Below are 56051 nucleotides of genomic sequence, written 5' to 3' on the forward strand. Positions count from 1 at the left end.
TCCGAATGGTCTTCGCTGTCGATGCCGAAGGCGTCGAACAGGGTTTCCATGTAGATCGGCAGGGCGAACTGATCGTCCTGTTCGAGAATGTCTTCGACCAGCGCATCACCTTCGCCAGCGCCGCCGGAATTGAGCTCCAGCAAGCGGTCACGGCCGGTGTGCAGCTCGGCTTCCAGGCGCTCGCGCTCGGCGCGGGCTTCGTCGATCAGCGCTTGCCACTCGCCGTCATCGGCGTTTTCCAGCAACGGCAGCAGGCGCGGGCCGAACTGATGCTGCAGGGCGTTGCCGGTCGGGCAGGTGTTGAGGAACGCGTTCAGCGCTTCGTGGTACCACTGGAACAGCCGTTCTTGCGGGCTGGTTTCCAGGTACGGCACGTGCAGCTCGATGATGTGCTTCTGGCCGATCCTGTCGAGACGACCGATCCGCTGCTCCAGCAAATCCGGGTGCGACGGCAGATCGAACAGCACCAAGTGGTGCGAGAACTGGAAGTTGCGACCTTCACTGCCGATTTCCGAGCAGATCAGCACTTGCGCACCAAATTCTTCGTCGGCGAAGTAGGCGGCGGCGCGGTCACGCTCAAGGATGTTCATGCCTTCGTGGAAGACCGTGGCCGGAATCCCGGAACGCACGCGCAAGGCGTCTTCCAGGTCCATGGCGGTTTCAGCGTGGGCGCAGATCACCAGCACTTTGGTGCGCTTGAGCATTTTCAGCTGATCGATCAGCCACTCGACGCGCGGGTCGAATTTCCACCAGCGTTCTTCTTCGTTGGCGTCCGGCTGGGCCTGGAAGCTGACTTCCGGGTACAGCTCGGCGTGATCGCCCAATGGCAGTTCGAGGTATTCGTCCGGGCACGGCAGCGGGTACGGGTGCAGTTTGCGCTCCGGGAAACCCTGCACGGCGGCGCGGGTGTTGCGGAACAGCACGCGGCCAGTGCCGTGGCGGTCCAACAGTTCGCGGACCAGGCGGGCGCTGGCTTCGATATCGCCATCGTTGACCGCCGCCAGCAAGGCTTCGCCTTCGTTGCCGAGGAAACCGTGAATGGTCTTGTGCGCTTCAGGCGACAGGCGCCCCTTGTCCAGCAGCTCCTGAACGGCTTCGGCCACCGGGCGATAGTTCTCGCTCTCGGCACGGAAGGCGTGCAGGTCATGGAAACGGTTCGGATCAAGCAGGCGCAGGCGCGCGAAGTGGCTGTCCTGGCCCAGTTGTTCCGGGGTCGCGGTCAGCAGCAGCACGCCGGGAATGACCTCGGCCAGTTGCTCGACCAGCGAATATTCAGGGCTGGCCTTGTCTTCGTGCCACACCAGGTGGTGCGCTTCGTCGACGACCATCAGGTCCCAACCGGCGGCGAACAGTGCGTCCTGGGCCTTCTCGTCTTCCACCAGCCACTCGAGTGCAACCAGCGCGAGCTGGGTGTCTTCGAACGGGTTGGCGGCATCGCTTTCGATAAAGCGTTCTTCGTCGAACAGCGCGACTTGCAGGTTGAAGCGGCGGCGCATCTCCACGAGCCACTGGTGCTGCAGGTTTTCGGGAACCAGGATCAGCACGCGGTTGGCGCGGCCCGAGAGCAGTTGGCGATGGATCACCAGACCGGCTTCGATGGTTTTGCCCAGGCCCACTTCGTCTGCCAGCAAAACCCGCGGCGCAATGCGGTCGGCGACTTCACGGGCGATGTGCAGCTGGTGCGCGATCGGTTGCGCACGCACGCCACCGAGGCCCCAAAGCGCGGATTGCAACTGGCGGCTGGTGTGTTCCAGCGTGTTGTAGCGTAGCGAGAACCAGGCCAGCGGGTCGATCTGCCCGGCGAACAAACGGTCACTGGCCAGCCGGAACTGAATGAAGTTCGACAGCTGGGTTTCCGGCAGGGTGACCACTTCGTTCTGCGCGTTGAGGCCGTGGTAGACCAGCAGGCCGTCGACGTCGTCGACTTCCTGGACGGTCAGTTTCCAGCCTTCGAAGTGAGTGATGGAGTCTCCCGGCGAGAACCGCACGCGGGTGAGGGGCGCATTCCGTAGCGCGTACTGGCGAGTCTCGCCAGTGGCCGGATAGAGCACGGTCAACAAGCGGCCGTCCTGTGCCAGAACGGTGCCTAAACCCAGCTCGGCTTCGCTGTCACTGATCCAGCGTTGCCCCGGTTGATACTGCTGCGCCATGCTGCCTGACTCCCACCTTGAAAAAGCGGGCTATCTTAACGGAATGAGGGCTTCAGGGCCAAAGGACTCTCATAAAAACTCGCAGTCTTACGTTAGCCCAACGATGCGGCGCTTGCAGGTTGGGGCACCAATCGGTGCCAAACCGGTCACAGTTTGCGACCGATGGCTCAAGTCGCCATCCCCGCAGCCGACAGCCTGCTGACAGGAGACTGATAATTATGCTGCCACCGATGCTCCCCTTGAGTGCCGTGCCGATCACGTCACAGCAGGACCCGATCCGCCAGCGCCCGGATATTCCGCCTGTGGTGCCGGTGCAGGAAAGCTCCAACGAAAGCACTATCGACCTGCAACAGCGCGATCCCGAAGAAGCGGCTTTTCAGCTGCGCGAGGAACAGCGGCGCAAGCAGGAGCGGGAACGGCGTCGCCGTGAAGCTGATGAAGATCCGGAGGAGCATCTGGCGGTTCCGGGTGTAGAGCTCAATGCCGACAATACCGTGCCGGTGGCGCCGTTGATGGAAGATCAGCCGCGCCAGGGGTTGTGGGTCGATATCCAGATTTGAGGGGGTGGCTGGTCAGGGCTGCCGTCAGACCTCATTATTACGACAAACCTGCCATCGATGTACTGAGCACCATGAGCCAAGACGACAAGCTGATTGATCTCAACGCTGAACGCGCCAAGCGGGTTCATGACCTTAATGAAAAACGTCTGAATGAAGTGCGCCAGGCGTTTGAGCAGGCGATGCCGTTGGGTAAAGCCAAGAAGAAGCCGAAGAACAAGCCGAAAAAGCGCTGAAACACCCTGCATCGGTTGATGCAGGTCAGTTATTTCCCCTCCTTTACGCCCTGTCTCGGGCGACATTGATCCCGGTCAATTTTCTCTTCTGCCTGATTGGTTAACTTAGCCCCATCGCAACAGGGCAAGTGCAGGAGAACCGTCATGTTTTTCGACAACGTGGTGATCGCCGGAGTGCTGACAGTTGGCCTCATGGTGCTGTTTTTCGCAGGGTTCGGATTTTTTATCTGGAAGGATTCGCATAAGCGCAAACCGTAGTTCTTTCTGGATGTAATGAGCACGCAAGGCATTTTGGGCAACTTCGGTTGCCCTTTTTTTTGCCTGCGCCTTTTACTGATGTACGCAGTTCAACCTGTAGGAGCGAGGCTTGCCCGCGAAGGCGGCCTAGTAGCCGACCTATTTCTCTGAGCTATACATATCCATTCCTGCGGTAACGGCCACTTATGGTTTCGCTCTTACAGCGAGTCCCTTTTTCAGACGCCGGAGTGCCGGCCCAGCAAAAAGGAACCAAAAGGCTTCGCCCCAACGTCCGGCCCCTCGCTAAGGCTCGGCGTACCTTCGCTCCGGCATTCATCTGGGGGCATCGCCTCCGGTCGGCTTCGCTTCGACCTCCTCTCGATGTGTGCGGCTTCGCCGCACGGCGCTACGCGCCCACCCCCCAGATGAACGCCTCCACTCAGCCTCCCGACGGGGCGGGCAGTTCAAGATCAAAAGCTGCAGGCGAGCTAACGCTGGGCCTGTTGAGTGGTGAGGAGCGAAGCGTGCACACCGAATCCTTGTAGGAGTGAGCCTGCTCGCGATGGCGGCCTGACAGCCGACCAATTTCTTGCAGATGTTTCCCTCTGTAGGAGCGAACCTGCTCGCGAGGCATTCTCATGGCCAACCGATCTCTTTCAACAGACCCGTAACGCCAAAATGCAGGCCATAAAAAAGGCGCGAACCTCACGGAGCGCGCCTCTTTCTCGCAGCAATGTATCAGCTGCCCAGTGCCTTCGACGCCAGCCAGAACAGGCCGGCCGACAGGGCCACTGTCGCGGGCAGGGTCAGGACCCAGGCCAGCAGGATGGTCCGCACGGTGCCGCCTTGCAAGCCGCTTTTGTTGGCGACCATGGTGCCGGCAACGCCTGAGGACAGGACGTGGGTGGTGGAGACTGGCAGGCTGAAGATGTTGGCCATGCCGATCAGGCTCGCGGTGGTGATCTGTGCCGACATGCCTTGGGAGTAGGTCATGCCCTGCTTGCCGATCTTCTCGCCGATGGTCAGTACCACGCGCTTCCAGCCGACCATGGTACCCAGGCCGAGGGCCAGGGCGACCGCCAGAATCACCCAGAACGGGGCGTATTCGGTGGTGGTGGTCAGGTCTTTGCGCAGTTTGTCCAGGTCAGCCTTTTCACGGGCAGCGAGGCCAGGCAGCTTGCCGACTTTCTTCGCCGTGTCGTCCAGGCAGAGCAGGTAGCGACGCACTTCGATGCGGCTTTCCGGCGACAGCGAGTGGTAATCCGCTACACCTTTAAGGGTGCCGAGGAGGGCGGTGATGGTCGGTTCGGTCTGTTGCGGGTTGCAACGGAATTTCTCCGGCAGATCGCCTTCCACGCTTTTGCCCAAGGCCAGGTATTCGCCCAGGGTGTCGGCGTTGCGCTTGTAGAACTGGCTCAGGTGCAGGGTCGCATCGCGGGTCCGTTCGATCTGGTAGGTCGTGCTGCCCAGGTCGAGTACGAACTGCGCCGGCACGATACCGATCAGCACCAGCATGATCAGGCCGATACCTTTCTGGCCATCGTTGGAACCGTGCACGAAGCTCACGGCCATGGCCGAAATGACCAGCACCAGGCGGTTCCAGAACGGCGGGTGTTTCTTGTCATCGATCTTGCGGCGCTGTTCCGGTGTCTTGTGCATCTTCGACAGTGGACGCCACCATTTAAGGCCGATCAATATCAGCGCGGCGACCAGGAAACCCGCCATCGGCGAGAACACCAGGGACGCACCGATATCGATCGCCTTCTGCCAGTTCACACCATCGGCCAACGGAATATCGTTGATCAAGGCATTGGCGAGGCCGACACCGAGGATCGAACCGATCAGCGTGTGGGAGCTGGAGGCCGGGATACCGAAGTACCAGGTGCCCAGGTTCCAGGTGATGGCGGCGGCGAGCAGCGAGAACACCATGGCCAGCCCGTGACCGGTGTTCACATTGATCAGCAGCTCTACCGGCAGCAGGTGGACGATGGCATACGCCACTCCGACACCGCCCAGCAGCACGCCGAGAAAGTTGAACACACCGGAAAAGAACACCGCCAGATGAGGCGGCATGGCTTTGGTGTAGATAACGGTGGCCACCGCGTTAGCGGTGTCATGAAAGCCGTTGATGAACTCGAAGGCGAGGACAAAGGCCAGGGCGAGCAAGAGGCTCACAAGCACCCAAGCATCCAGTCCGCTGAATAAATCGATCATGAAGGTTTTCTGACCCGGTCATAAGGGGGCGCGATTATGCCAGAAAAGACTGCTAATCGATGCACTAGGTGCTCATCGGTAACATTCTTCAACGAATTAGTTTGTGACGAAAGCCTATCCCCGAGGTTTTTACCGGGTTTTGCAAGTCATTGAATTCAGATGAAAAGGCGCAGCCACAAGGGTTTCGCTCGTGAGGCCGAGAGGTTTGAACACTTGTGTGAAATATCTGAGAAGAGGGTCAGGCAAGTGCCATTTGCCTCATCCGTGGGGTGAGGTGGCCGCTGCCCGCTTGTAGCGGGCGCGAAAGTCATCATCAGAACACCCCGCTTTTAACGGGTGCCGATGCAGACCCTTGAAAGGATTCAGGCCGAAGTGATCATGGCTCTTCGGCTTTGAGTTCCTTTTCCATCTTCTGCAATTCCTGGGTGAATGCCTGATCCTGAACGGTGGCGCGTTTACGCCAGGGTTTGCGTTCGGGTTCGGGCTGAGCGGCGTAGGTGGTGACTTCCCCGCCGTAAACTTCCTTGTAACGTTGTTCCTGGCGCTCAAGTTCCGCGCGCAGTTCGTCTTTCGTCACAGTGCTACCTGTATGAGTTGAGATAAATTCTGGTGAAACGCGCTGCAGGAATCTATTGACCACACTCGTCGAATGGACAATGCCGGACAAAGGCATCGTTTTTTACGGCGTGAGAACAATACTTCCATGTTGCAGGCGGCCACGGCACCAGAGAAAAACAGCTGACGTAGCATCAGTTACCTGTTTCAGCGAGCGCGTTGGCGGAGCATATGAAATGAGCGTCAAGCGCTTGCTGCAGACAGCGACGATAGGATACCGGGCTGCCGAGTGACGGAATCGGCACGTAAAAACCGCTTCGCCACTGAGGTGCATTATAGCGGTCGATCCGAAGAACACTATCTCTTGAGAGTTAAAAGTAGTTCTAGCTGTGTGATTGTTTTGTTACTCGCAACTTTCAGCGGTAACTAGGGTGTGGATGATGTCACATTGCGACGATGTCTTTCTGGCGTCATAAAGTCGAACAAGTTAACCCGATTACAATCAGCCCTTTTAATCAGCGAAGAATTAAAGCATGTAGCGGGCACTGCGCAAATCAGCGCGTGCAGGTTGGTCATCGCCTGTGAGGCCGATTGCGATTATCGGTCGATGGTTCGATAATCGCCCAATCTTGCGGCCTGTGGCTTGTGTGCAGGGCCCGAAGCCGCATGTAATAGCCGCTGATCCGTGTAGGAAAAGGACCTGATATGAACGATCAAATGCGCAACTCCTTCGCTTCAGTGGCGCCGCCGATCGTGGCCTCGCCCGCCAAGCGAATCCAGGCTCTGACCGGCGACCCGGATTTCATGACGTCCCTGGCCCGGGGTTTGGCGGTGGTTCAAGCATTCCAGGAGCGCAAGCGACACCTGACCATCGCCCAGATCAGTCACCGCACGGAAATTCCCCGCGCCGCTGTGCGACGTTGCCTGCACACCCTGATCAAACTCGGCTACGCCACCACCGACGGTCGCACCTATTCGCTGCTGCCCAAAGTGCTGACGCTCGGCCATGCCTATCTTTCTTCGACGCCGCTGGCGGTTTCCGCCCAGCCGTATCTGGACCGCATGAGCGAGCAGCTTCACGAGGCCTGCAACATGGCCACGCTGGAGGGCGACGACATTTTGTACATCGCTCGCTCGGCGACTACCCAGCGCCTGATTTCTGTCGACCTGTCGGTGGGCGGGCGGTTGCCGGCCTATTGCACGTCCATGGGCCGGATCCTGCTCGCGGCACTGGACGACACGTCGCTTCGTGAATACCTCGACCATGCGGAGTTCCAGGCCAAGACCAGCCGAACCTTGCACACTCCCGAGGCGTTGCTCGAATGTCTGCAGCAAGTGCGGCAACAAGGCTGGTGCATCGTCGATCAGGAACTGGAGCAAGGCCTGCGCTCGATCGCCGTTCCGGTGTACGACGCTTCCGGTCAAGTAGTGGCAGCGCTCAACGTCAGTACTCACGCCGGGCGAGTCAGCCGCAACGAGCTGGAACAACGTTTCCTGCCAGGCTTGTTGAGTGCCAGTCGTGACCTCAGCGCCCAGTTGTTTGCCTAAGCTGTTCGATAAACGCACAGAGTCGCGTTTATCGAATTGACGCTGTTTCCCCAGGATCATTACTGTCTCGGCAGCGCCAGCCCAGGCTGGCACCTGTCCGACTGCGTTCTTGCGTGGAATAAAAATAATGAACCAGCCTCAGTCTGCTGTAGGAAACTGCCTCGACGTGCAGTCCTTCATCAATGCTCAACCCATTTCGCGCTACCAGTGGCGAGTGGTGATCCTGTGTTTCCTGATTGTCTTCCTTGATGGCCTCGATACCGCGGCCATGGGCTTCATCGCGCCTGCCTTGTCGCAGGATTGGGGCATCGAACGCGCCAGTCTCGGCCCGGTGATGAGTGCGGCGCTGATCGGCATGGTCTTCGGCGCACTGGGCTCCGGCCCCTTGGCTGACCGCTTTGGGCGAAAAGTCGTACTGGTTGGCGCGGTGTTGTTGTTCGGCGCCTTTAGCCTGGCCTCGGCGTACAGCACCAACGTTGATCAACTGCTGGTGCTGCGCTTCCTCACCGGCCTGGGCCTTGGCGCCGGCATGCCGAACGCCACCACGCTGTTGTCGGAATACACCCCGGAGCGCAAAAAATCCCTGCTTGTGACCAGCATGTTCTGCGGTTTCAACCTCGGCATGGCCGGGGGCGGGTTTATCTCGGCCAAGCTGATTCCGGCTTTCGGCTGGCACAGTCTGCTGCTGATCGGCGGGATTCTGCCGTTGATCCTCGCCGTCGTCTTGCTGTTCTGGCTGCCGGAGTCGGCGCGTTACCTGGTTGTGCGCAACCGTGGCACCGACAAAGTGCGCAAGGCCCTCGCACCGATTGATCCGACCGTCGTCGCTCAGGCGTCGAGCTTCAGCGTGCCGGAACAGAAAACCGTGAAGGCGCGCAACGTGTTCGCGGTGATCTTCTCCGGCACCTATAGCACCGGCACCTTGCTGCTGTGGCTGACCTACTTCATGGGCCTGGTGATTGTTTATCTGCTGACCAGTTGGCTGCCGACGCTGATGCGTGACAGTGGCGCGAGCATGGAGCAAGCGGCGTTCATTGGCGCGCTGTTCCAGTTTGGCGGGGTGCTGAGTGCAGTAGGCGTGGGCTGGGCGATGGACCGGTTCAATCCGCACAAGGTCATCGGCATTTTCTACCTGCTGGCCGGGGTGTTTGCCTACGCGGTAGGGCAGAGCCTGGGCAACATCGCGATTTTGGCGACGTTGGTGCTGGTGGCGGGGATGTGTGTCAACGGTGCGCAATCGGCGATGCCTTCGCTGGCGGCGCGATTTTATCCGACCCAAGGGCGCGCGACGGGGGTGTCGTGGATGCTGGGGATTGGCCGTTTCGGCGCGATTCTCGGGGCGTGGATGGGCGCGACGCTGCTGGGGTTGGGCTGGAATTTTGAACAGGTGCTGACGGCGCTGGTGATTCCGGCGGCGGTGGCGACCACTGCGGTGGTGATCAAGGGCATGGTCAGTCATGCGGATGCGACCTGAGCCCCGGGTCCTGATTCTTTTATTTGATCGTTCCCACGCTCCGCGTGGGAATGCAGCCCGGGACGCTCCGCGTCCCAAAAGCGCACGCAGAGCGTGGGAATGATTGGGTAAAGAAAACGGATCGGTAGCGAGACAACAATCCGTTCGATAAACGAACACTCAGTCGATTATCGGATTGTTTGGCGTTTTGCACAGGCTTAACCTTCAGTCATTCCGGCGCTGCGCATCGCGCCTTTTTCTATCACTGTCGGTTCATAACAAACGGGAGCCTGTCCCATGGCTGAAATCCTTTCGCTGCACGACGCGGTGAAGCAATTCGTCAACGACGGCGATACCGTCGCGCTCGAAGGCTTCACTCACCTGATCCCTACGGCGGCGGGTCACGAAATCATTCGCCAGGGCAAGAAAGATCTGACGCTGGTACGGATGACGCCTGACCTGATCTACGACCAGTTGATCGGCGCCGGTTGTGCTCGCAAGCTGATTTTTTCCTGGGGCGGCAACCCGGGTGTCGGTTCGCTGCACCGTCTGCGTGACGCGGTCGAGAAGCAGTGGCCGCACGCGCTGGAAATCGAAGAGCACAGCCACGCCGACCTGGCCAATGCCTACGTCGCTGGCGCCTCCGGCCTACCGTTCGCGGTGCTGCGTGCCTACGCCGGCTCCGACTTGCCGAAGGTCAACCCGCTGATCAAAACCGTCACCTGCCCGTTCACCGGCGAAGTGTTGGCCGCCGTGCCTTCGGTACGCCCGGACATCACCGTAATTCACGCGCAGAAAGCCGACCGCAAAGGCAACGTGCTGCTCTGGGGCATTCTCGGTGTACAGAAAGAAGCGGCACTGGCGGCCAAGCGCTGCATCGTCACCGTCGAGGAAATCGTTGATGACCTCAACGCACCGATGAATTCCTGCGTGCTGCCGACCTGGGCCCTGAGCGCGGTTTGCCACGTCCCTGGCGGCGCGCATCCGTCTTACGCCCACGGTTACAACGAGCGCGACAACCGCTTCTACCAGGCCTGGGACCCGATTGCCCGCGACCGTGAAACCTTCACTGCGTGGATCAACGAATACATCCACGGCTGCGCTGACTTCAGCGAGTTCCAGGCCAAGCTGGCCGCTGCTTCGGAGGCCAAGTAATGACTTACACCACCAACGAAATGATGACCGTCGCCGCCGCCCGCCGCTTGAAGAACGGGTCGGTGTGCTTCGTCGGCATCGGCCTGCCGTCGAAAGCTGCCAATCTGGCGCGCCTGACTTCTTCGCCGGATGTGGTCCTGATCTACGAATCGGGTCCGATCGGTGCCAAGCCAAGCGTACTGCCGCTGTCGATCGGTGATGGCGAACTGGCGGAAACCGCCGACACCGTCGTCCCGACCGGTGAGATTTTTCGCTATTGGTTGCAGGGCGGACGCATCGACGTCGGTTTTCTTGGCGCCGCCCAGGTTGACCGCTTCGGCAATATCAACACCACGGTGGTTGGCGACTATCACCAGCCGAAAGTCCGCCTGCCGGGTGCCGGTGGCGCGCCGGAGATTGCCGGCTCGGCCAAAAGCGTTTTGATCATCCTTAAACAGTCTGCGCGTTCCTTCGTCGACAAACTCGACTTCATCACCTCGGTCGGCCATGGCGAGGGCGGTGATTCGCGCAAGCGTCTCGGCCTGCCGGGCGCAGGGCCAGTCGGCATCATTACCGACCTGTGCATCATGGAGCCGGAAGCGGACACCCATGAATTCGTGGTCACCGCGCTGCACCCTGGCGTGACCCGCGAGCAAGTGACCGCCGCCACCGGTTGGGCGATTCGTTTCGCAGACGCGGTTGAACACACCGCCGAGCCCTCCGACGTTGAACTGAAAGCGCTCAGGGATCTGGAAGCCCGCACCGCCGCCGCCCACGGCCAGGCACCGGGAGAAGCGTGATGCGCGACGTTTATATCTGCGACGCAATTCGCACCCCCATCGGCCGTTTCGGCGGTGGCCTGTCGGCGGTTCGTGCCGACGACCTGGCCGCTGTGCCGATCAAGGCCTTGATGGAGCGCAACCCGTCGGTGGACTGGAACGCAGTGGATGAGGTGTTCCTCGGTTGCGCCAACCAGGCCGGCGAAGACAACCGCAACGTCGCCCGCATGGCGCTGCTGCTGGCGGGCCTGCCGGAAAGCATTCCCGGCGTCACCCTCAATCGCCTCTGCGCGTCGGGCATGGACGCCATCGGCACCGCATTCCGCGCCATCGCCAGCGGTGAAATGGAGCTGGCGATTGCCGGCGGCGTCGAGTCGATGTCCCGCGCACCGTTCGTGATGGGCAAGGCCGATGCGGCGTTCTCGCGCAACATGAAACTGGAAGACACGACCATCGGCTGGCGCTTCATCAACCCGTTGATGAAAGCGCAATACGGCGTCGATGCGATGCCGCAGACCGCCGACAACGTGGCCGACGATTACGCAGTGTCCCGCGAGGATCAGGACGCTTTCGCCCTGCGCAGCCAGCAGCGGACAGCCGCCGCGCAGGCTGCAGGATTTTTTGCTGAAGAAATCGTTGAAGTGCGGATTGCCCACAAGAAAGGGGAAACCGTCGTCAGCCAGGATGAGCACCCTCGTGCCGACACTACGCTGGAAACCCTGGCCAGACTGAAACCGGTCAACGGTCCAGACAAAACCGTCACCGCCGGCAATGCTTCCGGTGTGAACGACGGTGCAGCGGCGTTGATTCTGGCCTGCGCCGAAGCGGTGAAAAAACACGGCCTGACCGCTCGCGCCAAGGTGCTAGGCATGGCGAGCGCCGGTGTCGCACCGCGGGTGATGGGCATTGGCCCGGTGCCTGCGGTGCGTAAACTGACCGAGCGCCTCGGGCTGGCCGTCAGCGATTTCGACGTAATCGAACTCAACGAAGCCTTCGCCAGCCAGGGTCTGGCGGTGCTGCGCGAGCTGGGGCTGACGGACGACGCGGCCCAGGTCAACCCGAACGGTGGCGCCATTGCCTTGGGCCATCCGTTGGGCATGAGCGGTGCGCGTCTGGTTTTGACCGCGTTGCATCAGCTTGAAAAAACGGGTGGCAAGAAAGGTCTGGCGACCATGTGCGTCGGCGTCGGCCAGGGTCTGGCCTTGGCCATCGAACGCGTCTGACGCCCGGCAGACTAATAAGAACAGAGGAAAGCGAAATGACTGACAAGCCTGGTTACCGTCGCCCGCAGGAAGGCACCCAGCCGGACTACCTGCACCCGACTTATCAATCCACCAACCGTCGCGCGCCGTCCAAGCCGTTGGTGTATTTGCCGCATTCGTTGTCGGAAATTACCGGCCCGAGCATCGGCGCCGAGCGTATAAACGAGAAAGACAACAACCTGACCGCTCAGCACGCGGGCGAACCGTTGGGCGAGCGCATCATCATCCACGGCCGCGTGCTGGATGAAGACGGTTTGCCGGTGCCGGGGATTCTGGTGGAGATCTGGCAGGCCAACGCCGCCGGTCGCTACAACCATGCCCGCGACCTGCACGACGCGCCGCTGGACCCGAATTTCACCGGCACTGGCCGCACCGTGACCGACGCCGATGGCTGGTATCAATTCCAGACCATCAAGCCCGGCGCCTATCCGTGGGGCAACCATCACAATGCGTGGCGCCCGGCGCACATCCATTTCTCGCTGTTCGGGCCGAGCATTCTGACGCGGCTGGTCACTCAGATGTATTTCCCGGGCGACCCGCTGCTGGCCTACGACCCGATCTACAACTGCGTACCGGATACCCGCGCCAAAGAGCGTTTGATCGCCACGTTCGATCTGGAAAAAACCATCCCTTCCTATGCCCTCGGTTATCGCTGGGACATCGTTTTGCGCGGCCGCGAAGCCACGCCGATGGAGAAATAAGATGACGCTGAACGCGACCACGTCCCACACCGTCGGGCCGTATTACCACATCGGCCTGACCTGGCTGAACCGCGAAGACCTGACCGTCGAACACACCCTCGGCGAGCGCGTGGCGATCACCGGGCAAGTCGTCGATGGCAACGGCGATTTCGTTAACGATGCGATGCTGGAAGTCTGGCAGGCCAATGCTGCCGGCAAATACGACCATCCCGAAGACGACCAGGCCAAACCCCTGGACCCGAACTTTGAAGGCTTTGGCCGGGTGCCAGTGGATGCCGAAGGGCGCTTTCGTTTCACCACGATCAAACCCGGAACGGTGGAAGGCCTGAAGGGCTCGACCCAGGCGCCGCACCTGGTGGTGCTGGTGTTTGCTCGCGGGTTGGTGAAGCACTTGCTGACGCGGATTTACTTTGAGGGCGAACAGGCGAACGTCGACGACCCGCTGCTGGAGTGTGTGCCGGCTGAACGCCGCAGTACTTTGCTGGCGAAGCAGGATGCGTCCGGTGTGTACCAGTGGAATGTCATCCTGCAGGGCACCGATGCCGAGACGGTGTTCTTCGACTATTAAATGAACACCGCTCCCACAGGGACATGTGTTGCTGATCTATCTGTGGAATGGGACTGTTGCAGAGTGTGTCTAGACTGTCATGGTCCCCAAAGAGTGAAGAACAATGACAACCCCCACCGCTATTCCAGCGCATTACACCGGCGAAGAGCGCAGCAAAAGGATCTTCGCGATTGTCGGCGCCTCGTCCGGTAACCTCGTCGTTTATATGTGCATGCAGCCGCTGTTCGGCATGCTCGCGGACAAGATCGGCCGACGTAACTCGATGCTGTGGTTCGGTGTATTGGGGACGCCTCACGACCTTTGATCCATACGCGTGGGCCTCACGGCCCATGCCTTCAGGGACTGTTTATGAACCAGCGACCGGGCAATCAATTGTTCGATGCCTATTTCACGGCCCGCGACATGCGGGAAGTGTTCTGCGATCAGGGCCGGGTGCAGGCCATGCTCGATTTCGAAGCGGCATTGGCCCGGGCCGAGGCGCGGGTGGGCTTGATTCCGCCATCGGCTGTCGCGTCAATCGAAGCGGCTTGTCAGGCGGGGCATTACGACTTTGCAGCACTCGGCGAGGCGATTGCCACGGCGGGCAATTCGGCGATTCCGCTGGTCAAGGCGCTGGGTAAACAGATCGCCGCCCACGATGCCGAAGCCGAACGCTACGTGCATCTGGGCGCAACCAGTCAGGACGTGATGGACACGGGGTTGGTGCTGCAATTGCGGCGTGCTTTGGAGCTGATCGAAAGCGATCTGGCGCAACTGGGCGAAACGCTCTCCCTCCAGGCTCGGCGTTACGTCGCCACACCGCTAGCCGGACGCACGTGGTTGCAGCACGCAACGCCGGTCACCCTCGGCATGAAAATCGCCGGTTGGCTGGGTGCTATCACCCGCAGCCGACAACGTCTGCAAGAACTCAAGCCGCGGCTGCTGGTGCTGCAATTCGGCGGCGCCTCCGGAACGCTGGCAGCCCTCGGCGACCAGGCGATGCCGATTGCCCAGGCCTTGGCAGGTGAGTTGCAACTGACATTGCCGGATCAACCCTGGCACACCCAGCGTGATCGCCTGGTGGAGTTCGGCGCGGTGCTCGGTTTGATCGCGGGCAGCCTCGGCAAACTCGGCCGCGACATCAGCCTGTTGATGCAGACCGAGGCGGGGGAGGTGTTCGAACCCTCGGCACCGGGCAAGGGCGGTTCTTCGACCATGCCGCACAAACGCAACCCAGTGGGCGCGGCGGTGCTGATCGGTGCGGCGACTCGCGTTCCCGGTCTGCTCTCGACCCTGTTCAGCGCCATGCCTCAAGAACACGAGCGCAGCCTCGGCCTGTGGCATGCCGAATGGGAAACCCTGCCGGAGATTTGCTGCCTGGTGTCCGGCAGCCTCAAGCACGCGCTGCTGGTGGCGGATGGCCTGGAAGTGGACGCCGATCGCATGGCCCGCAACCTCGATCTGACCCAAGGTCTGGTGCTCGCCGAGGCGGTGAGCATCGTCCTCGCGCAGCGGGTTGGCCGCGACACCGCGCACCATCTGCTGGAGCAATGCTGCAAACGTGCGGTGGCCGAGCAACGGCATCTGCGAGCGGTACTCGGCGAAGAGCCGCAAGTGACCGCCGAGCTTTCTGCCCCTGAACTCGATCGTCTGCGGGACCCCGCCCATTACCTCGGTCAGGCCCATACCTGGGTCGAGCGGGCGGTGGCTGAACATTCTGCGTTGACTGCCTGAAGGAGATTGCTGTGGCTTTCGTACAACTCGCCGAGGGCGAACTGAACTATCAAATTGAAGGGCCGCAAATAGACGGGCCGGACGACGCGCCGGTGCTGGTGCTCTCCAATTCGCTGGGCACTGATCTGCACATGTGGGACGCGCAAATCGCAGCGTTCTCCGAGCATTTCCGGGTGCTGCGTTTTGACACCCGGGGTCATGGCCAATCGCTGGTCACGCCGGGGCCGTACAGCATCGAGCAACTGGGCCACGACGTTCTGGCGCTGCTGGATGCGCTGCACATCGAACGTGCGCATTTTTGCGGTCTGTCCATGGGCGGCTTGATCGGCCAGTGGCTGGGGATCAATGCCGGTGATCGGTTGAACAAATTGGTGGTGTGCAACACCGCGGCGAAAATCGGTGATCCATCGGTGTGGAACCCTCGGATCGAAACCGTGCTGCGTGACGGTCCGGCGGCTATGGTCGCCTTGCGCGATGCGTCGATTGCACGCTGGTTTACCCCTGATTTTGCCGAGGCCAACCCGGCTGCCGCGACGCGGATTACCGACATGCTCGCGGCCACTTCGCCTGAAGGTTATGCCGCCAATTGCGCCGCCGTGCGTGATGCCGACTTCCGTGATCAGCTGTCTGCGATCAAGGTGCCGCTGCTGGTCATCGCCGGCACTGAAGACGCGGTCACGCCGCCGTCTGGTGGGCACTTTATTCAGGAGCACGTGCAGGGCGCCGAGTACGCCGAGTTCTACGCCGCGCACCTGTCCAACGTTCAGGCCGGTGCTGCGTTCAGCGAGCGGGTGCTGGCGTTTTTGCTGGCTCATTGAGGAAGTGTCCGTGGACGAAAAACAACGTTACGACGAAGGCCTGGAAGTTCGTCGCGCGGTGCTTGGCGATGCCCATGTCGACCGCAGCCTGAACGCCCTGACCGAGTTCAACTCGGAGTTCCAGGAAATGATCACCCGCCACGCGTGGGGCGACATCTGGACCCGTCCGGGCCTGCCGCGCCATACCCGCAGCCTGATTACCATCGCCATGCTGATCGGCATGAACCGCAACGAAGAACTCAAACTGCATCTGCGCGCCGCCGCCAACAACGGCGTGACCCGCGGCGAGATCAAGGAAGTGATCATGCAGAGCGCAATCTACTGCGGCATCCCGGCCGCCAATGCGACATTTCATTTGGCGGAGTCGGTTTGGGATGAGCTTGGGGTTGAATCGCGGGAGTGATCCTGGCGATTTGCTGTGTCTGAGCTGACGCCATCGCGGGCAAGCCCGCTCCCACAGGAATCTTCAGCGAACACAAAACTTGTGTTCGCCCGGACCACTGTGGGAGCGGGCTTGCCCGCGATAGCGGTGGCTCAGCTTGCAGCACTATTGAAATTTAAACGGTTGCGACAATAAAAATCCGCTTGAACGGAAACAACGTGCGCCCATCGCTCTCATGGGGGTAATGCGCATGCACCCGCATCATGAAGTGATAGATGAACCGCGCCTGTTCCTCATCCTTCAACCCCTGCATCACCGCTCGTAAGGCTGAGACCTTGATCCAGTCATAAATCGGCGATTTGCCGTCGACGACTTGCAGCTGCTTAGTCTCCCAGATATCCAGCGTCCGGGTGATCGGTGAAAGCAACCGGTGGTAATTTTCCAGCGACAGCAACGGCCGCGCCGTCATCGTCTCGCGCAGTTGTGCTGAGCCGAGCGGTTTACCGTCGGAGCCGCCATCGTCGAGGGTGTCGAGCATCAATTGATACCACACCGCATCCCGCCAGTCGGGCATGTGCGCGGCCAGACCACCGCCTGCATTGAGATAACCGAGCAAACGCGGCAGCAGCTGTTCGTGGCCGTCGATGAAGTGCAGCACGGCAGCGGCAAAGAGCAGGTCGGCGGGTTGCTCCGGCTGCCAGTTCTGTAGATCGCAGTGCTTCCACAGCGCCTTGATCGGCAAGCCTCTGGCTTCCTGAAGCATTTGCTCCGAACTGTCGATGCCCATCAGGTGCGCACGGGGCCAGCGTTTGGCCAGGAGTTGGGTGGCGATGCCAGTGCCACAGCCGAGGTCGTAGATGTGTTTGGGGGATTGGAGTTCGACGCGGTCGAGTAGCTCGATCACTGGTCGTTGTCGAAGTCGCGAGAATTGCTGGTAGGCCTTGGCGTCCCAGTCGCGGTTGACGGGATCCGATTTGAGTCGAGCGATCATGAGGTGGTCCTCTGGTGATCAAGTGGTGTCTTCCGATGACAGCCTGGCTCAAGTCTTGCGGACCAACATCAACAGATAACGGAAGCGGGAAGGGTTGAACTTCGCCTGAGTCCTGTCAGGTTTTTTCACTGTAATTGAAGGTCGGCAAAGCGCCAGCCAGCCTGACGGGCGGCCGGCTAGATACCGCGTTATCGTTCTTCGCGGGCAAGCCTCGCTCCTACAGAAATCGAGTTAGCCGCCAATTTTGCAGCCAACCCGTTACCTGTAGGAGCGAGGCTTGCCCGCGAAGCGTCCTTGAGACCTACAACAAACTGATCGGATAGCTGACGATCAACCGGTTCTCATCGAACTCGTTATTGCTGAAGTCCCGGCGAATAGTCGAATTGCGCCATTTGACGTTGAGGTCCTTGAGCGCGCCGCTCTGCACGGTGTAGCCCAGTTCGCTTTCGCGGCCCCATTCCTTGCCGTTGGTGATGGCGCCGGTGTGCACGTTGTCGCCGCTGATGTAGCGGTTCATCAGGGTCAGGCCGGGGATGCCGAGGGCGACGAAGTTGTAGTCGTGGCGCACCTGCCAGGATTTTTCCCGGGCGTTGTCATAACTGGCGTTGTAGCTGTCGTTGGCCAGGGTGCCGCCGCTGGTGCCGTTAACCCGCATCCAGGCGCTGTCGCCGGTGAGTTTTTGCAAGCCGACGTAGAAGGTGTGGCCGCCGTATTTGGCCGAGAACAGGCCTGACCAGGTCTTGTTGTCCAGATCGCCAGCCCGGGCGCTGCCGTCATCCTTGCCGTAGAAAAAACCGAGGTTGGCGCCCAAGGTCCAGTCCCCGATGGGCTGGCTGTGAATCAGGTTCACGTACTGCTGGCTGTAGATGTCCTTGAGTTCGGCGTTCCACAGGCCGATCTGGGTGCGCTTGTCGTTGAAGGCGTATTCGCCGCCCTGGAAGTTGAAACGGTCAGATGTGAAGGTCGGTTTTCCGGTCATCGACAGGTCGCTCATGCTGCTGTCGTCACGCGGGCTGTTGGCGCGGAACTGGCCGCCATAGAGCGTCAGGCCGGCGATCTCTTTCGAGGTGATCTGGCCGCCACGAAAGGTTTGCGGCAGCGAGCGGCCGTCGTCCGAGCGCAGGATCGGCAGCACCGGCATCCATTCACCTACCTTGACCTCGGTTTGCGACAACCTGGCCTTGAATGCCACGTTGGTGCGCCCGAAGTTGTCCGCGGGGCGACCGTCGTGATCCAGCGGCAGCAACTGCGTCCCGCCCGTGCCTTTCCCGCCGTCGAGCTTTACCGAGTACAACCCCAGCACGTCCATGCCGAAGCCGACGGTGCCCTGGGTGAAGCCGGATTTGGCGTCGAGAATGAAACTTTGCGTCCACTCTTCCGCCTTGCCCTGGGCCTTGGTCGGGTTGGTGAAGTTGCGGTTGATGTAGAAATTGCGCAGGTTCAGGTTGACCTTGGCGCCTTCGACAAAACCCGACTCGTCGGCCATGGCGGGCAGGGCCGCGCTGGCCAGGGCGATGGCGATCAGGCTGGGGAAATAATAGTGCGCGGTGGAAGGCGTCATGGGCTCGGGTCTCTCTAATTGTTAGGGATGAAACGGGGCGCTGCCGCAACGTCGGGGTTGCAGACAAGGGATTTGATTTCGTGAAAAACGGGGCGGGATCAGCCGGACAGGGCAGGGCGCGGGGGCATGGTGTCGAACCTGATGTTATTGGTCTTGTGCGATGAATGGTGCGGGGGATGGACTGGAGGGTTCAATCGCGAAAAGCGGGTTTTGGGCGGTTATCGAACGCATGTTGGCTTTGAAGTTTTTGTGTTGTCAGGACTGGCCCCTTCGCGGGCAAGCCTCGCTCCTACGGGTTGTGCGGGGCTCATGGAATATGAGTTCGACGCGGCCCCTGTAGGAGCGAGGCTTGCCCGCGAAGGGGTCAGTATTGCCAGCACAATTTTTCCCGCAGCCAACAAAAAGCCCACCAAAAAGGTGGGCTTCAGTTTTCACAGCACTATCAGAACAACGTCATCTTCGGCGCTTCTTCTTTCAGCGGTTCGACTTTCGCCGTCTGCTCGTTCCAGCCACCACCCAGTGCCTTGTACAGATTGACCGCACTGACCAGCTGCGCCAGACGATCAGTGATCAGCACCTGTTGCGCACTGAACAGCTGACGCTGGGCGTCGAGGAAGGTCAGGTTGCTGTCGACACCGATACGGTAGCGACGCTCGGCCAGACGGTAGTAGTCCTGGTTGGCGGTGACGAAATCACGCTGCGCCTGCAACTGATCGGTGTAGGTCTGGCGGGCGGCCAGGCCGTCGGCGACTTCCTGGAAGGCCGTTTGAATGGACTTCTCGTAGTTCGCCACGCCGATGTCTTTCTGGATTTTCGAGTAATCCAGGCTCGCGCGCAGGCTGCCGGCGTTGAAGATCGGCAGGTTGATCTGCGGCGAGAACAACCAGGTGCCCGAACCGCCCTTGAACAGACCGGACAGGTCCGGGCTCAGGGTGCCGGCGTTGGCCGTCAGGCTGATGCTCGGGAAGAACGCCGCCCGTGCCGCGCCGATGTTGGCGTTGGCCGCTTTCAGGTTGTACTCGGCCTGGAGGATATCCGGACGACGTTGCAGCAGGTCCGATGGCAGACCGGCCGGTACGTCGCTCAGCAGGTCGTCTGCCAGCGGCTTGGCAGCTTGCAGATTGGCCGGGATGCCGGTGCCGAGCAGCAGCACCAGGCTGTTTTCATCCTGCGCGACCTGACGGGTGTACTTGGCCAGTTGCGCCCGGGCGTTTTCCACCGAGGTGCGCGACTGGGCCAGGTCCAGGGCCGAAGCCACACCGACTTCGTTGCTGCGCGCGGTGAGCTTGTAGCTCTCCTCGAACGCGCCGAGGGTGTCCTGGGTCAGTTTCAGCAGTTCCTTGTCGGCCTGCCAGGTCAGGTAGGCGTTGGCCACGCTGGCCACCAGACTGATCTGCGTACTGCGACGACCTTCTTCAGTGGCGAAGTACTTCTGCAGGGCTTCTTCGCTGAGGCTGCGAACCCGACCGAACAGGTCGAGTTCATAAGCGCTGATGCCAACGGTGGCCGAGTAGGAACTGGTGATGCCCGCTTCGCCGGTCTGCGAGGCTCGTGCCGGAAGGCGCTGACGGCTGCCGGTACCATTGGCCGAAACAGCCGGAAACAGATCGGCACGCTGGATGCGGTATTGAGCCGCGAAGGCGTCGATGTTCAGGGCCGCGACACGCAGGTCACGGTTGTTTTCCAGGGCGACCTGGATCATCTGTTGCAGTGCCGGGTCATGGAAAAACTGCTTCCAGCCCTGTTCCGCAGCCGCCTGATTCGGCGCCTGGGCCGACGAGTACGCCGGACCTTGCGGGTATTGGCCCGTCACCGGTGCCTCAGGTTGCTGATAGTCGGGGATCAGCGAGCAGCCGCTCAGCACGAAGGCGGCAACTGCGATGGAGAGTAGCGACTTGCTCATTGGCCAGCCTCTTTAGAAGGTTCAATTGCGTCGTCCTGGTCGGCTTTTTTGCGCTGGCCAATGGACGACACGGTAACGAAGAACAGTGGGACCCAGAAGATCGCCAGGACCGTGGCGGTGATCATACCGCCAATAACGCCCGTACCGATTGCATGCTGACTACCTGAACCGGCGCCCGTGGAAATCGCCAGCGGTACCACACCGAGCACGAAGGCCAGCGAGGTCATGATGATCGGTCGCAAACGCATCCGGCACGCTTCGATTGCCGCATCGCGCAGGCTACGCCCTTGCTCATGCAGTTCCTTGGCGAACTCGACGATCAGAATGGCGTTTTTCGCTGCCAGACCGATGGTTGTCAACAGGCCCACCTGGAAGTAAACGTCGTTGGAGAGTCCCCGCAGACTGGTGGCCAACAGTGCCCCGATGATCCCCAAAGGCACCACCAGCATCACCGCGATCGGAATCGACCAGCTTTCGTACAGCGCCGCCAGGCACAGGAACACCATCAGCAGTGACAACGCATACAGCGCCGGCGCCTGTGAGCCCGATAGGCGTTCTTCGTAAGACAGACCGGTCCAGGAAATACCGACACCGGCCGGCAGTTTCTTGGCCAGGGCTTCGACTTCCGCCATGGCTTCACCGGTGGAGTAGCCCGGAGCCGGGGCACCGAGGATTTCCATCGCTTCTACGCCGTTGTAACGCGAAAGCTTCGGCGCACCGTAAATCCACTCGCCCTTGGCGAAGGCGGAGAAGGGCACCATGGTTCCTGCGGCGTTACGCACATACCATTTCTTGATGTCTTCCGGGCTCATCCGCGAACCGGGCTGACCTTGCACGTATACCTTCTTCACCCGACCACGGTCGATGAAGTCGTTGACGTAGCTACTGCCCAAGGCAATCGACAGGGTGCTGTTGATGTCCGCGAGCGTAATGCCCAGAGCACTGGCCTTCTCGTCGTCGATTTCCAATTGGTATTGCGGCTCATCGTTCAGGCCGTTCGGACGCACCTGATAGAGCACCTTGCTCTGCGCCGCCATGCCGAGGAACTGGTTGCGAGCCTCCATCAACTTGTCGTGACCGATACCGGCGCGGTCTTGCAGGAACACGTCGAAACCGGTGGCGTTACCCAACTCCAATACAGCGGGTGGCGCGAAGGCAAACACCATCGCATCGCGGAAGGTGAAGAAGTGCTGCTGGGCGCGGGCGGCGAGTTTGAACACGCTGTTTTCCGCATCCCGCTGATCCCACGGCTTGAGCATGATGAACGCCAGGCCCGAGCTTTGGCCGCGACCGGCGAAGTTGAAGCCGTTGACGGTAAAGACCGAGGCGACGGCACTCGATTCCTTATCCAGCAGGTAAGAGCGCATCTCATCGATCACCACCTGCGTGCGCTCGGCGCTGGAGCCCGCCGGGGTCTGCACCTGGGCAAACAGCACGCCCTGGTCTTCTTCCGGCAGGAACGCCGTTGGAATGCGGGTGAACAGCCAGATCATGCCGACGACAATGATCAGGTAGGCCAGCAGGTACGGCGCCTTGTGCGTCAGCATGTTGCCCACGCCACGCTCATAGCTTTTGACGCCGCGGTCAAAGCTGCGGTTGAACCAGCCGAAGAAGCCGCGTTTGGGTGTGCCGTGCTCGCCTTTCGGAATCGCCTTGAGCATGGTGGCGCAAAGGGCCGGCGTGAAGATCAGAGCAACCAGCACAGACAGGGCCATGGCCGAGACGATGGTGATCGAGAACTGCTTGTAGATCACGCCCGTGGAACCGCTGAAGAACGCCATCGGCAGCAGTACCGCCGACAGCACCAGGGCGATACCGACCAGTGCACCCTGGATCTGCCCCATGGATTTCTTGGTGGCCTCCTTGGGTGACAGGCCTTCTTCGCTCATGACCCGTTCGACGTTTTCCACCACGACAATGGCATCGTCCACCAGCAAGCCGATGGCCAGCACCATGCCGAACATGGTCAGGGTGTTGATGCTGAAACCGAACGCCGCGAGGATCCCGAATGTACCCAGCAATACCACCGGCACAGTCATCGTTGTGATGACGGTGGCGCGGAAGTTTTGCAGGAACAGGAACATCACCAGGAACACCAGCACGATCGCTTCGACCAAGGTTTCAACCACACCCTTGATCGACTCGGTCACCACCGGGGTGGTGTCGTATGGGAAGACCACTTCCATGCCTTGCGGGAAGAACGGCTTGAGCGTGTTGATGGTGTTTCGCAGCGCTTTCGCGGTGTCGAGGGCGTTGGCACCGTTGGCCAGTTTCACCGCCAGACCGGAAGCCGGTGCGCCGTTGAACTGAGCGTTGATGCTGTAGTTTTCACCGCCCAGGCCCACGTCGGCGACATCTGACAGGCGTACTTGCGAGCCGTCCTTGTTGACCTTGAGCAGAATCTTGTTGAACTGCTCGGCAGTTTGCAGACGGGTCTTGCCGATGATGGTGGCGTTCAACTGCTGGCCGGGCGCAGCAGGCAGGCCGCCCAGTTGACCGGAGGACACCTGGATGTTCTGCGCCGCGATGGCCGCTTTTACGTCCACCGGCGTCAGGTTGAAGTTGTTCAGCTTGGCCGGATCGAGCCAGACACGCATCGCGTACTGGGAACCGAAGACCTGGAAGTCACCGACACCGGCGGTCCGCGAGATCGGGTCCTGCATGTTCGACACAATGTAGTTGGACAGGTCGTCCTTGGTCATGCTGCCGTCGCGCGACACCACGCCGATCACCAACAGGAAGTTCTTCACTGCCTTGGTCACGCGAATACCCTGTTGCTGCACTTCTTGTGGCAGCAGCGGGGTGGCCAGGTTCAGTTTGTTCTGGACCTGAACCTGCGCGGTATCGGAGTTGGTGCCCTGCTCGAAGGTCGCGGTAATGGTCATGCTGCCGTCGGAGTTACTTTCCGAGGAGACATAACGCAGGTTATCGATACCGTTGAGCTGTTGCTCGATCACTTGCACCACGGTGTCCTGCACGGTTTGTGCAGACGCGCCTGGGTAGGTCACGGAGATGGCAATGGCCGGTGGCGCAATACTTGGGTACTGGTTAATCGGTAGCTTGAGGATCGATAGAGCCCCGACCAGCATGATCACCAGGGCAATTACCCAGGCGAAAATCGGACGGTCGATAAAAAATTTCGACATGGTTTACTCCCCTTTGCCGCTGGAAGCCTTGTCAGCTGCCTGTGCGGGGGCCGGGTTCTTTGCGCCAACGTTAGTCGCTTCACTGGCTTTGACTTCGATGCCAGGTTTGACGTATTGCAGCCCTTCGGTGATCAGTCGATCGCCGGCCTTCAGACCGTCTTCGATGAGCCATTGGCTGCCGACGGTGCGGCTGGCCTTGAGCTGACGCAGTTCGACCTTGTTGTCCGGACCGACGACCAGTGCGGTCGGCGTGCCTTTGAGGTCGCGGGTCACGCCTTGCTGTGGCGCCAGAATCGCCGCGCTGTTCACACCGGCCTGCAACTGGGCGTGAACGAACATGCCCGGCAGAAGTGTGTGATCAGGGTTCGGGAAGACGGCACGCAGGGTCACGGAACCGGTGGTCTGGTCAACCGAGACTTCGGAGAACTCGAGTTTGCCTTCCTGCTTGTACTGGCTGCCGTCTTCCAGGGTCAGCTTGACTGCAGCCGCGGTGTCACCGGCCTTTTGCAGACGACCGCTTTCCAGTTCGCGGCGCAGCTCAAGCAGCTCTACGGAGGACTGGGTGACGTCGACATAGATCGGGTCCAATTGTTGGATGACGGCCATGGCGTCGACCTGGCCGCTGGTCACCAGCGCACCCTCGGTCACGTTCGAACGGCCGATGCGGCCGGAAATCGGCGCGTAGACCTTGGTGTAGCGCACATTGATCTGGGCGGTTTGCAGCGCAGCTTCCGATTGCATGCGGTTGGCCACGGCCGTGTCGTATTCCTGACGGCTCACAGCCTGCTCGTTGACCAGCTGCTTGTAGCGATCAGAGATCGACTTCGTCTGTTGCAGGTTGGCTTCGGCGCTTTTCAGCGTAGCGTCATAGACCGACGGATCGATCTGATACAGCTGCTGGCCGGCCTTGACGTCGCCGCCTTCCTTGAACAGACGTTTGAGAATGATGCCGTTGACCTGTGGGCGCACTTCGGCAATGCGGAACGCGCTGGTACGACCCGGAAGTTCGGAAGTCAGGGTGAAGGCTTGAGGTTGCAGGGTTACAACGCCGACCTGAGGAGGTGGCGCGGCGGGTGCCGCTTCTTCCTTTTTGCATCCGCTGAGCAGTGATGCCAAGGCGACGGCAGTGACCAGAGCGGTAACAGCTGGCTTGAATTGCATGAAAATCCTCGGGTCAGGCGCGTAAGAAACGCACAAGAAATGTGGAAGGGTAAAAAATGAGTGCCGGGTGGATAAGTAGCTTGCTAAGGAATATACTTACGTTCATGGTTGTTTGTAAACACCTTGACTGCGTATCCACCCTGTTACCAACGTCCGTCAAAGGTTCGAATTGTAAGCCGGGGACGAGACCCAAGAGCGCTCGCCCCACTTTTGTTCAGCGGCTGTTCAGGCATCGCTGAAGCATCCTGATTGAGGTTTTACTGCCATGGTCCGTCGTACCAAAGAGGAAGCTCAGGAAACCCGCAGCCAGATACTGGAAGCGGCAGAGAAAGCCTTTTATGAAAGGGGCGTGGCGCGCACTACGCTGGCGGACATCGCGACCCTGGCCGGCGTGACTCGCGGAGCCATCTACTGGCATTTCAGCAACAAGGCGGATCTGGTGCAGGCCATGCTCGATAGCTTGAAAGAGCCGCTGGATGAAATGGCCAGGGCCAGCGAAAGCGAAGATGAACTCGATCCGCTGGGCTGCATGCGCAAACTGCTGATTCATTTGTTTCACCAAGTTGCCCTGGACCCGAAAACCCGACGCATCAATGAGATTTTGTTTCATAAGTGCGAATTCACCGATGAAATGTGCGACCTGCGTCAGCAGCGCCGTGAGGTCAGCCTCGATTGCAATGTGCGAATCGCCCTGGCCCTGAGTAATGCGGTGAATCGGGGGCAAATGCCCGAGGATCTCGACACGGCCCGCGCGGCCATCAGCCTGCACGCCTACATCGATGGCATGCTGTACCAGTGGCTATTGGCCCCCGACAGTTTTCAACTGCATACCGAAGCCGAGCGTTGGGTCAATACAGGGTTGGACATGCTGCGCTTGAGCCCCAGCCTGCGCAAATAGAACAAAATGCGTAATTGGATCCGTTTATGTCAACCATTAAGGCGAGCGCTGATCCCTTCAATGTTCGCCTTATTGCAATGGGATGCTTTTATATACGCACGCTTGTCAGGTTGAAAGGTAGCGAACTACGTATTTTGTAGGAATTTTGTGTCGCGCGTGTGAATCCGTGTGAAGCCCTGTGAATAACCATGGCGCAATAAAAAGCCCCGGCTCTTTCGAGTCGGGGCTTTTGCATCTCAAGGGAGATGCTTACATCACAGGATAGTCAATGTAACCCACCGGGCCCTTGGCGTAGAACAGCTCGGGACGCGCTTCGTTAAGGGGCGCATCCACCTTCAAGCGTGCCGGCAGGTCGGGGTTTGCAATGAACGGTACGCCGAAGGCGACCGCATCAGCCTTGCCGCTGGCCAGCCAGGCGTTTGCGCTGTCCTTGGTGAAACGTTCGTTGACGATGTACGGGCCGCCGAAAGCTTCTTTGAGTTGTGGGCCGAGGCTGTCGCCGCCTTCTTTCTCGCGGGAGCAAATGAACGCGATGCCACGCTTGCCCAGTTCGCGAGCGACGTAGGTGAACGTATCGGACAGGTTGTCGTCACCCATGTCATGGAGATCGGCACGGGGTGACAGGTGCACACCCACTCGGCCCGCGCCCCAGACTTCGATCGCGGCATCGGTGACTTCCAGCAACAGGCGCGCACGATTTTCCACGGAACCGCCGTAGTTGTCGGTGCGCTGGTTGGTGCTGGTTTGCAGGAACTGGTCGAGCAGGTAACCGTTGGCGCCGTGGATTTCCACACCGTCGAAACCGGCCGCCTTGGCGTTCTCGGCACCGACGCGGTAGGCGTCGACGATGTCGGCGATTTCAGCAGTTTCCAGGGCGCGTGGGGTTGGGAAGTCGGCCAATGGGCGAACCAGGCTGACATGGCCTTTTGGCTGAATGGCGCTTGGTGCGACCGGCGCTTCACCGCCCAGGTACGACCCGTGGGAAATACGGCCGACGTGCCACAGTTGCAGGAAAATCTTGCCGCCGGCGCCGTGGATCGCTTTGGTCACGTTGGCCCAGCCACGCACCTGGTCGTTGGACCAGATACCCGGGGTGTCCGGGTAGCCGACGCCCATCGGCGTGACCGACGTGGCCTCGCTGAGGATCAGGCCGGCCGAGGCACGTTGTACGTAGTACTCGGCCATCAGCGCGTTCGGCACACGGCCTTCGTCGGCGCGGCAACGGGTCAGCGGCGCCATGATGATGCGGTTGGCCAGCTCGATGTCGCCCAGTTTGATCGGATCGAAAATAGTCGTCATGTAAGTACAACCCTCGTGAAGTATCAGTTGGTAGCAGGGGCCAGTTCGGGATTACCGCTCTGACGGAAAGTAATCAGGGTCACCAGCAGGGCGAGTACCGCCAGTGCGGCTGCTGCGAGTGGCACGCTGGTCAGGCCGAAACCGTGGGCGATGACGCTGCCGCCGACCCAGGCGCCCAAGGCGTTGCCGATGTTGAAAGCGCCGATGTTCAGGGTCGACACCAGGTTCGGCGCGGCCTTGCCGTAGGTCACCACGTTCACTTGCAGGGCGGGCACGGCGGCAAAGCACGCGGTGGCCCAGAGGAACAGGGTGATTTCGGCAGGGATCAGCGCGACGCTGGTCCAGGTCAGTACGGTCGAGATCACGGCCATCGAGATAAAGACGCCGATCAGCGTCGCGGCCATGCCTTTGTCAGCCAGCTTGCCGCCGATAATGTTGCCGACCGTCAGGCCCAGACCGATGAGCATCAGGGTCCAGGTCACGCCTTTGGGCGAGACGCCGGTGACATCACCGAGCAGCGGGGCGACATAGGTGAACAGGGTGAATACCGACGCCGCGAACAGCGCAGTCATGCTCAACGACAACCAAATCCCGGCGCCTTTGAGAGCGCGCAGTTCGGCGCGCATGTCGAGTTTTTCTTCATCGCGCTTGGCCGGCAGGAAGCGGATCAGGCCGATCAAGGCGATCACACCAATCACGGTCACTGCCCAGAAGGTCGAACGCCAGCCAGCTTCCTGACCGAGCGCGGTACCCAGCGGCACGCCGAGCACGTTGGCCAGGGTCAGGCCGGTGAACATCAAAGCCACGGCGGACGCGCGTTTGTTTGCCGGAACCAGACCTGCCGCCACCACCGAACCGATGCCGAAGAACGCACCGTGGCAGAGGGCGGTGACCACCCGTGCAAACATCAACACGTTGTAATCGGTCGCCATGGCACAGAGCAGGTTGCCGATGATGAAGATGCCCATCAACGCTACCAGTGCAGCCTTGCGCGGTAATCTGGAGGTGGCCAGTGCCATGAACGGCGCACCGATGGCCACGCCCAGGGCGTAACCGGTCACCAGCCAGCCGGCGCCTGGGATCGACACACCGAGGTCCGCCGCCACATCGGGCAGCAGGCCCATGATGACGAATTCGGTGGTGCCGATGGCGAAGGCGCTCAAGGCCAGAATGAGAAGCGAGAGGGGCATCGGTTAATTCCTTGTCGGAGCGCTGAGCTCCTTGACGATGGCCGCGAGGAACGCCTGGATCACGTCCTCGTTGCGCTTGAAGAAGTGCCATTGACCGGCTTTCTGGCTGCTGATCAGTCCCGCACGTTGCAAGGTCGCCAGATGGGCGGACACGGTCGACTGCGACAGGCCGCAGCGTTGATCGATCTGTCCGGCGCAAATGCCGTACTCGTGGTTGTGGATCTGTTCCGGGAACTGGGTCTTGGGGTCTTTCAGCCAGATGAGGATGTCTCGGCGGACTGGGTGTGCCAGGGCTTTTATTATTTCGTCGAGGTCGATGGTCATGGGTTTGGGCTCGTGATGAGTAAAACGCTATATCGCGATGTGGCGAACTTTAAATCGCTATTTCGCGATATACCAATATGATTTTGGTCTGACGACCGCATAAATCGGTATATCGGGTTATAACGATACATTGGCTGTAAACATTCAAAGGGGCGGTGCTAAGCTGCGCCCATGAACTATCTCGCCCATCTTCACCTCGGTGGCCAGCGCCCCGGTCAATTGCTCGGCAGTCTGTATGGCGATTTCGTCAAGGGACGGCTGCAAGGGCAGTTCAACCCGGAGATCGAAGCGGCCATCCAGCTGCATCGCAGCATCGACGTGTTTACCGACCGCCACCCGGTGGTGGATGCCTCGTTGTCGCGATTTTCCATCACGCGCCGGCGTTACGCCGGGATCGTGCTCGACGTGTTTTTCGACCACTGCCTGGCGCGGGACTGGACCCTCTACTCCGACCAGCCGCTGGAGCGGTTCACCTCGGATGTGTATCGGGTGCTGTCGGCGGAGCCACAATTGCCGGAACGGTTGGCGAGGATCGCGCCGCACATGGTGGAGAACGACTGGTTGGGGTCTTATCAGGAGTTTGAAGTGCTGGAGCAAGTGCTGCGGGGGATTTCGCGGCGGTTGACCCGACCTGAGGAACTGGCAGGGGCGATGCAGGAGTTGCGGGTGTTGTATGAACCGTTGAGCGAAGACTTTCGATTGTTCTATCCGCAGTTGCAGGATTTCGCGCAAAACCGCTGAAACGCATTACCTGTAGGAGCGAGGCTTGCCCGCGAAGCTTTTGGCCCTCTCAAGGCCCCCTTCGCGGGCAAGCCTCGCTCCTACGGATTGCGGTTACGCGGCAATCAGTTCGCCGGTGAGTCGCGGTTCTGCCGGTTTCGCTACTTCGCCAAACAACGCCTTCTGCACCGCCTGCTGTGCCTCGAACGCCAGCGCCGCACGCTCGCGACCTTCGCAAGCAATCGGCTTGAGCACTTTGATTTCCACTTCCCCGCGATCATTGGCGAACAACCGCATCAAGTGCGACAGCAAATCATCATCGCCAATGAACGGCGCCAGCGAATCGAGTTCACCGTCACGCAGATAACGAATCGCCACCGGCTGCAGCTTCACTTCAGAATCAATCGCCGCTGACAGCAAACGACCATGAAAGGTACGCAACGAGCGTCCATTGGTGGTGGTGCCTTCCGGGAACATCAGCAGCGGATGTGCCTGCGCCAGGTGGCGCGTCATCTGTTTGCGGATCAGTTGGCTGTCACCCGAGCCGCGACGGATAAACAGGCTGCCGGCCTTGGCCGCCAACCAGCCGGCCACCGGCCAGGTGCGCACTTCGGCCTTGGACAGGAACGACATCGGGGTGAGCATGCCCAGCAACGGAATGTCGGTCCACGACACGTGATTGCTGACCCACAGCATCGGCTCCTTCGGCAGTTCACCGTGAACCGTCACGCGAAAGGGCAGGGCGTTGCTCAGCCGCGCCATGAAAAATCGCGACCAGCGTTGGCGGCGGACCATCGAATGAGCAATGCCCAGACGCTCGAACAGCCCGAACACACTGGCCATGCTCAAACCCAACGCGACCACCACCAGCACTCGCGCAATCCGCGCGTACACCCGCAACCGGCTCATCAGACCGCCGCCTTGAAGTGCTTGGCATAACGCGGGCAGAGTTCGTCGCGCTTGAGCAGGATGAACACATCGGCGACCTGGAAGTCTTCGTCCCAGCACGGCTCACCGCAGATCTTCGCGCCCAGACGCATGTAGGCCTTGAGCAGCGGCGGCATTTCGGCGATCACGTTGGACGGGATGTCCAGAACCGGCAGCGGCTTTTTCGGCTCGGCGCGCAGGTGTTCGGTGCTCAGGTAACGTTCACGCAGGCGCTGCATGATCGCGTGGGCCTGAATCCCGCCGTCCTGCATCGGAATGCTCGCGCACCCCATCAAATAGCTGTAGCCGCCCTGATTCAGCACTTCAGCCAGTTCCCCCCAGAGCACCGCGATGGTGCCGCCGTTGCGATAAGCCGGGTCGACGCAGGTGCGGCCGATTTCCAGGATCGGGCCCTTCAAATGGACCAGGCCATGGAGGCTGAATTCTTCTTCACTGTAGAACTTGCCCAGGCTGCTCGCGGCCGTGTGATCGAGCAAACGGGTGGTCGCCACCAGGCGCCCGGTGTTCAAGTCACGCACGCCAATGTGGGCGCAGTGAACATCATAGTCGTCCATGTCCAGACCCAGCTCCGCGCCTTTGAGCTTGGCGTTGAACTCGCCGCTGAAGACGTTGAAGCGCAAGGCCTGGGCTTCCTGCAATGCCTCGGCGCCCACCAGGCGTTCGGCTTGCAGGCGGCGTTCATTGCCGGTGTCGCTGATGCGGGCGATCTGAGTCATTGGGAATCTCCGTGCGGGCTGGTCAACCCGTCTTGGGTTAGAGCCGATCGACTTTCTTTATGCAGCCGTGTTGTGCAAAGTCAGGCTATGTAGCCCCGGTGTCATCGCCATGAAGCTTTGGTGATGCTTATATGACAGCCCTCAAGGAGCCTCTTATGCCCTGGCAAAACCTGTTGAACCGCCGCGATCGCCTGCCCGCCAACCCGGACCTGGCGGAGGGTTTCGCGACCTTGTTGCGCACGTTGGGTACGGTCACGCCATTCGAGCTGGCGGTGGTCGGCGGGCGGCTGATGGCGACGCCGGGGCAGGCGTTTCTGGTCGGGTATCAGGCGGCGTTGCGCATGCTTTGGCCGAGCGCGCCCCTGAGCCTCGGCGCGTTGTGTGCCACCGAACAGCGCAGCCTGCGAGTGGCGGACATGCAGACTCGCCTGAACGATTTACGGGTGAGTGGGCGCAAGGATTTCGTCACCGCTGGCGATGCGGCCGACTGGCTGCTGATCGCCGCGCGCAGTGAGGCGCCCGGCGAAAGTCCGCGCCTGAGTCTGGCGGTGGTCTATCCCGATGAACCGGGCGTGCGCCTGGAAAAACTCCCGGCCATCGCGCTGATGCCGGACATCAGCCACGGTCGGTTGTTTCTGGATAACGCTCAGTGTGAATTGCTCGCGGGGGATGGCTGGGATGCCTACGTCAAACCGTTCCGCACGCTGGAAGACATTTATGTACTGAGCGCGATGACCGCGTGGCTGTATGGAGTGGGGCAGGACAGTGACTGGCCGCAAGCCCTGCAATTGCGGTTGCTGGCGCTGCTGGCCGGGTGCGCGGAAGTCAGCCGACAGGCGCCGAATAATCTGGCCGGGCATGTGGTGCTGGGGGGATTGTTTGCGCAGTTCGAGGGGCTCAAGGCCGAGGTAACACAGGCACTGGCCGATGGCCCGCAGCATTGGGCGGCGATGTGGCAGCGGGATCAGAGTGTGATGGATTTGGCGGCGGGGGCCAGAGGTAAGCGATTGGCCAAGGCGTTGGCGGGATTGTCGTAAGGCTGAAGGGCCTCTTCGCGGGCAAGCCTCGCTCCTACAGGAGTTCGCGATCCCATGTGGGAGCGAGGCTTACCCGCGAAGGCGGCCGCATGGGCAACACAAATTCCAAAACTGTCATCAACCTCGACTAGGCTCTGCAGGTTCATCCCTCCGAGCCCCCGCCATGTTCAAAGGCTTGCACCTGATTTTCATGCTGCTGCTCAGCTTCACGGCCCACGCCGAACACTGGCCTGCCGAGCAATGGTCAACGACTCCGACGGTCGCCGACCCAGCACTTCAAGCCCTGGAGACTTACGCCTTCCCACCTCGCGATGATTCAACTCGAAAAGGCATCCGCACCGACGCTTTGCTGGTAATCCGCGACGGCCAATTGATCTACGAACGCTACGCCGGCCCGACCACTGCTGAAACGCCCCACCTGACCTGGTCCATCAGCAAAAGCCTGATGGCCACGGTCCTCGGTGTGGCCTATGGCGAGGGCCTTTTCAAACTCGAGGACCCAGCGGTGCGGTTTTACCCGCCGCTGGCAAAACACCCGGCGATCACCCTGGCCGACCTGCTGCACTGGGCGTCTGGCCTGGACTGGCAGGAAGACTACGAATACGCCCCGTTGAAGTCCTCGGTGGTGGCCATGCTCTACACCCGTGGTCATCAAGACATGGCGACGTTCACCGCCGACCACGACGAATACGCCAGGCCCGGTCAAGCCTTTCGCTATTCCAGCGGTGACAGCAACTTGCTGTCCGCGGCGCTGAAAAACATCGTCGGTCCGACCCGTTATCCGGACTATCCATGGACTGCATTGTTCGAGCCGTTAGGCATTCGCCACGCCGTCTGGGAAACCGACGCCACCGGCACCTTCGTCGCTTCCTCTTACGCCTACCTCACCGCCCGGGACCTGGCGCGGGTCGGTCTGCTGATGGCGCGCGACGGTCGCTGGGGGGATCGGCAACTGCTGCCCAAAGACTGGGTCACCTTCAACCGCGAACCCTTCGCCCGCTATCAAGCCAATCAGGACGATGCGGTTCCCGGCGGGCATTGGTGGCTCAATCACGCGGTGGAGGGCGGTGCCCGACCCTGGCCGGATGCCCCGGCCGACACCTTTGCCGCACTGGGCCATTGGGGGCAGGCGATGTACGTGATTCCCGGCGAACAGCTGGTGATCGTGCGCTACGGCGATGACCGCGATGACCGCTACCAGCACAACGAATTGCTCAAGCTCGCGCTCAAGGCCTTTGCCGGGAAGGTGCAGCCATGAGCAATTTCATTCGTCGCCGACCGTTCAGCACGTTGTTGATGGTGTTGCTGGTCGCCTTGCTCGGCTGGATCTGGCAGGAGCGGGTGGCGTTGTGGGCATTCCCCGACATCATCAGCGCCTACACCGCCAAGGAATATTGCTCGTGCCGGTACGTGATGAACAACCAGGCCGAGTACTGCCACCGCTATGTGAAACAGTGGCTGCCCACCAGCGGCTTTACCGATGATGCCGTCAGCAAACGCGTGACCGTCAGCGGCATGGGCCGCAGCAACAGCGCGCAATGGATCGGCGAACGCCAGGGTTGCCGCCTGCAACCCTGAATACGCTGAAATTTCTTGTGGTGTAGGGATATTGTGGCGAGGGGGTTTACCCCCGTTGCGCTGCGAAGCAGTGCCAAAACCTGCAACAGTGTTTTATCTGACACACCGAGGTTGCTGAATTTACGACTGCTGCGCAGCCGAACGGGGGTAAACCCCCTCGCCACAACAGCCCTTCACCATGGGATATGTCATTGGTTCAAGTTCGGTGGCATTAGAGTTTGCAACCTGCCTCAGGGCGGTTAAGGTTCGTGCAGGTTTATTTTCCTCACGAGTCTTTATGTTCAAGCGGTCCCTTTCCAAAACCTTCGCCTTCCTGCTGCTGGCTGGCGCGTCGTTGTCGGCCCAGGCCAATTGGTACCTCGACGGCGAGTCCTCGCGGCTGTCTTTCATCAGCACCAAAAACGCCAACCTCTCCGAAGTGCAGCGCTTTCTGGTGCTGCACGGCAAGGTCAGTCCCAAGGGCCTGGCCGAGGTGGAAGTCGAGATGGAGTCGGTGAACAGCGGCATCCCGTTGCGTGACGAACGCATGCGCAAGGAGCTGTTCGAGATCCAGACCTTCCCCGAGGCGCTGATCACCGCGCAGATCGATCTGCGCCCGATCAACGACCTAGCGCCCGGTGCCCAACTGGAACTGCGCCTGCCGCTGACCGTCAACCTTCACGGTAAAACCCACGAATACAACGCCGAACTGCTGGCGACCCGTCTCGATGACCGGCGCTTCCAGGTGGTGACCCTCGAACCGCTGATCATCAATGCCGAAGACTTCGATCTGGCACCGGGCCTGGAAAGTTTGCGCAAGGTCGCCGGATTGTCGGCCATCAGTCTGTCGGTGCCGGTGGGTGCGGTACTGATATTCACGGCGCGCTGACATGGCCGGTGCAATCTTCCCCTGGCGTGCAGGCAACCACTTCGAACTGCTGATCGACGGCCCGCAGTTCTTCCCGCGCATGTTGGTCGCGATTGCCCGCGCTGAAGAACAGGTCGAACTGGAGCTGTACCTGGTGGAGGCGGGGGCCTGCGCCGAGGCCATGGTCCAGGCGTTGATTCAGGCGGCCGAGCGCGGCGTGCGCGTGCGCTGCCTGTTCGATGACTACGGCAGCCTCGCGTTCACCCTGACCTTGCGTCAGCGCCTGATGGCGGCGGGTGTGGAGCTGCGTTTCTACAATCGCCTGAGCTGGCGGCGCTGGTTCGGTAACTTCTACCGCGATCACCGCAAGCTGTTGCTGGTCGATCAGAGCATGGCGGTGGTCGGTGGCACGGGCGTCACCGATGAGTTCTGGACGCCGGGCGAAGACACCAGCGAATGGCATGAAGTGATGGTGGAAATCACCGGTCCCTTGGTCATCGACTGGCAGTTGCTGTTCGATCGGCAATGGATCGCCAACCGCCACCGCCGCGCTTGGAAACCCTCATCGCACTTCGGCCTGCCGCGTTTGCCACGGGTGCCGTCCATGGGTGAGGGCATGGGTCGGGTGGCCTATGCCGACGCCCGCCAGCACCGAGACATTCTGCAATCGCTGATTCGTGCGCTGAACAGCGGCCAGCGGCGGATCTGGCTGGCCACGCCGTATTTCCTGCCGACCTGGAAAGTCCGCCGCTCATTGCGCAGGGCCGCCGGCCGAGGCGTCGACGTGCGTCTGCTGCTGACCGGGCCGCGCACCGATCACCCGTCGGTGCGCTACGCCGGGCACCGCTATTACCCCAGGCTGCTGAAGGCCGGGGTGAAGGTCTTCGAATACCAGCCGTGTTTCCTGCACCTGAAAATGGTCTTGATCGATGATTGGGTAAGCATCGGCTCGTGCAATTTCGATCACTGGAATTTGCGCTTCAATCTGGAAGCCAACCTTGAAGCGCTGGACCCGGGACTGACGCGGGCCGTGGTGGCGAGTTTCGATAAGGACTTTGCGCAGAGCCTGGAAGTCAGCCTGGAGGCATGGCAACGCCGGCCGCTGTGGCGGCGGGTCAAGCAAAGGGTTTGGGGATGGGTGGATCGGTTGGTGGTGAACCTGCTGGATCGACGCGGGTAGTCGTTACATAGATCGTTCCCACGCTCTGCGTGGGAACGCAGCCCGTGACGCTCCGTGTCACTGGACGCGGAGCGTCCCTTGAGGCATTCCCACGCTGAGCGTGGGAACGATCATTGCGCTCGGGATTACAGCAACTCAAAGCTCTGCTGCGTCACGTCCTGGGAATCCAGGCCGATCTGCACGTTGAACTTGCCTGGCTCCGCCGCGTACTTGAGTTGGGCGTTGTAGAACTTCAAGTCGTCCTCGGTGATGGTGAAGTGCACGACTTTCTGTTCGCCGGCCTTCAGCGTGATTTTCTGGAAGTTCTTCAGTTCCTTGACGGGGCGGATCATCGAACCGGTCACGTCCTGGATGTACAGCTGCACGACGGTTTCGCCGTCACGCTTACCGGTGTTTTTCACCATCACGCTGGCGTCGAGCCTGCCGGTCTTGTTCAGCGTGGTCGAGGACAAGGCCATGTCGGTCAGGCTGAAATCGGTGTAGCTCAGACCGAAGCCGAACGGGAACAGCGGGCCGGTGGTGTCATCGAAATACTGCGAGGTGTAGTTGCCCGGTTTGCCCGGCGTGAACGGCCGGCCAATGCTCAGGTGGTTGTAGTAGGTCGGAATCTGGCCTACCGAACGCGGGAAGGTGATCGGCAGTTTGCCCGACGGGTTGTAGTCGCCGAACAGCACATCGGCGATGGCGTTGCCGCCTTCGGTGCCGCTGAACCAGGTTTCCAGAATCGCGTCAGCCTGATCCTTCTCTTCGAGAATCGACAGCGGACGGCCGTTCATCAATACCAGCACCAGAGGTTTGCCAGTGGCTTTCAGTGCCTTGATCAGCTCGCGCTGGTTGGCCGGGATATTGATGTCGGTGCGGCTCGATGACTCGTGGGACATGCCACGGGACTCACCGACGGCTGCGACCACGACATCAGCGTCCTTGGCGGCCTTCACCGCTTCGTCGATCAGCACTTGGGCCGAACGCGGATCATCCACCACTTCCGGGGCATCGAAGTTGAGGAAGTTCAGGTAATCGAGCACTTTCTTGTCGCTGGTGATGTTGGCGCCACGGGCGTAGATCAGCGTCGATTTATCCCCCAGCGCTTGGGTCATGCCGTCGAACAAGGTGACCGATTGAGCCGGACGACCGTTGGCGGCCCAACTGCCCATCATGTCGATCGGTGCCTTGGCCAACGGGCCGACCAGGGCGATTTTTGCAGTTTTCTTCAACGGCAGGGTTTCGCCCTGGTTCTTCAACAACACCATGCTGCGGCGCGCAACATCACGGGCCTCGGTGCGGTGCAGACGGCTGTCGGCGTTAGTGTCGGCCGGATCATCTTCAGCCTTGCCGATGCGCAGGTACGGGTCCTTGAACAGGCCCATGTCGTACTTGGCGTCGAGCACCGCACGCACGGCGTTATCGATGTCTTTCTGTTCGATCTCGCCAGCCTTCAACAACCCCGGCAGCTCTTTGCCGTACAGGGTGTCGTTCATGCTCATGTGGATGCCGGCCTTGATCGCCAGCTTCGCGGCTTCGCGACCGTCAGCGGCAACGCCGTGCTTGATCAGCTCGAAAATCGCCCCGTGGTCACTGACCGCCAAGCCTTTGAAACCCCACTCCTTGCGCAGCAGGTCGTTCATCAGCCAGGTGCTGGCCGTGGCCGGCACGCCGTTGATCGAGTTCAGCGCAACCATCACACCCCCCGCGCCGGCGTCGATGGCGGCGCGGTACGGTGGCAGGTAGTCCTGGTACATTTTGACCGGGCTCATGTCGACGACGTTGTAGTCGCGACCGCCCTCGACCGCGCCGTACAGGGCAAAGTGCTTGACGCTGGCCATGATGCTGTCGGCCGCGTTCGCGCCGGTGCCCTGGAAGGCCCGGACCATGACGCCGGCAATGCGCGACACCAGGTAAGTATCTTCACCAAAGCCTTCGGAGGTGCGGCCCCAACGTGGGTCGCGGGAAATGTCGACCATTGGCGCGAAGGTGATGTCGAGGCTGTCCGACGCGGCTTCCTTGGCGGCGATTCGCCCGGACAGGCCGATGGCGTCCATGTCCCAGCTCGAGGCCAGGGCCAGCGGGATCGGGAAAATCGTGCGGTGACCGTGGATCACGTCATAGGCGAAGAACATCGGGATCTTCAACCGGCTGCGCATGGCCGCGTCCTGCATCGGACGGTTTTCCGGGCGCGTGATCGAGTTGAACGTGCCGCCGATGTTGCCGGAGGCGATTTCCTTGCGGATCAGCTCCCGGGGCATTTCCGGGCCGATGCTGATCAGGCGCAACTGGCCGATCTTTTCATCGAGGGTCATCTGCTTCATCAGGTTGCTGATGAACGCGTCCTTGTTTTCCAGAGGTGCGGGCGTCGTGGCGGCCAATACGGTATGACTGGCCAGACTGACGAACAGGCCCAGCAAACACAGCTTCTTCATGAATAGTTTTCTCAAAGGCCTAAACGGCAGTGAATACGCGCCGGTCAGCCAAAATTTAGGGAGCGACTATTGTTGTTCAGGTAAATGCAGCACACTTCGGCAGTGTTTTTTGCGCTGGGGCATCTTTTAGCCCATTGGCTCGATGCAATCCAGTGGCGGCGGCAGATTATGCCCCAAGAGACCGCTCAGAAGGTCGCTGGTTGTTTTTCAACGGAATGTGCAAGGGAGCGTCAACCAGATGAATGTACGACACCACTACCGGTCGAGCCTGCAGGTTGCAGCCTTGATGTTGCTGACCACACTGCTGGCCGGCTGCGGCATTAATACGATCCCGACGCTCGACGAACAGGCCAAGGCCGCCTGGGGCCAGGTGCAGAACCAGTACCAGCGCCGCGCCGACTTGATTCCCAACCTGGTGGAAACCGTCAAGGGCTACGCCCAGCATGAGCAGGAAACCCTGACTGCGGTGATTGAAGCCCGGGCCAAGGCCACGTCGATTCAGGTGGACGCCAGCACGCTGGACAATCCAGAAAAGCTCAAACAGTTCCAACAGGCCCAGGATCAGCTGACCGGTGCCTTGAGCCGTTTGATGGTGGTGTCCGAGCGTTACCCGGACCTCAAGGCCAACCAGAATTTCCTGGCGTTGCAATCGCAACTTGAAGGCACGGAGAACCGCATTGCCGTGGCGCGTCGCGACTTTATCCTCGCCGTGCAGAAATACAACACGGAACTTCGTACCTTCCCCGGTCGCCTCTGGCACACGGTGATGTACAGCGATTTGCCGATCCGTGAAACCTTCGAGGCCACCAGCCCCGGTGCTGAAAAAGCACCTGAAGTGAAGTTCCAGTAAACACTGGGACAGGTTCGAGGCGTCACCACGGATGAGGTTGCCGATGCGCGTGTTGAAAGTGGGCCTGGTGCTGGTGCTGTGGGTGTTTGCCCTGACGGCCCAGGCCGAGTTGAAGTTTCCGCAGCTGACCGGGCGGGTGGTCGATAACGCCCAGATGATCGAGCCGTCGGTGCGCGAGCAGCTGACGCAACAACTCCAGGCCCATGAAACAGCCACCGGCGAGCAATTGGTGGTGGTGACGTTGCCGGACTTGCAGGGCACCGATATTGCGGATTTCGGTTATCAGCTGGGGCGCTACTGGGGCATCGGCCAGAAGGACAAAAACACCGGCGCGTTGCTGATCGTTGCGCGTGATGATCGTAAATTGCGCATCGAAGTCGGGTACGGGCTGGAAGATCGCCTGACCGATGCGCAGAGTTCGGTGATCATCAACCAGGTGATCACGCCCGCGTTCAAGACCGGCAACTTCAGCAAAGGCATCAGCGACGGGGTCGCCGCGATGCTGGTGGTGTTGGGCGGCAGTCCGCTGGATGAGCCGTCGACGGTCTACGAGCCGCGCGGGGATGAGGGCGACGATTTCTTTTCGCGTCATCCGGGCGTGTTCGTGTTTCTGGTGATGCTGTTCATCCTGACGATTTTCGTCTGCCAGATGCTCGGGATCCTGCCCAGCGGCGGCGGTGGCCGAGGCAGTTCGGGGGGCGGTTTCGGCGGTGGAGGTTTCGGCGGTGGTGGCGGCGGCGGTGGCTTCAGCGGCGGTGGCGGCAGTTTCGGGGGCGGCGGTTCGTCGGGCGGCTGGTGAGAATAATAATGAGCGAGCACTGTTAAACATGGCATTACTGACTGAACACGAACAACGCAAAGTCGCCGAAGCGATTGCCCGGGTCGAGCGCGACACCGACGCCGAACTGGTGACGGTGCTCGCGGCCCGCGCCGATGACTATGCGTACATCCCGCTGCTTTGGGCCAGCCTGCTGGCGCTGATGGTGCCGGGTGTCGTGCATTACCTGACCGGCTGGCTGACCATGCACAGTTTGCTGCTGGTGCAATGGATCAGTTTCATCGTGCTGTGCCTGGTGTTCCGGATTCCGAAAGTCACCACCCACCTGGTCCCGCGCTCGGTGCGCCATTGGCGCGCCTCCAACCTGGCGCGCCGGCAGTTTCTGGAGCAGAACCTGCACCACACGGTGGGCAGCACCGGGATGCTGATTTTCGTCTGCGAGGCCGAGCGGTATGTGGAAATCCTGGTGGATGAAGGGATCTCCAAGCGGCTGGACAACAAGAACTGGGACGCGATTGTTGCGGCGTTCACGCAGCAGGTGAAGCAGGGCAAGACGTTGCAGGGATTTGTGACGTGCGTCGAGGCGTGCGGCGAGCTGCTCAAGGTGCATGTGCCGGTGACGCATGTGAGGAATGAGTTGCCGAATCGGTTGGTGGTGTTGGGCTGACGTCAGTTCCATTCTGGAAGCGAATACGCATTTGTGGCGAGGGAGCTTTTGTGGCGAGGGGACTTGTCCCCGTTCGGCTGCGAAGCAGTCGTAAATCCGGTTTGCACGGTGTAACTGAAAGAATGCAGGGGGCCGCTTCGCGACCCAACGGGGACAAGTCCCCTCGCCACAGGGAGCTCGACTTGCCTCAGGATTCGCACCGTTCGGTAAATAACTGCGTGTCCCGGACGGCCATCCCCCCTAAAATACCCGCCATTCCCCGATTCGCTCCGCCCGAGGCCGTTTTTTCCATGTCTGTCACCGCCACTCCCGCCAGCCTCGCGCCGGATCACCACACTCAGTTCATCGACCTGCTGCAAACCAGCCTCGACCAGAATGCCTTCATCAAACTGGTCCTGGCCAAGTACGTCGGCACTGAAGCCGATTTGCAGCGGCTGATCATCAAGCAACTGACGGTCAAGGATCAGCCCTGCCTGTCCTTCGTCTACCGCTACAAGACCCGCGATATCACCAAGAACCTGCCGCTTGCCGAGGGCGTGGCGACCCTCGCCGCGCTGTTGCCGGCCTCGTTCAAAAATGCGCATTTGCTGTCGCTGACTGACGAAGCCCAGCTCGAATACAGCAAAAAGGGCAAGTCTTCGCTGTTCAAGAGCAAACCTCAGCAATTGCGTGAAGTGCCGTCCGCCGAGCACAACCGCGAGAAAAACCGCTTCCTCGACCTGAGCCGGCCGTTCCTCGCCGACCTGGGCGTGACAAACAGCAAGCACGAGCTGATCCCGGCGATGTCGCGCAAATGGAAGCAGATCAACAAGTTCATCGAAGTCTTCAGCCATGCACTGACCACCTCGCCCTTGGCCCTGGACAAACCGGTGCAGGTCGCGGATTTCGGCTCGGGCAAGGGTTACCTGACCTTCGCGATCCATGACTACCTGCGCAACACCTTGAAGGCCGAAGGCGTGGTGACCGGCGTCGAGTTGCGCGAAGAAATGGTCAACCTGTGCAATGCCGCCGCCGCCAAGCTTGAGCATCCGGGTCTGGTGTTCAAGTGCGGTGACGTGCGCAGCGTCGCACCGAGCGAGCTGGACGTGATGATCGCACTGCATGCCTGCGACATCGCCACCGACTATGCGATTCACACCGGCATCCGTTCCGGCGCTTCGATCATCATGTGCTCGCCGTGCTGCCACAAACAGATCCGCCTGCAAATCCAGAGCCCGGCGCTGCTCAAGCCGATGCTGCAATACGGTCTGCATCTGGGGCAGCAAGCGGAAATGGTCACCGACAGTTTGCGCGCGTTGTTCCTGGAAGCCTGTGGTTACGAGACCAAGGTGTTTGAGTTCATCTCACTGGACCACACCAACAAGAACAAGATGATCCTGGCGGTCAAACGCGCCGAGCCGGTTGACCCGGCGCAGTTGTTGGTGAAGATCCAGGAACTGAAGGATTTCTACCGCATCAGCGAACATTGCCTCGAAACGCTGCTGCGGGCCGACGGCTGCCTCTAAAACACCGCATGACCCTGTAGGAGCCAGGCTTGCCGGCGAAGGCGATAGTGCCGACGCCTTCGCCGGCAAGCCTGGCTCCTACAGGTCACGCGGTGGCAATGCGTGCGGGTTTGACCGCGGTCTTGCGACCGAGCATTACCGTCACGATCACCCCGGCCGCAAACAGCCAAGTGATCGGCTCGATGTGTTCGCCGAAGAACAGCGCCGAAAAAGCGATAGTGAAGAAAATCTGCAACAGCTGGATCTGACTGACCCGGGCGATGCCGCCCATTGCCAGCCCGGCGTACCAGGCAAAGAAGCCGATGAACTGCGAGAACAGCGAGACGTAACCAAACGCCCACCAGGTCTTGGCCGAAATCTCGCCCTGGTGTTGCAGCGCCAGGTAAACCACCGGCCCGATCAGCAGCGGTGTCGACAGCACCAGCGCCCAGCAGATCACCTGCCAGCCGCCCATCTCCTTGGCCAACCGGCCGCCCTCGGCATAACCCAAGCCCCCTACGGCAATCGCCCCGAGCATCAGCAAATCACCGGCCTGAATACTGCCGGCCCCGCTGATCAGCGCATAACCGAGTACCAGCGCGCTGCCCAGCGCAGCGCAGGCCCAGAAGGCTTTTGACGGGCGCTCATGGGACAGCCACGCGGCGTACAGCGCGACGCACAGCGGTTGTAAACCGTTGACCAGCGCACCGTGAGACGCCGGCAAGGTTTGCATGGCCCAGGCCGACAACACCGGGAAGCCGAGGATCACCCCGGCAATCACCAGTGTCAGGCCTTTGACCTGTTTCCAGGTCGGCCATTTTTCCCGGCGCCACAGCAACAACATCGCCGCCGGCACCGCCGCAAACAGCGCCCGGCCCAGGCCGTTAAGCAACGGATGCATTTCCTGCACGACGATCCGTGTGAAGGGCAGGGTGAGGCTGAAGATCACAACGCCGAGCAGGCCGAGGGCCATGCCGGTGTTTTCGCGCGAGGACATGATGGGCAACCAGAATCGAGGGTGGCAGGAAGACCTTCATCTAGCCATAAACCGGGGGGCTTGCTCTGTTACAGCTAGGTGCAGAGTTATCCGTACAGTTTGAGGACGCCATCGCGGGCAAGCCCGCTCCCACAAAGGCACCGCAATAACTGTGGGAGCGTGGCTTGCCCGCGATGAACGATAACGCGGTCTTCAGGTAGTAACCGGTTATTACCCGACCCTCTGGATAAGGACTACCTTGAATACTCCTACGTATTTCCCAGAGGAGTCCTCCCCATGGCTGCCAAGAAAATTCTGATGCTGGTCGGCGATTACGTCGAAGACTACGAAGTGATGGTGCCTTTCCAGGCGCTGCTGATGGTCGGCCACACGGTGCACGCCGTTTGCCCGGACAAATCCGCCGGCCAGACCGTGCGCACGGCAATCCACGACTTCGAAGGCGACCAGACCTACAGCGAAAAACCCGGCCACTTGTTCGCCCTGAACTTCGATTTCGCCAAAGTCGCTGAAGCCGACTACGACGCGCTGCTGATCCCGGGCGGTCGTGCGCCGGAATACCTGCGCCTGAACGAAAAAGTCCTGGAGCTGGTGCGCGCATTCGACAAGACCGGCAAGCCGATCGCCGCCGTGTGCCACGGTGCGCAACTGCTGGCGGCTGCGGGGATTCTCGAAGGTCGCGAGTGCAGCGCTTATCCGGCCTGCGCGCCGGAAGTGCGCCTGGCGGGTGGCACGTTCATCGATATCCCGGTGACGGAAGGCCACGTACAAGGCAATCTGGCCACTGCGCCTGCCTGGCCGGCGCACCCGAGCTGGCTCGCCGGTTTTCTCGGGTTGCTGGGCACTAAAATCACGCTGTAACGAGGGACTTTTCCATGTGCGAGCTGTACGTCAAAGCCGATCCGATCCTCTACGAATCGCGCTCCCGCTCGCTGCGCATCTGCGGGGTGGTCACCACCCTGCGGCTGGAGAATCAGTTCTGGGACATCCTCAGCGAAATCGCCGAGGTCGACGGCATGACCACCAATCAGTTGATCGCCAAGCTGTATGAAGAGGTGATGGACTACCGCGGCGAGGTGGTGAATTTCGCCTCGTTTTTGCGGGTGAGTTGTACGCGGTATTTGAGTCAGCGACGGGTGCAGGTGCCGGAGTTGTCGGTGGTGCGGGCGGTGGTGAAATAGCGTCGACCCCTTCGCGGGCAAGCCTCGCTCCTACAGGTATTGCATTTTCCTTGTAGGAGCGAGGCTTGCCCGCGAAGAGGCCGGTACAGGCGACAGATGTTCCGGGCTGGTCTTTACTCTGAAGCGCGAAACCTCTCAATTGCCAAGGAGAAAGAGCATGTCCGGATGGTACGAAGTAAGCAAAAGCAGCAACGGTCAGTTCAAGTTTGTACTGAAGGCCGCCAACGCTGAAACCATTCTGACCAGCGAGCTGTATACCACTCGCGGCGCTGCCGACAACGGCATTGCTTCGGTGCAGAAGAACAGCCCGCTGGATGAACGCTACGAAAAGAAAACCACCAAGGATGGCCATCCTTACTTCAACCTCAAGGCCGGTAACCACGAGATCATTGGTAGTAGCGAGACGTACTCTTCCACTGGTGCGATGGATAAAGGCATCGCCAGCGTCAAGGCCAATGGGCCGACCACCGTGATCAAGGACAAGACCTTGCCGGTGCTTTGAGCACACCTTAGAGATCGTTCCCACGCTCTGCGTGGGAATGCAGCCCGTGACGCTCCGCGTCACTGGACGCGGAGCGTCCCTTGAGGCATTCCCACGCAGAGCATGGGAACGATCAGTTAACGCAAGATCAGCGCAAGGCTTTCAACAAGTCTTGCAACTGGCTGATCCCGGCCTCACCGAGTGGAGACACCGGCAACCGCGGATCGCCGACTTCCAGCCCGGTCGCCCGCAACCCCGCCTTGATCGTCGCCGGCAAGCCACCCTTGAGGATGAAGTCCAGCACCGGCAACTGGCGATAGAACAGTTCACGCGCCTTGCCCAGGTCGTTGGCCAATACCGCTTCATACAAATCAAGATTGAGCTGCGGGATCAGGTTCGGCGCGGCCGTGCACCAACCCTTCGCACCGGCGGCAAACGCTTCCAGCGCCAACGGATTGCAGCCGTTGTAGAACGGCACCTGACCTTCGCCCAGCAGTTGCAGCTTGTGCATGCGCTGGATGTCGCCGGTGCTCTCCTTGACCATGGTCACGTTCTCCACGGCATTAATGATCCGCAGGATCAGCTCCACCGACATGTCGGTGCCGCTGGTGGCCGGATTGTTGTAGAGCATGATCGGCACGCCGATGCTCTCGCCGATGGCGCGGTAGTGGGCGAGGATTTCCGCTTCGCTGAGTTTCCAGTAGGACGTCGGCAGCACCATCACCACATCGGCGCCATGGGCTTCGGCGAAACGTGCGCGGCGCACCGCTTTGGCGGTGGTCAGGTCGGACACGCTGACGATGGTCGGCACGCGTTTGGCCACGTGTTTGATGCTGAACTCGCTGACCTGATCCCACTCCGCATCGCTCAGGTACGCGCCTTCGCCGGTGCTGCCCAGCGGGGCGATGGCGTGGACGCCGCCGTCGATCAAGCGGTCGATGGAACGCCCGAGCGCGTCGAGATCAACGCCTTCGCCGTTGGCGGTGAACGGGGTGATGGTGTAGCCGATGATGCCGTGAATGGTTGGGGTCGACATGCTGTGTCTCCTTCAGAAAATGATTGGGTTCAGTTCAGGCAATCGGCGTGTTGACGCAGGTTCTGCCGGGCGTAGTAGTTGAACGCGGCGCCGTGGCGCTTGGGTTTCGAAATCCAGTCATGGGCTTCGCGACCCAGTTCCGGCAGGATCGGCTTGATCGTCCCGGCACTCATCGCCAGCAGTTGCAGCTTCGCCGCACGCTCAATCAATTGAGCGATGACACAGGCTTCTTCGATGGTGGTGCCGGTGGACAGCTGGCCGTGGTGCGACAGCAGAATTGCCCGTTTATTGCCCAGTGCGCCGGCGATCAAATCACCTTCTTCGTTGCCCACCGGCACACCCGGCCAGCCTTCGAGAAACGCGCAATCGTCGTAGAGCGGGCAGAGGTCCATGTGGGAAATCTGCAGCGGCACTTCGAGCATCGACAGCGCCGCGACGTGAGTCGGGTGCGTGTGGATGATGCAGTTCACGTCCGGCCGGGCGCGGTACACCCAACTGTGGAAACGGTTGGCCGGGTTGGGCATGCCGTGCCCTTCGAGCACTTCCAGGTCTTCGTTGACCAGCAGCAGATTGCTCGCGGTGATCTCGTCGAAACCCAGGCCCAGTTGTTGAGTGTAGTAAGTGCCCGGTTGAGGACCACGGGCGGTGATTTGCCCGGCCAGGCCGGAGTCGTGACCATTTTCGAACAGAATCCGGCAGGTCAGGGCCAGCTTTTGGCGGTCGGTCCACGTATTATCCGCCAGGGTGTTTTGCATCTGGATCAACGCTTGCTTGACCAGTTGCTCTTTGGGTAGTGCTAAGGTCTTGGCCATATCGGTGTCCTTGGGTGGCTTCATGCAAATGACACAGCAGAGGCTATATGACACTTTGTGTCATTGGCAAGGGCAAATCGTCGCCTCCTTGATGGATTAATCGTTCTTCATGTCTATCCGTTTGAAATTACTGAGAAAAAAACTTGGCGTGACGCTGGAGGCCTTGGCCGAAAAATCCGGCATGACCAAGAGCTATCTGTCGAAAGTCGAGCGCGGGCTGAATACGCCGTCGATCGCGGCTGCCCTGAAACTGGCCAAGGCGCTAAACGTGAAGGTCGAGGAGTTGTTCTCCGAAGACAACATCAGCCTCGACAGCTACAGCCTGGTGCGCAGCGACGAACGCCAGTCCCTGGCAGCCAACGATGAAAGCCCCGGCTACGCGGTGCTGGCCCATCAGGTCAGCGAGCGCAGCCTGCTGCCGTTCATGATTTATCCGCCGAGCGAATTCGCGGATAAAACCTTCAAGGAACACTTGGGGGAAGAGTTTCTGTTCGTCCACGACGGGCAGGTGGAAGTGGACTTTATGAACGAGCGCGTGCTGCTCAATCGCGGGGACGCACTGCACTTCAATGCACAGAAACCGCATCGGATCCGGTCAGTGGGGGAGGTGCAGGCGCAGCTGTTGGTGGTGGTGCATAGTTCCGAAGAATAAAGTTGCGGTGCTGTTGTGGCGAGGGGGCTTGTCGGAACGCCGCATCTCCCCGTTCGGCTGCGAAGCAGTCGTAAAACCTGTCGATGGGATTTTGCTGAAAGAATGCAGGGGGCCGCTGCGCGACCCAACGGGGCGATGCGGCGTTCCGACAAGCCCCCTCGCCACAGGTGTTCGCTTCAGACCTCGACCGGTACAGTCAGCTTCGGGCTGCCGAGCGCATGCGTCTTCGAATCAAAAAACCGCAGCGCTGACCCCGTCCCCTCAAACACCTTCGCGTAATGCCGCTTCTGATGCTGGATAAACGCCTTGCTGCGCGGGTAAATCGAGATCGCCACTACCTTCGGTTTCGCCTGGCGCAACGCATGGATGATGTGGCTGTCCTGCTCGCCCAAGGCATGCCCGAACAGGCACAACCCCTCACCATGGCTCAGTAACTGGTCATAGCAAAACGACAGATAATCCGAGCTGCGAATGGTCTTGAGCTTGTCCTGCGCCGGCCCTTCGTTGACGAACAATGGCACGTCATCCAGGGTCTTGATCGTATTGTTGATCGCGAAGCTGCCCAGCAACGTGCCCTCGGTCGACATCAGCTTGCGTGCCGTGCCGTCCTGATTGCGCACCAGATGCAGGCCGCCGTGCAGGTACAGCAAACGGGTTTTATCGGTCGCCGTGGCGCTCAAATCAAAACCCGGTTCGGCGCCCTGGAACAGATCGGTGATGGCATCAGGCTGATGCTGGATCGCCCAGTAGTTGAGCAAGTCGTAATTGGTGGTGAACACCGTTCGATAGCGGCCCAGTTCCTGACTGATAGCGGCCAGGGTCGACGGCACCACCAGTCGCCACGGGATGTGCACCGCGTGAACCGTGTTGATCAGCGCTTCCTTGATCGCGTAGTAACGATTACGCGGGGCAGCGGAGCTGACGGCCAGGGCCTTGTTGACCCGGCTGGTGGTTTTCAGCGCGCTCAGCACCTGCTCGAAACTGCGCGTCTGCATGGCGTCGAACACGCTCAGCTCGGACTGGCTCAGGGGCTTTTCTTCAACGGTGCGGGCATTTTCGAACAGCGAGTCGTAGCCGAAGTCGTCCCACACCGCGCGGCTGGCGCCGTTGCCCACCAGCAAGCCGCTGAACGAGGTAGTGGCGCGCAAGGCGTTCCAGTCTTCAAGTTGGGCATCAACATCCTGGAAATCGGTCATTGCGGTTCAAAGTCTCAAAGCAAGTGGTCTGATGGGCGGCGACTTTATCACGACGGGGACTTGAGCCAGATCAAGTTACTGCGTAACCGATAGGTTGATCCTGTGGGTACCCGCTGGATCGGCGCTGCCGATTCGGCCCAGCCAGGAGAGTCGTTCATGAGCAGCACGTTTTTCATCCCTTCCGTAAACATTATGGGCAACGGATGCCTCGACGAAGCCATGGACGCGATTCGCAAGTACGGCTTTCGCAAGGCGCTGATCGTCACCGACGCGGGGCTGGCCAAGGCTGGCGTGGCGAAGATGATTGCCGAGAAGCTGGCGATGCAAGACATCGACTCGGTGATCTTCGACGGCGCCAAACCGAACCCGAGCATGGCCAACGTCGAGAGGGGCCTGGGCCTGCTCAAGGAAAGTCGCTGTGATTTCGTGGTGTCGCTCGGTGGCGGTTCGCCCCATGACTGCGCCAAGGGCATCGCGTTGTGCGCGACCAACGGCGGGGAGATCCGCGACTACGAAGGCGTCGACCGATCCACCAAACCGCAGTTGCCGCTGATTGCGATCAACACCACTGCCGGCACCGCCAGCGAGATGACCCGTTTTTGCATCATCACCGACGAATCGCGCCACGTGAAAATGGCCATCGTCGACCGCAATGTCACGCCGCTGCTGTCGGTCAACGACCCGGCGCTGATGGTCGCCATGCCCAAAGGCCTGACCGCTGCCACCGGCATGGACGCGCTGACTCATGCCATCGAAGCCTACGTGTCCACGGCGGCCAATCCGATCACCGATGCCTGCGCACTGAAGGCGATCACGTTGATCAGCAGCAACCTGCGCCTGGCCGTGCGCGACGGCAGCGACATGGCCGCCCGGGAGAACATGGCTTACGCGCAGTTCCTCGCCGGCATGGCGTTCAATAACGCATCCCTGGGTTATGTCCACGCGATGGCTCATCAGTTGGGCGGCTTCTACGACTTGCCTCATGGCGTGTGCAACGCGGTGCTGCTGCCCCATGTGCAGAGTTTCAATGCGCTGGTGTGCGCCCCGCGCCTGACGGATGTCGCCCACGCAATGGGTGCTGATACCCGTGGCTTAAGCTCGGAAGAAGGCGCTCAAGCGGCCATCTTGGCGATCCGCAGCCTGTCCAGAGACGTGGACATTCCCGCCGGTTTGCGTGAACTCGGCGCCAAGCTCAACGACATCCCGACACTTGCCACCAATGCGCTGAAAGACGCCTGCGGCCTGACCAATCCACGGGTGGCGGATCAGCGCCAGATCGAGGAGATTTTCCGCAACGCGTTCTAATCGGTTTGACGACCGCGCGCGAGCATCACACAGAGCATCGCGCCCAAGGCCAGCAAGGTGCAAAACAGCGACAGTGGCCACGCCTGCTGGCTGGCGATCAGGCTGGCAATCGCGCCGATGATGGCGGCCATCAGTTGGTGAATGAAACCGCTCAACGCCATCGCATACGCCCCGCCGACCGGCGAGCCGTCGTTGGCCAGGGCCAGGCTGATAGGGTAGTTCAACGACTGCCCGAACACCGCAAAGCAGTACGGCAACCAGAACAGCAGCGCAACGGACGTGCCCGCGAGACTGCCCAGCAACATCACCGCGCAGCCGCCCAACACCAGCCCCACACCTGCCGTCATCAGCCAGTATCGACCGGTGCGAATCACGAAGGCATTCACCCCCAACGCCCCCAGGAAATACGCCGCGCTGATCGGCCAGCCCAGTAATCCGTATTCCACCGCCGACCAGTTGAACGGGCCTTGCAGAATCAGCGGCGCTGCGGTGTTGAACGCGATGATCACGCCATAACCGAGGCCGCCGGTGAGTGCCGGAAGCAGGAAGGCTCGATCACGCAGAATGCGCCAGTAACTTGGCCACGCGGATGAAAGAACATGGTCCTCAACCAGCAGCGGAAAACTGACCCGGGACACGACCAGCGCCATCAACAGGCTCACGCCACCCAACAGATAAAAAATCGCCGACCAACCCAGCGCCACCTGAATGATCGACCCCAGGTACTGGCCGATCCCCAGCGCCACTACAAAAGAAATCGATAGCCAGGACAGTGCCTTGGCCAGCAAGTCTCCCCGGAAACTGTCGCGGATCAGCACCCGCGCCATGACCGAAATCCCGCTGGCGCCAATCCCCTGGACCAGTCGCCACAACAGGAACGATTCAAGCGTCTGACTCAAGGGCAGGGCAAGGTTACCGAGCCCGTAGATCCCGAGTGCGGCGAGCAACACCGGTTTGCGGCCGAGGCGCTGACCGAGGCTGCCCCAGAACAGCATCGGCAGCGCCATGCCGATCAGGTACACCGCCAAGCCCCAGGACACTTGCGACGCCTCGGCGGACAGATCCCGGGCAATGTCCGGCAGCGCCGGCAGGTAAATGCTCATGCCCAGTTGGGCGAGAAACACCGTGCTGCAGGTGACGAGGAGGGTGGTGCTGCTCTTCATTGAGTCTTCCTTGGGTTTCAGTAAGCAACGTCCCTGGCGTGGGTGCGTAAAGCTACATGAATTCACGCGACTTTTTCAGCGATCTTCCGTCGTGATCGGCCAATGAAATTCGGGTGTAGGGCAATGTCGTGTGATGTTGCGAGCCAAAACCGGGCTATCCTGCCGACTCGCCGAACTGAAGCCATCGAGCCCTCCATGCTGCAAAAAAGCCTGATCCGCCGCCTCGACCTGATCACCCTCCAGCTGTTTGTCGCCGTCCACGAAGAAGGCACCCTGACCCGTGCAGCGACCCGCGAAGCGATCGCGGTGTCGGCGGCCAGCAAGCGACTGATGGAATTGGAAGAGGCGCTGGGCATCAGCCTGTTCGTGCGCCAGGCCAAAGGCATGACCCTGACGCCGGCTGGCGAAACCCTGCTGCACCATGCCCGGCAGATGTTGTTCAACGTCGAGAAAATGGGCCTCGAGCTGGGCGAGCACAGCCACGGGGTGCGCGGCTATGTGCGTATGCTCGCCAACTTGTCGGCGATCATTCAGTTCCTTCCCGAAGACCTGCGGGATTTTTCCGAGCGTCATCCCCAGGTCAAGACCGACCTCGAAGAACGTCCCAGTAGTGGGGTGATTCAGGGTGTGCTTGATGGTGTGGCGGACCTGGGGATCTGTTCCAGTGACAGCGACGTGAAAGGTCTGCACAGCGTGTTTTATCGCCAGGACAAACTGGTGGTGTTGATGCTGCCCGATCATCCGTTGGCAAACCGTTCCAGCCTGGCTTTCGCCGATACGCTGGGCAGTGATTATGTCGGTTTGCATTCCGCCAGTTCGATCAACATGCGCACCCACGCGGCTGCGCGCAAGGCGGGCAAGGTGCTGCGGTTGCGGATTCATGTGCCGGGTTTTGATGCGATGTGCCGCATGGTCCAGGCCAACATGGGTCTCGGCATCCTGCCGCAAAAGGCCTATGAATTGTTTGGCCGGGCGTTGGGGTTGCAGGCGGTGCCGTTGACGGATGACTGGTCGGATCGGGCGCTCATTTTGGTGGTGCGTGATGAAGCGGCGTTGTCGCCGGTGAGCCGGATGTTGTTTGAGCAGTTGCGTGGGCAGGCCTGATAAATCTCGATGGGATGTACTGGCCTCTTCGCGGGCAAGCCTCGCTCCTACAGGGATCACACACAACCCGTAGGAGCGAGGCTTGCCCGCGAAGACTGACTTGAGGTCGCAGTAATTTCCCGGAGCGTTCGCATTTCGCGAACGAACGTTGCCAACTGAAGGTTGGATTCATCGCCCCCAGGTCCTCTAGCCTTGGCTCATATTCCAAGAACAACATAGAGGTACCCCGCGATGACTGCCCCCTTGAGTGCAATCAAAGTGATCGAGATCGGCACGCTGATCGCCGCGCCGTTCGCTGCGCGCATGCTCGCCGAGTTCGGCGCCGAAGTGATCAAGATCGAAGCCATGGGCCAGGGTGACCCGCTGCGCAAGTGGCGCAAGCTGCACGAAGGCACCTCGCTGTGGTGGTACCTGCAATCGCGAAACAAGAAGTCCCTGGCGCTCAACCTTAAATCAGCCGAAGGCATCGAACTGGTCAAGCAATTGGCGACCAGTGCCGACGTACTGATCGAAAACCTGCGGCCAGGCGCTTTGGAAAAACTCGGTCTGGGCTGGGACGTGTTGCACGCCCTTAACCCTAATCTGACGCTGGTACGGATCTCCGGTTATGGCCAGACCGGCCCTTACCGCGATCGTCCGGGTTTCGGCGCCATCGGCGAGGCCATGGGCGGGATCCGCTATACCACCGGCACCCCCGGTTCGCCGCCAGCACGGGTCGGTGTCAGTCTCGGCGATTCCCTGGCGTCCTTGCACGCGGTGATCGGCGCCTTGATGTCGTTGCTGCGGGTCAAGACCGGGCAGGGCGGCGGGCAAGTGGTCGATGTGTCTCTGGCCGAAAGCGTGTTCAACGTCATGGAAAGCCTGGTGCCGGAGTACGACATGCTTGGTCATGTGCGTGAGCGCAGCGGCGGTGCCCTGCCGGGCATCGCGCCGTCCAACACTTACCTGACGGCCGACGGCGCCTACGTGGTGATTGCCGGCAACAGTGACCCGATCTACAAGCGTCTGATGGAAGTGGTCGGTCGTCGCGACCTGGCCGACGCGCCGGAGTTTGCTCATAACGATGGCCGCGCATTGAAAAGTAACGTGCTCGATGCGGCGATTACTCACTGGACCAGCAGCCTTCCGATCGATGAAGTGTTGTCGGCGCTGGAAGCCGCTGAAGTGCCGGCCGGGCGCATCTATTCAGTCGCCGACATCGTCGCCGATCCGCACTATCAGGCGCGGGACATGCTGCTCAGCGCCGACCTGCCCGGCGGCGCCACGGTGAAGATGCCCGGCATCGTGCCGAAAATGTCCGAGACCCCCGGCGGCGTGAACTGGTCCGGGCCGAGTCTGGGCCAGCACACCGACGGCATCCTCGCGGGGCTGGGCCTTACGGAGCTGGACATCGAACGCCTGAAAGCTAAAGGGGTTGTGCAATGATCACTGATTTTTCCGAGACCCTGATCGTGCAGGAAGTCTCCCCTCGCGACGGCTTGCAGATCGAGCCGACCTGGGTTGAAACCGTCGACAAAATTGCGCTGATTGATCAGCTGTCGCTGGCCGGATTCAGCCGCATCGAAGCGGGCTCGTTCGTGTCGCCCAAGGCCATTCCGGCGCTGCGCGATGGTGAGCTGGTGTTCAAGGGCATCGCCCGGCAACCGGGGGTGATCTACGTCGCGTTGATCCCCAACCTCAAAGGCGCGCAACGGGCGCTGGCGACCAGGGCCGACGAACTGAACCTGGTGATGTCCGCCAGCCAGACCCACAACCTGGCCAACCTGCGCATGCGTTGCGAAGCGTCGTTGGCGGCGTTCGGCGAAATCGTGCAATACGTCGGTGGCACGCCGGTGCGACTCAACGGCAGCATCGCCACTACGTTCGGCTGCCCGTTCGAAGGCAAGATCGATGAGGATCGCGTGCTGCAAATCGTCGAGGCCTATCAGGAGCTCGGGATTCAGGGCATCACGTTGGCCGACACCACTGGCATGGCCAATCCGCGTCAGGTGGATCGGCTGGTGCGGCGGGTCTTGCAGCGAGTTTCACCGGCGGATCTGACCCTGCATTTCCACAACACCCGCGGCCTCGGTCTGTGCAATGTGCTGGCCGCCTACGAGGCCGGCGCCCGACGCTTCGACGCGGCCCTCGGCGGGCTCGGCGGCTGTCCATTCGCACCGGGTGCCTCGGGCAATATCTGCACCGAAGACCTGGTCAACTTGTGCGATGAAATCGGCATTCATACCGGCATTGATCTGCCTCTGATACTGAAGTTGTCCCGAGGATTACCCGCGCTGTTGGGCCACGAAGTGCCCGGTCAACTGGCCAAGGCCGGGCGTAATTGCGATTTGCACCCGAGCCCGTCCTGACCCAATACAAAACCCTGTGGGAGTGAGCCTGCTCGCGATAGCGGTGGGTCAGTCAATGCGATGTCGGAAATGACTCAGTCATCGCGAGCAGGCTCACTTCCACGGTAAAAGCGTCCATACAGTCCTACTAAACCAGACAACAAAAACAATCGGACACCCACGGGAAGTCCGCCTGGAGAAAGCACCATGAGCCTCAATGTACTGGAGGCGGGCGCGAGCCCGTCCGTTAGCCACGACGAAGAAAAAGCCCTGGTCAGCAAGGTCGCCTGGCGCCTGATGCCGCTGATCATGGTCTGCTACCTGTTCGCCTTTTTCGACCGCATCAACATCAGCTTCGCCAAGTTCCAGCTACAGACCGACCTGAGCCTGAGCGACACCGCTTACGGCCTCGGCGCCGGGCTGTTCGTGGTCGGATACGTGATCTTCGAAGTGCCGAGCAACATGATGCTGTACAAGGTCGGCGCCCGACGCTGGATCGCCCGGATCATGATGTCCTGGGGTGTCGCCACCGCCCTCATGGTCTTCGTCAACAGCGAATGGCAGTTCTACGCGCTGCGCTTCGTGATCGGCGCGATGGAGGCCGGTTTTGCACCGGGCGTGCTGTATTACCTGACACTGTGGTTCCCGCAGCACTATCGCGGACGCATCACCTCGATGCTGTTTCTGGCCTCGGCGTTCGCCGGTCTGGTCGGTGCACCGTTCTCCGGGTTGGTGCTGCAACACCTCGACGGCTTTATGGATATGCGCGGCTGGCATTGGCTGTTTTTGCTGGGCGGTGTGCCTTGCATCGGCCTTGGCTTGCTGGTGCTGACCTTGCTCAAGGACCGCATCGAGGACGCCCATTGGCTGACGCCGTCGGAGAAAACCCTGCTGGCCAGCCGCATTGCTCACCATGAACCGCACAAGAGTGGAGGCTCGCTGCTCGCTGCGCTGCGGATCCCGGGTTTCCTGACCCTGGGACTGATCTACTTCCTGATTCAGGTGGCGTCCTACGGCTTGAATTTCTGGGCGCCGCAACTGATCCGCAGCGCTGGCACCGAGAGCCCGGTGATGATCGGTTTGCTGACCGCCATCCCGTACGTCTGCGGCGCCATCAGCATGGTGGTGATCGGACGGTTGTCCGACTCGACCGGTGAACGACGCAAGTTTGTTGCAGGTTTAGTCGCAGTGGGCGCGGTGGGGTTCTTCTGTGCGGGGATCTTCGCCAACCACACGACCTTCCTGATTGTCGCGCTGGGCTTGCTCGGTGCCGGGATCATCGCCTCCATCCCAAGCTTCTGGACCTTACCGCCAAAACTGCTGGCCGGTGCCGGCGCAGGGGCTGCCGGCGGGATTGCGGTGATCAATACCCTCGGCCAGTTCGGCGGCATCGTCAGCCCGGTCATGGTCGGACGAATCAAGGATCTGACCGGCAGCACCACCCCGGCGTTGTATGTCATTGGCGTCTGCGCGCTGATCGCCGTTGCGCTGCTGCTGTGGGGGTTGCCGCAGAAACTGCGTACGCTCGACAAGTTCTAAGCGTTTCGCAGGCTACGCCGGTCCCTGCATCGACCACGCATCCTTGCAGAGGCCGGCGAAGGCTGCGAACCCAAGGTGATGATCGTTCCCATGCTCTGCGTGGGAATGCCTCTAGGGACGCTCCGCGTCCAGTGATGCGGAGCGTCACGGCTGCATTCCCACGCAGAGCGTGGGAACGATCAGGATGTTGCGATCAGCGCTCTGGTCGGCGCAGCACTGAACTGAATCAACGCCACCCCCGCCATCAACAACACCGCCC

General features: G+C 60.7%; 53 protein-coding genes and 1 pseudogene (2 of these 54 cut by a window edge). 34 read left to right on the plus strand and 20 right to left on the minus strand.

The genetic code is table 11. The features are described from left to right. On the minus strand, window positions 1-2150 hold the 5' portion of the coding sequence (rapA, locus tag ACIQV9_RS04905; protein ID WP_403098761.1) for an RNA polymerase-associated protein RapA. Its footprint begins 697 nt before the window's first position; 2150 of the gene's 2847 nt are visible here — the first part of the coding sequence; it begins with the start codon at window positions 2148-2150; its stop codon lies beyond the left edge, outside the window. A 218-nt stretch (window positions 2151-2368) separates the two neighbouring features. Between rapA and ACIQV9_RS04910 the strand changes: the two genes are divergently transcribed. From ACIQV9_RS04910 to ccoM, 3 genes are all read left to right on the plus strand, one after another. Next, a complete protein-coding gene (locus ACIQV9_RS04910) occupies window positions 2369-2710 on the plus strand; it encodes an aspartate-semialdehyde dehydrogenase (RefSeq protein WP_403098763.1) in 342 nt (113 codons plus the stop codon). A 71-nt stretch (window positions 2711-2781) separates the two neighbouring features. Then, window positions 2782-2943 carry a hypothetical protein gene (locus ACIQV9_RS04915; protein ID WP_008074569.1) on the plus strand — a complete coding sequence of 54 codons (162 nt, stop codon included), beginning with the start codon at window positions 2782-2784 and terminating at the stop codon, window positions 2941-2943. Between the two features lie 144 nt (window positions 2944-3087). Further along, the gene (ccoM, locus tag ACIQV9_RS04920; protein WP_010462558.1) at window positions 3088-3201 is read left to right on the plus strand and encodes a cytochrome c oxidase subunit CcoM; all 114 of its coding nucleotides are present in this window, start codon (window positions 3088-3090) and stop codon (window positions 3199-3201) included. 717 nt (window positions 3202-3918) lie between these two features. Here the strand turns inward: ccoM and ACIQV9_RS04925 are convergent. After that, on the minus strand, window positions 3919-5394 hold the full coding sequence (locus ACIQV9_RS04925; RefSeq protein ID WP_219095263.1) for an inorganic phosphate transporter: 1476 nt from the start codon (window positions 5392-5394) through the stop codon (window positions 3919-3921). Between the two features lie 376 nt (window positions 5395-5770). Continuing rightward, a complete protein-coding gene (locus ACIQV9_RS04930; protein WP_007935837.1) occupies window positions 5771-5971 on the minus strand; it encodes a hypothetical protein in 201 nt (66 codons plus the stop codon). Window positions 5972-6654: 683 nt separating this feature from the next. Here ACIQV9_RS04930 and pcaR point away from each other — a divergent pair. The 11 genes and pseudogenes from pcaR (at window position 6655) to pcaC (ending at window position 16328) form a co-directional block, all read left to right on the plus strand. Continuing rightward, window positions 6655-7497, plus strand: coding sequence for a pca regulon transcriptional regulator PcaR (gene pcaR, locus ACIQV9_RS04935; protein ID WP_403098766.1), 843 nt, complete (start codon window positions 6655-6657; stop codon window positions 7495-7497). Window positions 7498-7624: 127 nt separating this feature from the next. Next, window positions 7625-8971: an MFS transporter gene (locus ACIQV9_RS04940; RefSeq protein WP_403098768.1), complete on the plus strand. Its 1347-nt coding sequence runs from the start codon at window positions 7625-7627 to the stop codon at window positions 8969-8971. 276 nt (window positions 8972-9247) lie between these two features. After that, the gene (locus ACIQV9_RS04945; RefSeq protein ID WP_007947285.1) at window positions 9248-10105 is read left to right on the plus strand and encodes a CoA transferase subunit A; all 858 of its coding nucleotides are present in this window, start codon (window positions 9248-9250) and stop codon (window positions 10103-10105) included. Further along, window positions 10105-10884, plus strand: coding sequence for a CoA-transferase subunit beta (locus ACIQV9_RS04950; RefSeq protein WP_403098770.1), 780 nt, complete (start codon window positions 10105-10107; stop codon window positions 10882-10884). The genes ACIQV9_RS04945 and ACIQV9_RS04950 overlap by 1 nt, the downstream gene beginning before the upstream one ends. Next, window positions 10881-12086, plus strand: a complete 1206-nt coding sequence (gene pcaF, locus ACIQV9_RS04955) for a 3-oxoadipyl-CoA thiolase (protein ID WP_403098772.1) — start codon at window positions 10881-10883, stop codon at window positions 12084-12086. The genes ACIQV9_RS04950 and pcaF overlap by 4 nt, the downstream gene beginning before the upstream one ends. Window positions 12087-12121: 35 nt before the next feature. Beyond that, on the plus strand, window positions 12122-12826 hold the full coding sequence (gene pcaH, locus ACIQV9_RS04960) for a protocatechuate 3,4-dioxygenase subunit beta (protein WP_403098774.1): 705 nt from the start codon (window positions 12122-12124) through the stop codon (window positions 12824-12826). Between the two features lies 1 nt (window position 12827). Next, window positions 12828-13394: a protocatechuate 3,4-dioxygenase subunit alpha gene (gene pcaG, locus ACIQV9_RS04965; RefSeq protein WP_403098777.1), complete on the plus strand. Its 567-nt coding sequence runs from the start codon at window positions 12828-12830 to the stop codon at window positions 13392-13394. A 193-nt stretch (window positions 13395-13587) separates the two neighbouring features. Next, a pseudogene (locus tag ACIQV9_RS04970) lies at window positions 13588-13683 on the plus strand (hypothetical protein); the annotation flags it as partial. 59 nt (window positions 13684-13742) lie between these two features. After that, on the plus strand, window positions 13743-15107 hold the full coding sequence (locus ACIQV9_RS04975) for a 3-carboxy-cis,cis-muconate cycloisomerase (RefSeq protein ID WP_403098779.1): 1365 nt from the start codon (window positions 13743-13745) through the stop codon (window positions 15105-15107). A gap of 11 nt (window positions 15108-15118) precedes the next feature. Continuing rightward, window positions 15119-15925: a 3-oxoadipate enol-lactonase gene (gene pcaD / locus ACIQV9_RS04980; protein ID WP_403098781.1), complete on the plus strand. Its 807-nt coding sequence runs from the start codon at window positions 15119-15121 to the stop codon at window positions 15923-15925. 10 nt (window positions 15926-15935) lie between these two features. Then, on the plus strand, window positions 15936-16328 hold the full coding sequence (gene pcaC, locus ACIQV9_RS04985) for a 4-carboxymuconolactone decarboxylase (protein WP_010462533.1): 393 nt from the start codon (window positions 15936-15938) through the stop codon (window positions 16326-16328). A gap of 154 nt (window positions 16329-16482) precedes the next feature. On the opposite strand, the gene ACIQV9_RS04990 is transcribed toward pcaC, so the two are convergent. From ACIQV9_RS04990 to emhA, 5 genes are all read right to left on the minus strand, one after another. After that, window positions 16483-17298: a methyltransferase domain-containing protein gene (locus ACIQV9_RS04990; protein WP_403098784.1), complete on the minus strand. Its 816-nt coding sequence runs from the start codon at window positions 17296-17298 to the stop codon at window positions 16483-16485. Window positions 17299-17599: 301 nt separating this feature from the next. Further along, entirely contained in the window at window positions 17600-18859 is a 1260-nt protein-coding gene (locus ACIQV9_RS04995) for an OprD family porin (RefSeq protein WP_403098787.1), read from the minus strand. A gap of 442 nt (window positions 18860-19301) precedes the next feature. Beyond that, complete coding sequence (gene emhC, locus ACIQV9_RS05000) at window positions 19302-20762, minus strand: efflux RND transporter outer membrane subunit EmhC (RefSeq protein WP_403098789.1); 1461 nt, start codon at window positions 20760-20762, stop codon at window positions 19302-19304. Continuing rightward, window positions 20759-23908 carry an efflux RND transporter permease subunit EmhB gene (gene emhB, locus ACIQV9_RS05005; RefSeq protein ID WP_403098792.1) on the minus strand — a complete coding sequence of 1050 codons (3150 nt, stop codon included), beginning with the start codon at window positions 23906-23908 and terminating at the stop codon, window positions 20759-20761. The genes emhC and emhB overlap by 4 nt, the downstream gene beginning before the upstream one ends. A 3-nt stretch (window positions 23909-23911) precedes the next feature. Beyond that, window positions 23912-25069, minus strand: a complete 1158-nt coding sequence (gene emhA / locus ACIQV9_RS05010; RefSeq protein ID WP_403098795.1) for an efflux RND transporter periplasmic adaptor subunit EmhA — start codon at window positions 25067-25069, stop codon at window positions 23912-23914. A gap of 265 nt (window positions 25070-25334) precedes the next feature. Here emhA and emhR point away from each other — a divergent pair, with 265 nt between their 5' ends. Next, on the plus strand, window positions 25335-25967 hold the full coding sequence (gene emhR, locus ACIQV9_RS05015; protein ID WP_083374862.1) for an efflux system transcriptional repressor EmhR: 633 nt from the start codon (window positions 25335-25337) through the stop codon (window positions 25965-25967). 249 nt (window positions 25968-26216) lie between these two features. Here the strand turns inward: emhR and ACIQV9_RS05020 are convergent, their stop codons facing one another. Genes ACIQV9_RS05020 through ACIQV9_RS05030 form a run of 3 tightly spaced genes read right to left on the minus strand, consistent with a single transcriptional unit; the run spans window position 26217 to window position 28780 of the window. Then, the gene (locus ACIQV9_RS05020; protein ID WP_403098798.1) at window positions 26217-27266 is read right to left on the minus strand and encodes an alkene reductase; all 1050 of its coding nucleotides are present in this window, start codon (window positions 27264-27266) and stop codon (window positions 26217-26219) included. A 23-nt stretch (window positions 27267-27289) separates the two neighbouring features. Beyond that, entirely contained in the window at window positions 27290-28456 is a 1167-nt protein-coding gene (locus ACIQV9_RS05025; RefSeq protein ID WP_403098801.1) for an MFS transporter, read from the minus strand. Between the two features lie 3 nt (window positions 28457-28459). Next, window positions 28460-28780, minus strand: a complete 321-nt coding sequence (locus tag ACIQV9_RS05030) for a helix-turn-helix transcriptional regulator (protein ID WP_010462509.1) — start codon at window positions 28778-28780, stop codon at window positions 28460-28462. Window positions 28781-28951: 171 nt separating this feature from the next. Between ACIQV9_RS05030 and ACIQV9_RS05035 the strand changes: the two genes are divergently transcribed. Further along, window positions 28952-29521 carry an ACP phosphodiesterase gene (locus ACIQV9_RS05035; RefSeq protein WP_403098803.1) on the plus strand — a complete coding sequence of 190 codons (570 nt, stop codon included), beginning with the start codon at window positions 28952-28954 and terminating at the stop codon, window positions 29519-29521. A 93-nt stretch (window positions 29522-29614) separates the two neighbouring features. Here the strand turns inward: ACIQV9_RS05035 and ACIQV9_RS05040 are convergent, their stop codons facing one another. Both ACIQV9_RS05040 and olsB read right to left on the minus strand, forming a co-directional pair. Continuing rightward, window positions 29615-30409, minus strand: a complete 795-nt coding sequence (locus tag ACIQV9_RS05040; RefSeq protein WP_403098807.1) for a lysophospholipid acyltransferase family protein — start codon at window positions 30407-30409, stop codon at window positions 29615-29617. Next, window positions 30409-31164, minus strand: a complete 756-nt coding sequence (gene olsB, locus ACIQV9_RS05045) for an L-ornithine N(alpha)-acyltransferase (RefSeq protein WP_059402312.1) — start codon at window positions 31162-31164, stop codon at window positions 30409-30411. Before olsB ends, ACIQV9_RS05040 begins: the two co-directional genes overlap by 1 nt. 155 nt (window positions 31165-31319) lie before the next feature. Between olsB and ACIQV9_RS05050 the strand changes: the two genes are divergently transcribed. The 5 genes from ACIQV9_RS05050 to ACIQV9_RS05070 all read left to right on the plus strand — a co-directional run bounded on the left by ACIQV9_RS05050 (window position 31320) and on the right by ACIQV9_RS05070 (window position 35806). After that, window positions 31320-32201, plus strand: a complete 882-nt coding sequence (locus tag ACIQV9_RS05050) for an acyl-CoA dehydrogenase (RefSeq protein ID WP_403098810.1) — start codon at window positions 31320-31322, stop codon at window positions 32199-32201. Between the two features lie 163 nt (window positions 32202-32364). Continuing rightward, window positions 32365-33459 (plus strand): serine hydrolase domain-containing protein, encoded by a 1095-nt coding sequence (locus ACIQV9_RS05055; RefSeq protein WP_403098813.1) that lies wholly within the window; start codon window positions 32365-32367, stop codon window positions 33457-33459. Further along, the gene (locus ACIQV9_RS05060; protein ID WP_403098815.1) at window positions 33456-33779 is read left to right on the plus strand and encodes an amidase; all 324 of its coding nucleotides are present in this window, start codon (window positions 33456-33458) and stop codon (window positions 33777-33779) included. The genes ACIQV9_RS05055 and ACIQV9_RS05060 overlap by 4 nt, the downstream gene beginning before the upstream one ends. A 277-nt stretch (window positions 33780-34056) precedes the next feature. Then, a complete protein-coding gene (locus tag ACIQV9_RS05065) occupies window positions 34057-34647 on the plus strand; it encodes a YceI family protein (RefSeq protein WP_403098817.1) in 591 nt (196 codons plus the stop codon). 1 nt (window position 34648) lies between these two features. Continuing rightward, window positions 34649-35806, plus strand: a complete 1158-nt coding sequence (locus ACIQV9_RS05070; protein WP_403098820.1) for a phosphatidylserine/phosphatidylglycerophosphate/cardiolipin synthase family protein — start codon at window positions 34649-34651, stop codon at window positions 35804-35806. A gap of 125 nt (window positions 35807-35931) precedes the next feature. On the opposite strand, the gene bglX is transcribed toward ACIQV9_RS05070, so the two are convergent. After that, entirely contained in the window at window positions 35932-38223 is a 2292-nt protein-coding gene (bglX, locus tag ACIQV9_RS05075; RefSeq protein WP_403098822.1) for a beta-glucosidase BglX, read from the minus strand. Window positions 38224-38461: 238 nt separating this feature from the next. Between bglX and ACIQV9_RS05080 the strand changes: the two genes are divergently transcribed. The 4 genes from ACIQV9_RS05080 (at window position 38462) to ACIQV9_RS05095 (ending at window position 42023) form a co-directional block, all read left to right on the plus strand. Beyond that, window positions 38462-39073, plus strand: coding sequence for a LemA family protein (locus tag ACIQV9_RS05080; RefSeq protein ID WP_403098824.1), 612 nt, complete (start codon window positions 38462-38464; stop codon window positions 39071-39073). A gap of 43 nt (window positions 39074-39116) precedes the next feature. Further along, window positions 39117-39872: a TPM domain-containing protein gene (locus tag ACIQV9_RS05085; protein WP_403098827.1), complete on the plus strand. Its 756-nt coding sequence runs from the start codon at window positions 39117-39119 to the stop codon at window positions 39870-39872. Between the two features lie 28 nt (window positions 39873-39900). Next, entirely contained in the window at window positions 39901-40518 is a 618-nt protein-coding gene (locus ACIQV9_RS05090) for a TPM domain-containing protein (protein ID WP_403098829.1), read from the plus strand. 290 nt (window positions 40519-40808) lie between these two features. Continuing rightward, a complete protein-coding gene (locus ACIQV9_RS05095; RefSeq protein WP_403098832.1) occupies window positions 40809-42023 on the plus strand; it encodes a class I SAM-dependent methyltransferase in 1215 nt (404 codons plus the stop codon). Between the two features lie 85 nt (window positions 42024-42108). Here the strand turns inward: ACIQV9_RS05095 and ACIQV9_RS05100 are convergent, their stop codons facing one another. Beyond that, on the minus strand, window positions 42109-42999 hold the full coding sequence (locus tag ACIQV9_RS05100) for a DMT family transporter (RefSeq protein WP_403098834.1): 891 nt from the start codon (window positions 42997-42999) through the stop codon (window positions 42109-42111). 276 nt (window positions 43000-43275) lie between these two features. Between ACIQV9_RS05100 and ACIQV9_RS05105 the strand changes: the two genes are divergently transcribed. From ACIQV9_RS05105 to ACIQV9_RS05115, 3 genes are all read left to right on the plus strand, one after another. Continuing rightward, the gene (locus ACIQV9_RS05105) at window positions 43276-43857 is read left to right on the plus strand and encodes a DJ-1/PfpI family protein (protein ID WP_403098837.1); all 582 of its coding nucleotides are present in this window, start codon (window positions 43276-43278) and stop codon (window positions 43855-43857) included. Window positions 43858-43871: 14 nt separating this feature from the next. Then, window positions 43872-44177 carry a ribbon-helix-helix domain-containing protein gene (locus tag ACIQV9_RS05110; protein WP_403098839.1) on the plus strand — a complete coding sequence of 102 codons (306 nt, stop codon included), beginning with the start codon at window positions 43872-43874 and terminating at the stop codon, window positions 44175-44177. A gap of 157 nt (window positions 44178-44334) precedes the next feature. Then, the gene (locus ACIQV9_RS05115; protein ID WP_403098842.1) at window positions 44335-44679 is read left to right on the plus strand and encodes a YegP family protein; all 345 of its coding nucleotides are present in this window, start codon (window positions 44335-44337) and stop codon (window positions 44677-44679) included. Between the two features lie 127 nt (window positions 44680-44806). Here the strand turns inward: ACIQV9_RS05115 and ACIQV9_RS05120 are convergent, their stop codons facing one another. Continuing rightward, window positions 44807-45694 (minus strand): dihydrodipicolinate synthase family protein, encoded by an 888-nt coding sequence (locus ACIQV9_RS05120; protein WP_403098844.1) that lies wholly within the window; start codon window positions 45692-45694, stop codon window positions 44807-44809. A gap of 29 nt (window positions 45695-45723) precedes the next feature. Then, on the minus strand, window positions 45724-46506 hold the full coding sequence (locus ACIQV9_RS05125; RefSeq protein ID WP_403098846.1) for an aldolase: 783 nt from the start codon (window positions 46504-46506) through the stop codon (window positions 45724-45726). 109 nt (window positions 46507-46615) lie between these two features. Here ACIQV9_RS05125 and ACIQV9_RS05130 point away from each other — a divergent pair, with 109 nt between their 5' ends. Then, the gene (locus tag ACIQV9_RS05130) at window positions 46616-47158 is read left to right on the plus strand and encodes a helix-turn-helix domain-containing protein (protein ID WP_403098849.1); all 543 of its coding nucleotides are present in this window, start codon (window positions 46616-46618) and stop codon (window positions 47156-47158) included. A 176-nt stretch (window positions 47159-47334) separates the two neighbouring features. Here ACIQV9_RS05130 and ACIQV9_RS05135 read toward each other — a convergent pair whose 3' ends face one another. Next, window positions 47335-48354 carry a DUF4917 family protein gene (locus ACIQV9_RS05135; RefSeq protein ID WP_403098851.1) on the minus strand — a complete coding sequence of 340 codons (1020 nt, stop codon included), beginning with the start codon at window positions 48352-48354 and terminating at the stop codon, window positions 47335-47337. Between the two features lie 156 nt (window positions 48355-48510). Here ACIQV9_RS05135 and yiaY point away from each other — a divergent pair, with 156 nt between their 5' ends. Further along, the gene (yiaY, locus tag ACIQV9_RS05140) at window positions 48511-49659 is read left to right on the plus strand and encodes an L-threonine dehydrogenase (RefSeq protein WP_403098854.1); all 1149 of its coding nucleotides are present in this window, start codon (window positions 48511-48513) and stop codon (window positions 49657-49659) included. Here yiaY and ACIQV9_RS05145 read toward each other — a convergent pair. After that, window positions 49656-50822, minus strand: coding sequence for an MFS transporter (locus ACIQV9_RS05145; protein ID WP_403098856.1), 1167 nt, complete (start codon window positions 50820-50822; stop codon window positions 49656-49658). The two genes, yiaY and ACIQV9_RS05145, sit on opposite strands and share 4 nt — an antisense overlap. A gap of 195 nt (window positions 50823-51017) precedes the next feature. Here ACIQV9_RS05145 and ACIQV9_RS05150 point away from each other — a divergent pair, with 195 nt between their 5' ends. From ACIQV9_RS05150 to ACIQV9_RS05165, 4 genes are all read left to right on the plus strand, one after another. Continuing rightward, complete coding sequence (locus ACIQV9_RS05150) at window positions 51018-51926, plus strand: LysR family transcriptional regulator (RefSeq protein WP_403098859.1); 909 nt, start codon at window positions 51018-51020, stop codon at window positions 51924-51926. 231 nt (window positions 51927-52157) lie between these two features. After that, the gene (locus ACIQV9_RS05155; protein WP_403098862.1) at window positions 52158-53351 is read left to right on the plus strand and encodes a CaiB/BaiF CoA transferase family protein; all 1194 of its coding nucleotides are present in this window, start codon (window positions 52158-52160) and stop codon (window positions 53349-53351) included. After that, window positions 53348-54274 (plus strand): hydroxymethylglutaryl-CoA lyase, encoded by a 927-nt coding sequence (locus ACIQV9_RS05160; RefSeq protein WP_403098864.1) that lies wholly within the window; start codon window positions 53348-53350, stop codon window positions 54272-54274. The genes ACIQV9_RS05155 and ACIQV9_RS05160 overlap by 4 nt, the downstream gene beginning before the upstream one ends. Before the next feature lie 186 nt (window positions 54275-54460). After that, the gene (locus ACIQV9_RS05165) at window positions 54461-55792 is read left to right on the plus strand and encodes an MFS transporter (protein ID WP_403098866.1); all 1332 of its coding nucleotides are present in this window, start codon (window positions 54461-54463) and stop codon (window positions 55790-55792) included. Between the two features lie 179 nt (window positions 55793-55971). Here the strand turns inward: ACIQV9_RS05165 and ACIQV9_RS05170 are convergent, their stop codons facing one another. Then, a protein-coding gene (locus ACIQV9_RS05170) for a DMT family transporter (protein WP_403098869.1) crosses the window boundary here: on the minus strand, window positions 55972-56051 show its end. It continues 409 nt past the right edge of the window; only the last 80 of its 489 coding nucleotides appear in the window; its start codon lies off the right edge, out of view — the gene reads right to left on this strand; it ends in the stop codon at window positions 55972-55974.

The organism is Pseudomonas sp. NPDC099000 (assembly GCF_044759925.1).
Lineage (GTDB): Bacteria > Pseudomonadota > Gammaproteobacteria > Pseudomonadales > Pseudomonadaceae > Aquipseudomonas.

Coding starts and splice junctions, on each gene's coding strand:
- ACIQV9_RS04910 (WP_403098763.1), top strand. CDS start 2,369: ATGCTGCCACCGATGCTCCCCTTGAGTGCCGTGCCGATCACGTCACAG.
- ACIQV9_RS04915 (WP_008074569.1), top strand. CDS start 2,782: ATGAGCCAAGACGACAAGCTGATTGATCTCAACGCTGAACGCGCCAAG.
- ccoM (WP_010462558.1), top strand. CDS start 3,088: ATGTTTTTCGACAACGTGGTGATCGCCGGAGTGCTGACAGTTGGCCTC.
- ACIQV9_RS04925 (WP_219095263.1), bottom strand. CDS start 5,394: ATGATCGATTTATTCAGCGGACTGGATGCTTGGGTGCTTGTGAGCCTC.
- pcaR (WP_403098766.1), top strand. CDS start 6,655: ATGAACGATCAAATGCGCAACTCCTTCGCTTCAGTGGCGCCGCCGATC.
- ACIQV9_RS04940 (WP_403098768.1), top strand. CDS start 7,625: ATGAACCAGCCTCAGTCTGCTGTAGGAAACTGCCTCGACGTGCAGTCC.
- ACIQV9_RS04945 (WP_007947285.1), top strand. CDS start 9,248: ATGGCTGAAATCCTTTCGCTGCACGACGCGGTGAAGCAATTCGTCAAC.
- ACIQV9_RS04950 (WP_403098770.1), top strand. CDS start 10,105: ATGACTTACACCACCAACGAAATGATGACCGTCGCCGCCGCCCGCCGC.
- pcaH (WP_403098774.1), top strand. CDS start 12,122: ATGACTGACAAGCCTGGTTACCGTCGCCCGCAGGAAGGCACCCAGCCG.
- pcaG (WP_403098777.1), top strand. CDS start 12,828: ATGACGCTGAACGCGACCACGTCCCACACCGTCGGGCCGTATTACCAC.
- ACIQV9_RS04975 (WP_403098779.1), top strand. CDS start 13,743: ATGAACCAGCGACCGGGCAATCAATTGTTCGATGCCTATTTCACGGCC.
- ACIQV9_RS04990 (WP_403098784.1), bottom strand. CDS start 17,298: ATGATCGCTCGACTCAAATCGGATCCCGTCAACCGCGACTGGGACGCC.
- ACIQV9_RS04995 (WP_403098787.1), bottom strand. CDS start 18,859: ATGACGCCTTCCACCGCGCACTATTATTTCCCCAGCCTGATCGCCATC.
- emhC (WP_403098789.1), bottom strand. CDS start 20,762: ATGAGCAAGTCGCTACTCTCCATCGCAGTTGCCGCCTTCGTGCTGAGC.
- emhB (WP_403098792.1), bottom strand. CDS start 23,908: ATGTCGAAATTTTTTATCGACCGTCCGATTTTCGCCTGGGTAATTGCC.
- emhA (WP_403098795.1), bottom strand. CDS start 25,069: ATGCAATTCAAGCCAGCTGTTACCGCTCTGGTCACTGCCGTCGCCTTG.
- emhR (WP_083374862.1), top strand. CDS start 25,335: ATGGTCCGTCGTACCAAAGAGGAAGCTCAGGAAACCCGCAGCCAGATA.
- ACIQV9_RS05020 (WP_403098798.1), bottom strand. CDS start 27,266: ATGACGACTATTTTCGATCCGATCAAACTGGGCGACATCGAGCTGGCC.
- ACIQV9_RS05025 (WP_403098801.1), bottom strand. CDS start 28,456: ATGCCCCTCTCGCTTCTCATTCTGGCCTTGAGCGCCTTCGCCATCGGC.
- ACIQV9_RS05030 (WP_010462509.1), bottom strand. CDS start 28,780: ATGACCATCGACCTCGACGAAATAATAAAAGCCCTGGCACACCCAGTC.
- ACIQV9_RS05035 (WP_403098803.1), top strand. CDS start 28,952: ATGAACTATCTCGCCCATCTTCACCTCGGTGGCCAGCGCCCCGGTCAA.
- ACIQV9_RS05040 (WP_403098807.1), bottom strand. CDS start 30,409: ATGAGCCGGTTGCGGGTGTACGCGCGGATTGCGCGAGTGCTGGTGGTG.
- olsB (WP_059402312.1), bottom strand. CDS start 31,164: ATGACTCAGATCGCCCGCATCAGCGACACCGGCAATGAACGCCGCCTG.
- ACIQV9_RS05050 (WP_403098810.1), top strand. CDS start 31,320: ATGCCCTGGCAAAACCTGTTGAACCGCCGCGATCGCCTGCCCGCCAAC.
- ACIQV9_RS05055 (WP_403098813.1), top strand. CDS start 32,365: ATGTTCAAAGGCTTGCACCTGATTTTCATGCTGCTGCTCAGCTTCACG.
- ACIQV9_RS05060 (WP_403098815.1), top strand. CDS start 33,456: ATGAGCAATTTCATTCGTCGCCGACCGTTCAGCACGTTGTTGATGGTG.
- ACIQV9_RS05065 (WP_403098817.1), top strand. CDS start 34,057: ATGTTCAAGCGGTCCCTTTCCAAAACCTTCGCCTTCCTGCTGCTGGCT.
- ACIQV9_RS05070 (WP_403098820.1), top strand. CDS start 34,649: ATGGCCGGTGCAATCTTCCCCTGGCGTGCAGGCAACCACTTCGAACTG.
- bglX (WP_403098822.1), bottom strand. CDS start 38,223: ATGAAGAAGCTGTGTTTGCTGGGCCTGTTCGTCAGTCTGGCCAGTCAT.
- ACIQV9_RS05080 (WP_403098824.1), top strand. CDS start 38,462: ATGAATGTACGACACCACTACCGGTCGAGCCTGCAGGTTGCAGCCTTG.
- ACIQV9_RS05085 (WP_403098827.1), top strand. CDS start 39,117: ATGCGCGTGTTGAAAGTGGGCCTGGTGCTGGTGCTGTGGGTGTTTGCC.
- ACIQV9_RS05090 (WP_403098829.1), top strand. CDS start 39,901: ATGGCATTACTGACTGAACACGAACAACGCAAAGTCGCCGAAGCGATT.
- ACIQV9_RS05095 (WP_403098832.1), top strand. CDS start 40,809: ATGTCTGTCACCGCCACTCCCGCCAGCCTCGCGCCGGATCACCACACT.
- ACIQV9_RS05100 (WP_403098834.1), bottom strand. CDS start 42,999: ATGTCCTCGCGCGAAAACACCGGCATGGCCCTCGGCCTGCTCGGCGTT.
- ACIQV9_RS05105 (WP_403098837.1), top strand. CDS start 43,276: ATGGCTGCCAAGAAAATTCTGATGCTGGTCGGCGATTACGTCGAAGAC.
- ACIQV9_RS05110 (WP_403098839.1), top strand. CDS start 43,872: ATGTGCGAGCTGTACGTCAAAGCCGATCCGATCCTCTACGAATCGCGC.
- ACIQV9_RS05115 (WP_403098842.1), top strand. CDS start 44,335: ATGTCCGGATGGTACGAAGTAAGCAAAAGCAGCAACGGTCAGTTCAAG.
- ACIQV9_RS05120 (WP_403098844.1), bottom strand. CDS start 45,694: ATGTCGACCCCAACCATTCACGGCATCATCGGCTACACCATCACCCCG.
- ACIQV9_RS05125 (WP_403098846.1), bottom strand. CDS start 46,506: ATGGCCAAGACCTTAGCACTACCCAAAGAGCAACTGGTCAAGCAAGCG.
- ACIQV9_RS05130 (WP_403098849.1), top strand. CDS start 46,616: ATGTCTATCCGTTTGAAATTACTGAGAAAAAAACTTGGCGTGACGCTG.
- ACIQV9_RS05135 (WP_403098851.1), bottom strand. CDS start 48,354: ATGACCGATTTCCAGGATGTTGATGCCCAACTTGAAGACTGGAACGCC.
- yiaY (WP_403098854.1), top strand. CDS start 48,511: ATGAGCAGCACGTTTTTCATCCCTTCCGTAAACATTATGGGCAACGGA.
- ACIQV9_RS05145 (WP_403098856.1), bottom strand. CDS start 50,822: ATGAAGAGCAGCACCACCCTCCTCGTCACCTGCAGCACGGTGTTTCTC.
- ACIQV9_RS05150 (WP_403098859.1), top strand. CDS start 51,018: ATGCTGCAAAAAAGCCTGATCCGCCGCCTCGACCTGATCACCCTCCAG.
- ACIQV9_RS05155 (WP_403098862.1), top strand. CDS start 52,158: ATGACTGCCCCCTTGAGTGCAATCAAAGTGATCGAGATCGGCACGCTG.
- ACIQV9_RS05160 (WP_403098864.1), top strand. CDS start 53,348: ATGATCACTGATTTTTCCGAGACCCTGATCGTGCAGGAAGTCTCCCCT.
- ACIQV9_RS05165 (WP_403098866.1), top strand. CDS start 54,461: ATGAGCCTCAATGTACTGGAGGCGGGCGCGAGCCCGTCCGTTAGCCAC.